The organism is Nocardioides zeicaulis, from assembly GCF_042432345.1.
Classification (GTDB): domain Bacteria; phylum Actinomycetota; class Actinomycetes; order Propionibacteriales; family Nocardioidaceae; genus Nocardioides; species Nocardioides zeicaulis.
In genome coordinates, this window is record NZ_JBHLXH010000001.1 from 2,315,477 (window position 1) to 2,358,270 (window position 42,794).

The window sequence follows — 42,794 nt, forward strand, 5'->3', positions numbered from 1 at the left end:
CGCCGACCGGACGATCGAGCGGGCCGCGCACGACCAGCTCACGGCCGCGGTCGGTGCGGACGTGGTGGCCACTCCCCGCTCCGGCGCGACCCCGCAGGCCGTCGACGTGATCCGCGACCAGCCGGGCGTCGCCCGGGCCACCACGCTCGGCGCGGTCCCTGCCCGCGTCCGGACCGACGACGAGCTGCCCGGCGCGCTGGGCTGGGAGGCCGCGCAGCTGCTCGTCGTGGACCCCGCTGCGTGGGGCTCGCTCGTGGATCCCGGCCTCCGCGCCGGGTCGGCCGCCGCCCTGGCGCGCCCGGGCACCATCGCGCTGAGCCGCGACGCCGCGCTCGAGGCGGGCGCCCACCTCGGCCAGCGCCTGACGCTGCGCGCGGGCGGCGCGGACCGCGTCGTGCGGGTCGTCGCGACGTACGACCGCGGCCTCGGGCTCGGCCCCTACGTCGTCGGTCCGGCCACCGCCGCGGCCACCGGCGTCGCCGTCCCGGTGCGCGACGTGCTGGTCCGCGCCGACGCCGGCACCGCCCCCGCCCGGCTGCGCGACGCCCTGGCGGCGACGCTCGGCCCGCGGTGGCAGGTCGTCGAGGCGAGCACCTGGACGGCCGCGGCGAGCAGCCCGGACGCCGCCGGCCAGCGTCTCTCGACGGTGCTGCTGCTCCTCCTGCTGTCCTTCGTGGCGCTGGGTGCGGCGAACGCCCTTGTGCTCTCCGTCCGCAACCGGCGCGAGGAGCTGGCGCTGCTCCACCGGACCGGCGCCACGCGGCGGCAGCTCGTGCGGATGCTGGCGACCGAGGCGCTGGTCTGCGCCGGTCTCGCGTGGCTGGTGGGCACCCTCACCGTCCTGCCCGCCGTCGTCGCCATGCAGCTCGGCCTGCTCGGCGGGCTCGCCGCTCCGGCGCTCCCCGTCCTCACCTGGGCGGGGCTGTCGCTCGCCGCGTTGCTCCTCTCCGTGGGGACGTCGGTGGCGGCGGTCACCGCCGTGACCCGTGTCCCTGCCCCGCCCGCCCGGCGCGTCACCCCGCTGCCCGCCACCGCCTGAGACCACCAGCTCAGATCCACGTCCGGGGCCGCCGACCCGGCGGCCGTCGCTCCGAACACCCGCAACCGAAGGAGGACCCCGTGTCCCGTCGCCTCACCCACCTGCTGACCGCCGCCTGCCTCGGCACCGCCGCACTGTCCGTCCCCACCACTGCCGCCACAGCCCGCCCCGCCGCGAGCGAGGAGGTCAGGACCTCCCCCGAGGGGGATGCCACCGTCCAGGAGCGGCTGGACCGGCTCGTGGCCGACACCGGCGTGCCCGGCGCGATCGCGACGGTCCGCGACGCCCGCGGCCGCGTGCGCACTTACGTCGCCGGCACCGCCCGGATCGGCACCGACGCACCCGTCGACCCGCGCTCGCGGGTCCGCATCGCGAGCAACACCAAGATGTTCACCGCCACGGTGGTCCTGCAGCTGGTCGAGGAGGGCCTGGTGGACCTCGACGCACCCGTCGAGCGCTACCTGCCCGGTGTGGTCCGCGGGTCCGGCAACGACGGGCGCGACATCACCGTCCGCGAGCTGCTGCAGCAGCGCAGCGGGCTGCCCGACTACGACTCGCTGGTCGTCGCCGCCGGTGGCTCGCTGTCGGCGGTGAGGCACACCTACTTCGAGCCCCGCGAGCTGCTCGACGCCGCGCTCGCCGAGCCGCCGCACTTCCGTCCGGGGTCCCGGTGGGAGTACAGCAACACCAACTACGTCGTCCTCGGCCTGCTCGTGCAGAGGGTCACCGGACGCCCCGTCTCGGAGGAGATCACCCGCCGGGTCGTCCGACCGCTCCGCCTCCGCGACACGTACTGGCCCGGCGTCGGGGAGCAGCGGCTGCGCGGCCCGCACCCCCGCGGCTACCTGGCCGACGCCCCGGGGGAGCCCTGGCAGGACAGCACGGTGATGGACCCATCCCTGGGCTGGGCGGCCGGTCAGCTCGTGTCGACGCCGGCCGACCTGGGCCGCTTCATGCAGGGACTGCTCGGCGGCGAGCTGCTGCCGGGCGACCTGCTGCAGCAGATGATGCGAGGCGTCCGGGCTCCCGGCTTCGACGCCGACCCCGGCTGGCGCTACGGCCTCGGGCTGGCCTCGCACCACCTCGGCTGCGGGGTGACCGCGTGGGGCCACGGCGGCGACATCCAGGGGTTCGAGACCCGCAACCTCGCCACCGCGGACGGCCGGTGGGCGGTCGTCACGGTCACCGCGCTGCCCACGAGCCTGGACGTGGTCGCCGAGGTGAGCGACTCCGTCGAGGACCTGGTCTGCGCCTCCTGAGCCGGGCCGGAGATGCCAGAAGGGCCCCGACCTGAGGTCGGGGCCCTTCCGTGTCCTGCGCGCCTGTAGGGATTCGAACCCCAAACCTTCTGATCCGTAGTCAGATGCTCTATCCGTTGAGCTACAGGCGCATGTCGTCGGCAGCGCGGTGCGTTGCGTGGACTCGACGAGGATAGCCGACGCACTCCGGAGCGGCGAAATCAGGCCCACCCCTCAGTCGGTCACGGCCTCCGTGACGTGCCCTAGGGTGCCTAGCACCCGCACCGCGGCGGGTCGCTCCGCCGCAGAAGGAGAGGCACCGCGATGGCAGATCTCGAGGCAGTCATGGACGAGGCCGGGCTCACGAACCCCCGCGTGCGCGCGTTCGTGGTGGAGTACGCCGAGCTCACCGGAGCCGCGCGCGTCGAGGTGATCAACGCCTCCGACGACGCCCGCCTGCTCGAGGAGGCGGTGGCCGCCGGCGAGCTCGAGGAGGTCGGCGAGGGCCGCTACTACTCCCGCAGCTACCACAAGGACACCGCCCGCTCCGAGGAGCGCACCGTCGTCGCCACGAGCGACGAGAAGGACCGCGGCGTCTACAACAACTGGCGCCCCACGTCGGAGATGAAGCCGCTCCTCCACGAGCGGATGCGCGGCGCGTCGGAGGGGAGGACGATGTACGTCGTCCCCTACCTGATGGCCCCGCCCGGCAACCCGCTCGCCCCGTGGGCGGCCGGGGTCGAGCTCACCGACACCCGCACCGTCGTGCTCCACATGATCAGGATGGCGCGCGTCGGCGTGCAGCACGTCAACGACCTCGAGGACCCCGACTCCTTCGTCCGGGCGGTCCACGTCACCGGCGACCTCGAGCACCTCGGCCAGGGCACGGCCGACGACCAGCGCTGGTTCGTCACGGTCGCCGACGAGCGCACGATCCTCCACTTCGGCTCCTCCTACGGCGGCAACGCGCTGCTCGGGAAGATCGCCCACGGCCTGCGTCAGGGGGCCTACGACGGCTGGGCGAGCCGGAAGTTCCTCGCCGAGCAGTACATGCTCATCGGGATCCACGATAAGGAGACGGGCCGGACCTACCACGTCTGCGGTGGCTTCCCGAGCGCCTCGGGCAAGACCAACCTGGCGATGATGGCCGCCCCCGACGCGCTCGGCGAGCGCTACCACGTGTCGTTCTACGGCGACGACATCGCGTGGCTGTGGGTCGACGAGGACACCGGCCGGTTGATGGGCATGAACCCGGAGTACGGCGTCTTCGGCGTCGCCAAGGACACCAACGAGCGCACCAACCCCAACGCACTCGCCTCCGTCGGCGAGGGCACCGACTGCATCTTCACCAACGTCGCCCACAACCCGACGACCGGCGAGGTGTGGTGGGAGGGGCGCACGGAGGAGAAGCCGCGGGACCGCCGCGGCTGGCTCGACTGGACGGGCTCGCCCGTCGCGGACCGCAAGGACGACGACACGGCCCCGTGGGCGCACCCCAACAGCCGGTTCACCACGACCCTGGCCAACGTCCCCAACATCGCTCCCGACTACGACGCTCCCGCAGGAGTGCCGATCGATGCGATCATCTTCGGCGGCCGCACGCGCGACCGCGAGCCGCTGATCCGGGCGATCACCGACCTCGCCGAGGGCGTCTACGACGGCCTCACCCTGGGTGCCGAGGCGACGTCGGCGGCGGAGGGCAAGGAGGGGGTGCTGCGCTACGACCCGATGTCCAACCGCCCGTTCATGGCCTACGGCGAGGGCGACTACGCCCGGCACTACCTCGACGTGGTCGGCGCCGCGACCGACCAGCCGATCTTCGCCCACGTCAACTGGTTCCAGCGCGACGCCGAGGACGGCCACTTCCTGTGGCCCGGCTACCGCGACAACCTGCGCCCGCTGCTGTGGCTGCTCCGGCTGCGTGACGGCGAGGTGCAGGGCCGGCGCACGGCCGTCGGCATCGTGCCCACCGAGGACGAGCTCGACCTGACCGGCATGGACGTGCCGGCCGAGGACCTCCAGCGGATCCTGTCCATCGACAAGGAGCGGTGGCAGCAGGAGATGGGCTTCCGCGAGGAGCACCTGGCCCAGTTCGACCGGATGCCGGAGGAGATCTGGGAGGCCCACCGCAGGGTCGCGGCCGACCTCGAGCAGGAGGACTGATTCCGCTCCGCCGACCGCGCGGCGTCGTTACCCTGCTGTGGTGACCAGTGACCAGCCTGAGGACCGTCCGAGGGCGGAGCGTGCCGACCTCGTGCGGGGCACGACCGCGCTCGCGCTGCCCTTCGGCGTGGTCGCCGGCCTGGGCCTGCTCACGGTGCTCCTCCCGCCCTACGAGCGTCCGTGGTGGGTGGCCGGCCTCGCCGCGCTCTGCCTGGCCGCGTCCGCCGCGGTCTTCGTCGCCAGCCGGCGGCGGGGCGGGACGACCTGGCTCGCGCCGCTCGCGGCGTACCTCCTGTTCCCTTACGCCGGACTCATCAACGACGCCGCCGGCGCGGCTCGCGGGGGCTCGTCGTCGGGGATGACGGTGCTGCTCCTGCTGCCCGTCCTCTGGCTCGCGCTCACCGGCACGCCCCGTCAGCTCTGGGTCGCCAGCGGTCTCTCGGTGGTCACGCTGGCCCTGCCGGTCGTCGTCGTCGGTCCGCCCGACTACGTGGTCGGCGACTGGCGCCGCACGGTCATGTGGGCCGCGGTCGCGGCGATCGTCGCACCCGTCCTGCAGCGCATCGTGCTCGACCTGGCGCGGCAGACCCGCCGGGCCCGCACCGCCACGGCGCGCGTCGAGCGGCTCTTCGAGGACGCCCCGCACGGCGTGGCCCTCCTCGACTCCACCGGCACGGTCGTGCGGGTGAACATCTCCATGGCCGTCATCGTCGGGCTCGACCCGCCCGACATGGTCGGGCACCACCTCGGCGCCTTCGAGACGCCGGGCGAGGACCGCATCGCCGACCACCTCGGCCGCGTCGCGCAGGTCGCGCGCGGTGAGTCGATGGAGACCGAGTGCCGGCTGCGCGACTCCGGCGGCAACGACGTCCACGTCGCGCTGAGCAGCACCGTGGTGCCCGATCCCGAGCTCGGCCGGATGACCATGGTCAACGTCGTCGACATCTCCGACCGGCGCCGCTACCTCGACCGCCTGGCCCACCTCGCCGACCACGACGTGCTCACGGGGCTGGCCAACCGCCGCCGGTTCGAGAGCGAGCTCGAGCGACACCTCGAGCGCTGCCAGCGCCTCGGCGAGTCCGGTGCGCTGCTGCTGCTCGACCTCGACAACTTCAAGCAGGTCAACGACACGCTCGGGCACAACGCCGGTGACCAGCTCCTCATCACCATCGCCGGCCTCCTGCGCCGCTCGATCCGCAGCACCGACGTGGTCGCCCGCCTCGGCGGCGACGAGTTCGCCGTCCTGCTGCCCGACGCCGACCAGGACGGCGCACGCCGCGTGGCCGAGCTCGTGGTGGAGCGCATCGCCGGGCACGCCGCCACCCTCGACGGTGTCGCCCGCCGCGTCACCGCCAGCGTCGGCGCGGTCACCTTCCGCGCCGCGTCCGAGCACGCCTCCGACGTCCTCGCGCTGGCCGACATGACGATGTACGACGCCAAGGAGGCCGGGCGCAACCAGGTCACCGTCCTCTCCGAGGGCGACCTGCGCGGCCCGCGCGCCGCGGCCCGGCTGCACTGGCAGAGCCGCATCGAGGAGGCGCTCGAGCACGACCGCTTCGAGCTGCACCTCCAGCCGATCATGGACATCGCCACCGGCCGCATCAGCTCGGCGGAGGTGCTGTTGCGCCTGCGCGAGGACGACGAGCTGGTGCCGCCGTCGCGCTTCGTCTACATCGCCGAGCGCGCCGGGCTGATGCCGCAGGTGGACGCCTGGGTGGTCGACCACAGCCTCGAGCTGCTCGCCCGGCTGCGTCGCGACCACGACCCCGACTTCCGTCTCGAGGTCAACCTGTCCGGCCACTCGATCGGCAAGCCCGAGATCGAGCGCGCGATCATCGACGCGCTCGCGCGCCACGAGGTCGACCCGGCCGCGCTGATCCTGGAGATCACCGAGACCGCCGCAGTCGCCGACGTGGCGCTGGCGCGTGACTTCGCGGCCCGGATGACGAGCCTGGGCTGCGCGTTCGCCCTCGACGACTTCGGCGCCGGCTTCGGGTCCTTCTACTACCTCAAGCACCTCTTCTTCGACTACGTGAAGATCGACGGCGAGTTCGTCGCCCACGTCCACGAGTCGTCGGTCGACCGCACGATCATGCGCTCGATCGTCGGGATCGCCCGCGACCTCGGCAAGCGGACCGTCGCCGAGTTCGTCTCCGACCCGGCGATCCTGCGGGTCTGCGAGGAGGAGGGCGTCGACCTCGCGCAGGGCTACCTCGTCGGGCGCCCGGCGGCCTACGACGCCTTCGTCGCCGAGTTCCTGGCGCCCTCGGCGCCCGCCTCTTCGCGCGCCGTCTGACCCCCGTCCCGAGAGGTCTCGCAAGGACCCAACCGGGCCTCGGAAGAACCCACTTGCGCCTCGAAAAAGCCCAAGGAATAGGGGTTTCCGGGCCATCGAGACGCAGGTCACACGTCTGTGATCGATCCAATAGGTGGCCCTCACGGCACCGGTTAGCGTCCGGCGCAAGTCGCCGACAACGAGGCCGCGCGAACCACCCGCGACGAACGCTGAAGGATCCGGTCATGACCGCAACGATCGACACGCAGACGCCCGAGCACGAGGGCACCGCGCCCACCACGCACGCAGGCATCCTGGCCTGGGTCGCGGAGGTCGCCGAGCTCACCCAGCCCGACCACGTCCACTGGTGCACCGGCTCCGACGAGGAGTGGGAGCAGCTCACCGCAGCCCTCGAGGCGACCGGCACCTTCACCCGGCTCAACCCCGAGGTGATGCCGAACTCGTTCCACGCCGCCTCCGACCCCACCGACGTGGCGCGTGTCGAGGACCGCACCTACATCTGCTCGGTCGAGGAGCGCGACGCCGGCCCCACCAACAACTGGATGGCGCCGGAGAAGATGAAGGACCTCATGCGCGGGCTCTACGCCGGCTGCATGAAGGGCCGCACGATGTACGTCATCCCGTTCGTGATGGGGCACCTGGACGCCGAGAAGCCGATGTTCGGCGTCGAGGTCACCGACTCGGCCTACGTCACCGTCTCGATGCGCGTCATGGCCCGCATGGGCACCGAGGTGCTGCGCCGGATCGAGGAGCTCGCCGACGCCGGCCAGGACCCGCAGTGGGTGCCGGCCCTCCACTCGGTGGGCATGCCGCTCGAGCCGGGCCAGGACGACGTCGCGTGGCCGTGCAACGACACCAAGTACATCGTCCAGTTCCCCGAGGAGCGGATGATCTGGTCCTTCGGCTCCGGCTACGGCGGCAACGCCCTCCTCGGCAAGAAGTGCTACGCGCTGCGGATCGCCTCGGTGATGGCGCGCGACGAGGGCTGGCTGGCCGAGCACATGCTCATCCTCAAGCTCACCTCGCCTCAGGGCGTGACCAAGTACGTCGCCGCGGCCTTCCCGAGCGCCTGCGGCAAGACCAACCTGGCGATGCTTAAGCCCACCATCCCCGGCTGGAACGTCGAGGCCATCGGCGACGACATCGCCTGGATGCGCGTCGGTGAGGACGGCCGCCTGTGGGCGGTCAACCCCGAGTACGGCTTCTTCGGTGTCGCGCCCGGCACCAACGAGCACACCAACCCCTACGCGATGGAGACCATCCGCAAGGGCAACTCGGTGTTCACCAATGTCGCACTGACCCCCGACGGCAACGTGTGGTGGGAGGGCCTGGAGAACACCCCGGCCCAGGCCACCAGCTGGAAGGGCGAGCCCTGGACGCCGGAGTCCGACGAGCTCTCCAGCCACGCCAACAGCCGCTACTGCACCCCCATCAAGCAGTGCTCGATCCTCGCCGCCGAGTACGACGACCCGCGCGGTGTGCCGATCGACGCGATCCTCTTCGGCGGCCGTCGCAAGACGACGATCCCGCTCGTCACCGAGGCACGTGACTGGAACCACGGCACCTTCATGGGTGCCACGCTCTCCTCGGAGACCACCGCGGCCGCCGTGGGCGCCGTCGGCGTGGTGCGCCGCGACCCGATGGCGATGCTGCCCTTCATCGGCTACAACGCCGGCGACTACTTCAGCCACTGGATCGCCATGGGCAAGGACCACGACGCGGCCAAGCTGCCGAAGATCTTCTACGTCAACTGGTTCCGCCGCGACGACGAGGGCGGCTTCCTCTGGCCGGGCTTCGGCGAGAACAGCCGCGTGCTGAAGTGGGTCATCGAGCGCATCGACGGCCAGGCCGCCGCGGTCGAGACCCCGATCGGGCACGTCCCGGCCCCTGGCTCCCTCGACATCGAGGGCCTCGACGTCACCGACGAGCAGCTCGCCCAGGCGCTCGCGGTCGACGCCGACGAGTGGAAGGCCGAGATCCCGCAGATCGAGGAGTGGTTCGCGAAGTTCGGCGACGACCTGCCGGCCGTGCTGTGGAGCGAGCTCGACACGCTCAAGGCGCGCCTGGACGCCTGAGCCGTCCCGACGCCCAGCGACCCGTCCCCGTCAGGGGCCGGGTCGCTGTCGTTCCCGGGAGACCAGTGGGACCCGTGTGGCACCATCCTCCCCAGGGGTCAGCGGGGGGAGTGGAGGTGAGTCATGCCCTTGGGGCAGCACGAGCGCGCCGTCTTCGAGGAGAGGTCTGCGCCGCTCTACGAGGAGATCGTGACCTCCGGTGGCATCAGCGCCACCGACCGCCGCATCGGCAGGCGGGGTGAGCTGCACGAGGCCTTCGAGCTCCTCGTCGAGGTCGGCCTCGTCGTCCGCAGCGACGACGGCACGTCGTGGCGCGCCGTGGACCCGGCAGCGGTGCAGGCCCGCGTGGTCGCCCCGCTCGGCCAGCAGGGCGCCCAGCTGATCGCGGAGTCCGCGCACTGGGCCCAGGCCTTCAGCTCCCTCTCCCACGCCTGGCGCCGCTCACCGAGCGCCGTCGGGGGACCGTTCACCGAGATCCGGGGGGCCACGACGATCCGCACCTTCCTCGAGTCGATGGTCGCCGACTCCGAGGAGGAGCTGCTCAGCGCGCAGCCGCAGGACCGGCGCGGGGTCAAGCAGCTCGCGGAGGTCTCGGCGCGCGAGATCGCGCTGCTCAAGCGGGGCGTCCGGATGCGCACGCTCTACCAGCACGCCGCGCGCCGCGGCACCGACACCCGCAAGTACGTCGCCGCCGTGACCGCCGCGGGCGCGGAGGTGCGCACCCTCGACGAGTTCTTCAACCGCTTGATCGTCGTCGACCGCCGGATCGCGGTCATCCCGAGCCACGAGGGCCTCGACGTCGCGATGGTGATCAGCGAGCGCTCGATGGTCGGCTACCTCGTCGACATGTTCGAGCGGCACTGGGAGCGCGCGCGGCCCTTCACCAGCAGCGAGAGCTCCCTGATGCGCGACATCGCGGCCGAGCAGCGGGCGATGACGATCCGGATGCTGCTCGAGGGCCGTGCCGACCCGGCGGGCGCCAAGCGGCTCGGCGTCAGCCCGCGCACGTACGCCGCCTACGTCGCCGACCTCAAGAGCGAGTTCGAGGTCGAGACCCGCTTCCAGCTCGGCTACGAGATGGGCAAGCGGGGGATCTCCGGCCGCGAGGCCGACGAGTCGACGACCTGAGGCTCAGCCCGGGCCCGCGGCGTCCGGACAAGGATCGAGGGCAGCAGCTCGGGTGAGCTGCTGCCCTCGAATGCCGAGACGGGCCTGTGGGGGAGGCCAGTCGGACCAGACTCGTGGGGGGTTGAGGGGGTCCGTGTCTCGGCTCTTCACTGCGTGCCCATCATGGCACGTCGGTCAGCGGGGAACCTTGATCTTCGTGCCCCAGCTGTAGTCGGCGTTGGCGGGAGCGGTCCCGAGACCGACGATTCCGGTGCCCAGGGCGGCCACGAGGACAGCGGCTGCGATGCGGCGGACTGGGGTCATGTTGGCTTTCACCTCGTTGTCATGTGTCACAGGGGATGACCGTCCCATCATCGCGCAGGTCGTCGGACCGCGTCATGGGCATGCGTCTGCAGGTCTGTGCATTGCACGATCTTGCAGAAGCGGGCGCGCGCACGCGGATCGGCCCCCTGCGGGCAGGGGGCCGATCACGGGGCGGAGGCGGAGGGATTTGAACCCTCGATGGGGTTTTAGCCCCAAACCCGCTTAGCAGGCGGGCGCCATAGACCGGACTAGGCGACGCCTCCATGCCCGGCGCAGGCCGGGCGCTGTGAAGGGTACAAGGCTCGGCGCCGCTGCGCCGAATCTGGTCACAACTTGCGCAGACCGTGTCCGCGCTGCAGGTGCTGCTGGACGTCGCGGACGAACGACTCGCGGTCCACGGCCAGCATCTCGACCGGGATCGTGGTCGTGCGGCCGTCGCGCAGCCGCAGCACGAGGACGGGCGCGTCGGCGACCGTGGTGGTCACGGCGTCCTCGACGTCCTTCCACCGGCCGGCGGCCGTGCCGACCCCGCGGACCCACTGGACCCGGTAGCCCTCGGCGGTCAACCGGGCCACCCACCCCTTCTCGCGCCAGAGCCACCACGTCGCCGCCAGCACCACGACGGTCAGCCCCACCGGCACCAGCAGCAGGACGGTGTGGAGGTCGATCACGGCTATCGCGAGCGTGCAGGCCAGGATCAGCACCGCCACCGCGACCAGCACCAGGCCCAGCAGGCGGGCCGCGACGGCGGGGGCGAGGCGGTAGACGGTCGTCGAGTCGGTCGGCACGGAGCCGATTTTCCCACGCGCGCCCGCGTGTCGGTGCGCACGGGTCGGCCGCCGGGAGCGGCCGGTAGAGTCCGCTGCTGTACGGCGTCCCGGCGCCGTGCGAGGAGAGGTGCCGGAGCGGCCGATCGGAACCGCCTTGAAAGCGGTCGTAGGGAGACCTACCGCGGGTTCGAATCCCGCCCTCTCTGCTGAGTCCACCGCTCCGCGGTGGACTCACCAGAGACGGTGTGCACGCGGACGCGCGTGCGCCCCCACGGATAGGGTCGCTGGCGTGACGACCTGGTTCGAGTCCGGTGCCGACGCCTCCGCCCGCCTGGCGGCGGTGGGCTACCTCGCCGACGACGCCACGGCGCTGACGGCGTACCTCGCGGGCGCGCTCGAGAAGCCCCTGCTGGTCGAGGGGCCCGCGGGCGTCGGCAAGACCGAGCTGGCCAAGGCGGTCGCCCGCGCGACGGGCGCGGAGCTGGTGCGGCTGCAGTGCTACGAGGGCCTCGACGAGGCGCGGGCGCTCTACGAGTGGAACTACAAGAAGCAGCTGCTGCGGATCCAGGCCAGCGGCGGGGACGCGTCGTGGAGCGAGACCCACGACGACATCTTCAGCGAGGAGTTCCTGCTCACCCGCCCGCTCCTCGGCGCGATCCGGCGCGAGGACCCGACGGTGCTGCTGGTCGACGAGGTCGACAAGACCGACGTCGAGGTGGAGGGACTGCTGCTGGAGGTGCTCAGCGACTTCCAGGTCACCATCCCCGAGCTCGGCACGGTCACTGCGACGCGGCGTCCCTTCGTCGTCCTCACCTCCAACGCCACGCGCGAGCTGTCGGAGGCGGTCAAGCGCCGCTGCCTGTTCCTGCACCTGGGCTACCCCGACGCCGAGCGCGAGCGCGAGATCGTCCTGGGGCAGGTGCCGGGCCTCGACGACCGGGTCGCGGCGCAGCTGGTCGACGTCGTGGTGCGCCTGCGCGAGCTGGAGCTGAAGAAGGCGCCGTCCCTCGCGGAGTCCGTCGACTGGGCCCGGACGCTGGTCGCGCTACAGGTCGGCGACCTCGACGAGGCCACCGTCGCGCGCACGCTCGGGGTGCTGCTCAAGCACGCCTCCGACCAGGAGCGGGCGGTGCGCGAGCTCAAGCTGGCCTCGCGGTGACCGGGAGGGGCGCGTGAGCCTGCTCGACACCCACCTCGACTTCGTGGAGGCGCTGCGCTCCGCGGGGCTGTCGGTGTCGCTCGCCGAGGGGCTCGACGCCATCGCCGCGCTGGAGCGGGTCAGCTGGCACGACCGTGAGACCGTGCGGGCGGCCTATGCCGCGACCCTGGTCAAGCGGCACCCGCAGCGGGTCACCTTCGACGCCGTCTTCGACGTCTACTACCCGCGCCTGGTGGGCGAGGGCGTGCGGGCCGCGGCCGGTGACGGCGCGTCGGCGGCCGCCGAGCCGTCGGCGTCGCCCGTGCGTGACACCGGTGCCGACCTCGCCCGCTTCCGCGACGCGCTGGCCGAGGCGCTCGAGGCGGGCGAGGGCGAGGCGCTCCAGGACCTCGCTGCGGAGGCGGTCGGCCGCTTCGGCGCCATGCCGGGCCGCGGACCCGGCCTGTCGAGCTGGTCGGCCTACACCGCGCTCCAGCGCGTCGCGCCGGCCGAGCTGCTCGACCTGCTGGTGCGTGGGCTCCTCGCGCAGGGTCTCGACGCCGAGCGCGCGCAGCAGGTCGCCGGCCGCCGCGTCGGGGACTTCACGCGCCTCGTCGAGGGCGACGCCCGCCGGCGGATCGCGGAGGAGAAAGGGGCCGCCCACGTGGTGCGGTCCACCGTGCGTCCCACCATCGACCGCCTCGACTTCCTCGCCGCGCGTCGCAGCGACCTCGAGGAGATGCGCCGCGAGGTCTACCCCCTCGCCCGTCGCCTCGCCGCCCGGCTGGCCAAGGAGCAGCACGCGCGGCGGCGCGGCCCGCTCGACGTACGCCGCACCGTGCGCGCCTCGATCGCCACCGGCGGCGTGCCGCTGACCACCCACCACCGGCCGCGCCGCCCGCACCGCACCGACCTCGTGGTGCTGTGCGACGTCAGCGGCTCGGTGGCGAGCTTCGCGCAGTTCACCCTGCTGCTGGTCTACGCGCTGCGCGAGGCCTTCGGCGGCGTGCGTGCCTTCACCTTCGTCGACGACGTGGTCGAGGTCAGCGACCGCTTCCGGCCGGGGGCCGACGTGGTCGAGGTGATGGAGGGTCTCGCCGCGAGCATCGCCCAGGCGTCGATGTGGGGCCGCACCAACTACGGCCGCGCCCTCACGCGGTTCGCCGAGGAGCACGGCGACGCGGTGGGCCCGCGCACCTCGCTGCTCGTGCTCGGCGACGCCCGGTCCAACCACAGCAGCCTCGCCCTGCCCGTGCTTGGCGACCTGGTCGACCGGTCGCGTCACGCCTGGTGGCTCAACCCCGAGCACCCGCGCCACTGGGGCACCGGCGACAGCGCCGCCGACCGCTACGGCGAGCTGCTGCCCATGCTCGAGTGCCGCAACCTCGCCCAGCTCGGCGAGTTCGTCCACGGCATCCTCTGACGCCCGCTCCTCCGTCGCCCCGCCCCGCCCGCCGCGCCCCTAGATACCGAGGGCGGGGGCGGGGCCTGGTGGCAGGTGGGTCAGCCGGCGAGGTAGCCGAGCTGCTGGAGGCGGGCGATCTCCGCCCGCAGCTCGGGGTGGCCGGCACCGTCGGCGGCGCGGGCCCCGGCGACGTACGGGTGGCCGTCGCGGGTCTCCCCGCCGTCGAAGACCACCGTCAGGCGGTGGGGGACGCCGGCGTTGATCAGCGAACCGAGCAGCACGACGGGGTCGGAGCGGTCCTCCAGCGACAGCACGCGCGTGGACGCGGGGATCCGCGGGACCTGGGCCGACGGGGAGCCCGCCGTGACGACCTGGTCGACGACGAAGCGCTCCGAGCCAGAGCCGGCCGCGATCTCGGCGGCGAGGGAGCCGCCGGCGGCGACGCCCACCAGCATGACGCGGGGGTCGTCGTCCTCGTCCGCGAGCGCCTTCTCGATCGCGCGCACCACCTGCGCGGCCGAGGTCGACGGGTCGGCGCCGACCAGGCGCAGGCGGCCGGTGTCGGGACCGGGGGTGCCGGGCAGGTAGGCGATGTAGCGGCCGGCGCCGACGCGCTGCACGCTGATCCGGCGGTCCTCGGCGACCAGCGTCGCCATCAGCTCCTCGAGGGAGCGCGGGGCACGGCCGCTGCCGGACGCGACCTCGGGGGAGGGCTCCTCGGTCTCGACGAACGAGCCGGCCGAGTCGCGGAAGGCCGACACCGCGTCGGTGGGGAAGGGGTCCACGCCGATCGCGCGCAGCCCGCCGCGGGCGGCGTGGGCGCCGCGGTCGGAGGCGAGCGCGCCGGCCGTCAGCAGCGAGCGCATGTGGAGGCCGTCGAGCAGCCCGCCGCCGCCGGAGAGGTGGTCCATCAGGTCGGGGTTGCTCTCGGCCAGCTCGCTGAGGTAGGCCGTGACGCCGTCGCGGTCGAGCGCGTCGGTCTCGATCAGCCCGGCGTTGACGATCGCGCCGCCGAGGGCGACCTCGGGTGCGAGATAGCCGATCGCGCGCCCGGCGATCGAGCCGAGCGTCTGGTAGGCGGCCTGCTGGAGCTCGTCGATCCACCGGTAGGTCAGCACCGTCGCGCGTACGACGAGGGCGTCGGCGTCGAGCTCCACCGAGCGGGTCAGCAGGCCGTGCTTGCCCGTCGTCGCGGCCCGGACGTCCTCCTCGGCCTGCCCCCAGGTGGCGCGGGACAGCTCGCCGGTGTCGACGACGTCGTCGTCGGTGAGGATCTCCGCGCCGAGGCGGGCGCGGGAGCGCATCTCGTTGCCGGTGGAGTCGAACAGGTCGGCCAGCGCCAGCATCTGCTCGTACTTGTCCGCGGCGACCGAGGCGGACGCCGACGGCGGGGCGGGAGTGCCGGACCCGGCCGCGCCGGGTCCGTCGGCGTCAGGGCGCCGGGGGATCTCGAGGTCGCTCATGCAGGGGTCCCTGGGGCATCGGGGGCGGGGGTGGGGAGGTACGGGGTGGGGTGGAGGGCGGGGTGAGGGGTGGGACGGGTGGGACGGAGGGTCACGCGGTCACCTGGGCGAGCACGGGGGCGAGCTCGGTGGCGAGGTCGTCGGGGTCGACGAGGCGCACGGTGACGCGGGCGCCGTCGTCGTGGTGGGGGGTGAGGGAGTGCCAGCCGTCGCGCAGCAGCACCCAGGACACGACGCCCACGGAGGTGGTGGCGTGCTGGCCCACCTCGGCGGCGAGGATCCGGAGCCGGCCGCGACCCTCCGCGTGGACCGCGGAGATCGCGGCGGCCGCCTCGACCTCGCCGACGGGGCCACCGTCGGCCACCACGTCGCCGTCGGCCTGGGCGACGAGCACCGGCACGAGGTCGGAGCGCCCTGCGCGCAGCGCCTCGCCCACGGAGTCGGCCACGGCGTAGGGGACGTCGAGCAGCGCGGGCACGGACGACGCGGAGAGGGCGAGGTCCTCGGGGACGGCCGTGACCCGGGCCAGCTCGGCGGTCCACTGGTCGACGGGGAACCATGCGAGCTCGAACACGATGCCGTCGCAGGTGGAGAGGCTGGCGACGGCGCCGCCGCTCTGGCGGTGCCAGGCCTTGACCTGCGTCGAGCCGGCCGCCACGTCGATGTCGAGGGCGAGCCGCGGCGTCGCGAGCAGCCCGACGGCGCCGACGAGGCCCGGGTCGGCGCCGTCGTCGTCGACGAGGCCGCGGCGTCGCAGCGTCTCGTGGGGGTCGTGCAGCCCGGACAGGGCCTCGGCGTAGGCCTCGTCCTCGACGGAGCCGCGGCTCTGCCCGAGCCGGCCCGACAACGCGCCGGCAGGAGCACCGGCGCCCGCGTCGGCCCCGGGGAGGTCGAAGGGGAGGGGCGCGTCGCCGGCGAGCTCGGCCACCACCCGCAGCTCGGGGAGCGTGAGGGCCAGCCGGCGTGCCATCTGGTCGAGGAAGGTCGCCGCGGGAGGGGGCGGCGTGGTCAGGTCGATGGTCACCATGTCAGAGTCCCGGGAGCTCGACGGTCAGCCAGTCGCGGTGGCCGGCCGGGGGCGGGTCGAAGCCGAGCAGCACCGCGTCGGCGCCGTCGGGCGGCGCGGGCGAGCCGTCGGCGAGGGGCGTGGCCTCGGAGGCGCGGGTGCGGGCGTCCTCCACGAGCGAGGTGGCCTTGCGCGCCCGCGTGGCGATCGCGTCCTTGCGGGTGTCGACCTCACCGAGGTGGCGGGCGAGCGACTCGGCGGCGACCTCGTGCTGGGCGGCCACGGCGCGCAGGTGGCCGGCCCGCTCGCGGATCCGCTCGCGCATCGCCTCGGCGGCCTTGCCGTGCCACGGCACGGCCTCGGCCTGCGCGACGAGACGGGCGGCGAGGGCACGGACGTCACCGGCCTGCTCGCGCAGCTGCGTGACGCGCTTGCGCCCGGCGGCGGTGTCGCCGTACATCGATCACACCCTTTCTCCGGCTCCGGCCTACCCGTTCGGGGGTGGTCCCAAACGTCGTCGTGCGCCACAGATCATCCCGCAGCGGCCGGGTGCGGTCGCCACCGGGCGTCGAGCGTGGGACGCCCGCCCCAGCGGGCGGGACGCGGACGGCGGGGGCTCCCGGGGCCGATAGGATCGCGCCACGACCTGTTCCCCGGCGATGGCACGAGGTGTCCGTGACGTTCGACGTCCACCAGCTCGACACGTTCGTGCTGGTCGGCGCGGTCGTGACGTTGGCGGCGATCCTCGCCGTGCGCGTCTCCGCGGGCGCGGGGCTCCCGTCGCTGCTGATCTACCTGCTGATCGGCGTCTTCCTCGGTGAGGGCGGCCCGTTCGCCATCCCCTTCGACGACGCCCAGCTCGCGCACGCGCTCGGCTTCGGCGCGCTCGCGATCATCCTCGCCGAGGGCGGGCTCACGACCGACTGGCGGCAGATGCGGCCGAGCATCCGGCTCGGGGTGTCGCTGGCGACGCTCGGGGTCGCGGTCTCGGTCGCCGTCGTGGCCGTGGGCTCCCACCTGCTGCTCGGCCTGCCGTGGGAGCTGGCGATCCTGCTGGGTGCGATCTGCTCGCCGACCGACGCGGCGGCGGTGTTCTCGGTGCTGCGCGTCGTGCCGCTGCCCAAGCGGCTCACGGGCGCGCTGGAGGCCGAGTCCGGGCTCAACGACGCGCCGACGGTCGTGCTGGTCGGCGTCATCTCCACCGGTGCCGCGGGCGACGCGGGCCTGCTGGGCGTGGCCGGGACCATCGTCTTCGAGCTGCTGGCCGGCGGACTGATCGGCGTTGCCTGCGGCGTGGCGGGCGCATGGCTGATGCGGCGCGTCGCCCTGCCCTCCTCCGGGCTCTACCCGCTCGCCGTGCTGAGCCTGGCGTTCACCGCCTACGGCGCCGCGTCGGCCGTCCACGCCTCCGGCTTCGCCGCGATCTACGTCGCCGCGCTCATCCTCGGCAACAGCGAGCTGCCGCACCGCGTGGCCACGCGCTCCTTCGCCGAGGGCATCGCGTGGCTCGCGCAGATCGGGCTGTTCGTGATGCTCGGCCTGCTGCTCTCCCCGGGCCGGATCGACCTCGCGACGGTCGCGCAGGCGCTGGTGACCGGGCTGGTGCTCACCCTCGTGGCGCGGCCCCTGTCGGTGGTGGCCAGCAGCGTGGTCCAGCGGATGGGGGTGCGCGACCTCGCCTTCATCTCCTGGGCGGGCCTGCGCGGCGCGGTCCCGATCGTGCTCGCCACGATCCCGCTCGCCGAGGGCGTCGACGGGGCCGACGACCTGTTCGACATCGTCTTCGTGATGGTCGTGGTCTACACCCTGCTGACGGGGCCCACGCTCCCGCTGGTCGCCCGGCTGCTGGGGGTCGCGCGCCGCTCCGAGCCGCGCGGCCTCGACGTCGAGGCCGCGCCCCTCGAGCGTGTCGCCGCCGACCTGCTGCAGGTGACGATCGCGCCGACCTCCAAGATGCACGGCGTCGAGGTGGGCGAGCTGCGCCTCCCGGCAGGGGCGTCGGTCTCCCTCGTCATCCGCGCGGGCGAGGTGCTGGTGCCGGAGCGGCGCACGGTCCTGCGCTCGGGCGACGACCTCGTGGTGGTCACCCCGCGCAAGCAGCGCGAGGGCACCGAGGCCCGGCTGCGGCAGGTGTCGCAGAACGGCCGGCTCGCCCGGTGGGTGCCCGAGCGGGGCGCCCGCGAGGACGGCTGACCGCCGCCGGTCAGCGCCCGGTCACTCCGAGCCGGTGGCGCGGCAGTACGTCGCGTCGGCCCGGGCCGTGACCGACTCGACCTGCTTCTTGCGCAGCGCCTGGAACTTCTCGCCCACCACGACCGTGATGCCGTCGCCGAGCGAGTCGCCCGGGACGACCTTGGCCCTCTTGAACTGGCGGCGGACCAGGTCGACGGCCGGGTTGGTCGGGTCGGACGACCAGATCTGCGTGGTGGCGGTCTCGCTGGGTGCGTCGCCCACGTCGCCGGCCACGAAGCCGCGCTCCTCCAGCAGCGCGCTCGTCGAGCCGGCCAGGCCGCTGCGGCGGCTGCCGTTGAAGACGCTCACCACGACCTGGTCGCGGCGTACCTCGCCCCCGGCGGGGACCGTGGTGTCCTCGCAGATCGCCACCGGCTGCTCCTTCGGGAACGGCGCGGTCAGGGCGGACCAGCCCCACAGCGCGCCCACCACGACGAGGAGCGCGAGCCCGGCCAGGGTCAGCGCCGTCCGCAGGGCGCCGCTCACTGCGCCGCCCCGGCCTCGTCGGCGTGGTGCACCCGGGCGTGGAGCACGCTGCGCTGCTGCAGCGCCGCGCGGAGGGCGCGGTGGAGCCCGTCCTCGAGGTAGAGGTCGCCGCGCCACGACACGACGTGGGCGAACAGGTCGCCGTAGAACGTGGAGTCCTCGTCGAGCAGCGCGTCGAGCTGCAGGGTGTCCTTGGTGGTCACCAGCTCGTCGAGCCGGACCTGGCGGGGCGGCAGGTCGGCCCAGGCGCGCGAGGTCAGCCCGTGGTCGGGGTAGGGCCGGCCGACGCCCACCCGCTTGAAGATCACGCGGCGATCATAACGACGCCCTCGTCGGTGGCCGCCGGGCTGACTAGGCTCGCCGACATGAGCGAGATCCCGGCCGCCGAGCCGACGCCCACCGACGGCACGCCTGCCGAGGTCGCACCCGCGGACGCCGCAGCGGGGGAGGCCGTCACCGCGCCGGCCGCGCCGCCCGCGCCCGAGGCGCCGACGGACCCGATCTCGGCGGCGGTCGCGCCGGGCTACGCCTTCGAGGGCCCGGCCCTCGAGCTGGGCGGGCTGATGCTCGACGCCGACCACCTCAGCGACGTGCACATCAAGATCCCGCTCGGGATGCTCAACCGCCACGGCCTGGTCGCCGGCGCGACCGGCACGGGCAAGACCAAGACCCTCCAGCTGCTGGCCGAGCAGCTCAGCGCCAACGGCGTACCGGTGTTCGCCGCGGACATCAAGGGAGACCTGTCGGGGCTGAGCGCGCCGGGCGAGCCGAGCGACAAGCTCACGGCGCGCACGGCCAGCGTCGGCCAGACGTGGACCGCGACCGGCTTCCCGACGGAGCTCTACGCGATCGGCGGCCAGGGCGTCGGCGTGCCGGTGCGGGTCACGATGTCGGCGTTCGGCCCGACGCTGCTCGCGAAGGTGCTGGGCCTCAACGAGACGCAGGAGTCCTCGCTCGGCCTCGTCTTCTACTACTGCGACTCCCACGGCCTGCCGCTGCTCGACCTCGCCGACCTGCGCGCCGTGCTGCAGTACCTCACCGGCGACGCCGCCGGGAAGGCCGAGCTCAAGTCGATCGGCGGGCTCTCGCCGCAGACGGCCGGCGTCATCCTGCGCGAGCTCGTCTCCTTCGAGGCCCAGGGTGCCGGCGTGTTCTTCGGCGAGCCCGAGTTCGAGACCAAGGACTTCCTGCGCACCACCGACGACGGCCGCGGCGTGATCAGCCTGCTCGAGCTGCCGAACCTGCAGGACCGCCCGGCGATCTTCTCGACCTTCCTGATGTGGCTGCTGGCCGACCTCTTCCACGACCTGCCGGAGGAGGGCGACCTCGACAAGCCCAAGCTGGTCTTCTTCTTCGACGAGGCGCACCTGCTCTTCAACGACGCCTCCGACGCCTTCCTCGACCAGATCGCGCAGACCGTGCGGCTGATCCGCTCCAAGGGCGTCGGCGTCTTCTTCGTGACCCAGTCGCCCACCGACGTCCCCGACGACGTGCTCGCCCAGCTCGGCTCGCGCGTGCAGCACCAGCTGCGCGCGCACACGCCCAACGACGCGAAGGCGCTCAAGGCGACCGTCAACACCTACCCCACCAGCGCCTACGACGACCTCGGCGAGGTCATCACCTCGCTCGGGATCGGCGAGGCGGTCGTGACGGTGATGAACGAGCGCGGCGCCCCGACCCCCGTCGCCTGGACCCGCCTCCGCGCTCCCGAGTCGCTGATGGGTGCGGCCGACACGTCGGCGATGGAGGCCGCCGTGAAGGCGTCGCCGCTCGCCACCAAGTACGCCGAGGGCGTCGACCGCGAGTCCGCGCGCGAGCTGCTGGCCAAGAAGCTCGAGGAGGGCGCCCGCAAGGCCGCCGAGGACGCGAAGGTCAAGGAGATGGCGCGCGAGCAGAAGAACGAGCGCGTCACCGAGAAGGCCACCACCAAGGCGTCCAGGGCCGCGAAGCCGAAGGACTCCATGGTCGAGACGGTCGTGAAGTCGACGGCGTTCAAGGACTTCATGCGCACCGCCGCCCGCGAGATCGCGCGCGGGATGTTCAACAGCGGCCGCCGCTGACCTCGTCCTCCCCCTCACGCACCGTCCGCGGGCGACGGAACGGGCCTCACATGGTCGGGTCGAGCCAGGCCAGCTGGGCGGTCTGGGTGCCGCCGTCGCGCGTGACGACACGGGCCCGGCCCTCGGGGGCGGGCTGCGGGCGCAGGTTGCCGATCAGCACGCCCTCGTCGCGCGGGCCCGACAGCATGACGCCGGGCATGGCGAGGTCGCGCAGCGACTGGATGACGGGCTCGTAGAGCGCGCGGGACGCACCGCCCGTACGCCGTGCGACGACCACGTGCAGGCCGACGTCGCGCGCCTGGGCCATCAGCGGCTGCAGCGACGACACCGGCGACGACTGCTGCGTGGCGACGAGGTCGTAGTCGTCGACGACCACGAAGACCTCCGCGCCGGTCCACCACGAGCGGTTGCGCAGCTGCTCGGGCGTCACGTCGGGGCCCGGGATGCGGCCCTCGAGGTAGCTGGCGATGTCCTTGAGGGTGGGCGTGGCCTGCGTGGCGGAGGTGAGGTAGTTGAGCAGGTACTCGTCGGGCACCTCGCCGAGCAGCGATCGGCGGTAGTCCACGAGCACGATCTGCGCCTCCTTGGGCGTGCGCGTGCGCATGATCTCGTGGACGTACGCCCGCAGCAGCGCGCTCTTGCCGGACTGGCCGTCGCCGAAGATCAGCATGTGCGGCTCGGCGTCGACGTCGAGGCCGACCGGCGCGAGCTCCTTCTCGTTGATGCCGAGCAGGACGTGCTTGGGCGGCAGCTGCCGGCGCACGGCGTCCTCGCGGACCGCCTCGAGGGTGACCTTCTCCGGCAGCAGCCGCAGCTTGGGGCCCTGCGGGCCGTGCCAGGCGGCGACCATCGTGTCGATGAGGTGGTCGACCCCGTCGCCGAGGCTGTCGGCGTCGCCCTTGCCGTCGATGCGGGGCAGCGCGCCGAGGAAGTGCAGCTTGGAGGGCACCAGGCCGCGACCGGGCCGGCCGGTCGGCACGAGCGCCGCGACCTTGCGGTCGACCTCGGAGTCGAGCGGGTCGCCCAGGCGCAGCTCGAGCTTGGAGCCGAAGACGTCGCGCATCGCGGCGCGGAAGTCGGCCCAGCGCGTCGAGGCGGTGACGATGTGGAGGCCGAAGGTCAGGCCGCGGGCGGCCAGCTGCTGGATCTCCATCTCGAGGTCGTCGAACTCCGCGCGCAGCGTGCTCCAGCCGTCGATGACCAGGAACACGTCGCCCCAGCCGTCGTCGGCGCGGCCCTGGGCGCGGCGCGAGCGGTAGGTCTCGATCGAGTCGATGCCGTTCTCGCGGAAGTACGCCTCGCGCCGGTCGACGATCCCCTCGACCTCGGCCATCACGCGGCGCACCACGTCGGGCTCCGAGCGCGTCGCGACGCCGGAGACGTGCGGCAGGCGGGTCATCGGGGCGAAGGTGCCGCCACCGAAGTCGAGCACGAAGAACTGCGACTCCAGCGGCGTGGTCACCAGCGCCATACTGGTCACGATGCTGCGCAGCAGCGTGCTCTTGCCCGAGCGCGGGCCGCCGACGACCGCGACGTGGCCGGCGGCGCCGGTGAGGTTGAGCGTCATGGTGTCGCGGCGCTGCTCGCGCGGGCGGTCGACGGTGCCGAGCGGGATGACCAGGCCGGGCACGTTGCGCCACTGCTGCGAGGTGAGCCCGAGCTCGGGATGCTCGGTGAGGTCGGGCATGAGCTCGTCGAGGGTGTCGGGGACGTCGAGCGGCGGCAGCCAGACCTGGTGGGCCTCCGGGCCCTTGCCGATCATCCGCTCCACGGCGATGTCGAGCAGCGAGGGCTGCTCGCCCTGCTGCTGCACCACCGGGGCGGCGACCTCGGTGTCCTCGGTGACCTGCTCGAGGGACTGCACCTCGGAGATGGTGAACGGCAGGATCCCGCGGATCGCGCCGCCCTCGTCGCGGCGCACGCGGGTGCGGCTCGACGGCGGGCCCGAGACGTAGGCCGCCTTGAAGCGCAGCAGCGTGGACTGGTCGGGCTTGAGGTAGCCCAGGCCGGGGACCGCGGGCAGCTCGTAGGCGTCGGGGACGCCGAGCACCGCGCGCGACTCGCCGGCGGAGAAGGTGCGCAGGCCGACGCGGTAGGACAGGTGCGACTCCAGGCCGCGCAGGCGGCCCTCCTCCAGGCGCTGCGAGGCGAGCAGCAGGTGGAGGCCGAGCGAGCGGCCGAGGCGGCCGATCGCGACGAAGAGGTCGATGAACTCCGGCTTGGCCGAGAGCATCTCGGAGAACTCGTCGACGACGATGAACAGCGACGGCATCGGCTCGAGCGGCTCGCCGTTGGCGCGAGCCTTCTCGTAGTCGCGCACCGAGGCGTAGTTGCCGGCGTCGCGCAGCAGCTCCTGGCGCCGCGTCATCTCGCCGGACAGGGCGTCCTGCATGCGGTCGACGAGGGTGAGCTCGTTGGCGAGGTTGGTGATCACCGCCGACACGTGCGGCATGTCGGCCATGCCGGCGAAGGTCGCGCCACCCTTGAAGTCGACGAGCACGAGGTTGAGCTGCTCGGAGGAGTGCGTCATCACCAGGCCGAGGACGAGGGTGCGCAGGAACTCCGACTTGCCCGAGCCGGTCGCGCCGATCACCAGGCCGTGGGGGCCCATGCCCTGCTGGGCGGACTCCTTGATGTCGAGGTGGACCATCCCGCCGGAGTCGCCGATGCCGATCGGCACGCGCAGCCGGTCGCGCGCCGGTCGCGGGCGCCAGGCGGTGGCGGGGTCGTAGGAGAAGATGTCGCCGAGGCCGAGCAGCTCCATGTGGTCGGGCGTGGTCGAGGTGATGTCGACCGTGCCGCCCGAGGAGGCCGCCTCCGCGCTCGCGGTCTTCAGCGGCGCGATGCGGCGGGCGTACGCCTCGGCGGTGGCGAGGTCGCACTGGTCGGCCAGCGCCTTGACCGGCTCGCCGCGCAGGCGCAGCGCGCGGACCGGGCGCTTGCCGAGCTCGTCGGGGCCGTCGACGAACTCCAGGCGCAGCCGGGTGGAGTCCTCGAGCTCGTCCCAGCGGCTCGGCAGGTCGAGCAGCGTGACGCCGTGGAGCCCGTCGGGCGGGACGATGTGGTTGCCCGGCGGCAGGTGGCCGCCGTCGATGACCAGCAGGATGTGGGGCGTCGCCGCGCGCTCGTCGGCGCCGAAGCGCGGGCGGTCGCTGAGGTCGGGCGGCAGCAGCGCGCCGAGGTCGTCGAGGGAGGTCGAGACCAGGCGCATCGGGCCGACGGCGTCGGCCTCGCGGCTGCTCTGGGCGTGGGGGAGCCACTTGACCCAGTCCCAGTGCGTGAGGTTCTGCTCCGAGCTCAGCACCGCCACGACGAGCTGGTCGGGGTTCTGGAACGCGGTGGCCGAGCAGATCATGGCGCGCGCGGTCGAGCGGACCTCCTCGGCGTCGCCGCACAGCTCGATGCGGTCGAAGGCGCGCAGGTCGATCGAGGCCGGCAGGTTGGGCTGGATGCGGTGCACCACGAGCAGGCGGTGGAGGGCGGACGCGGCGGCCGGGTCGACCTGGTCGACGGGGGCGCTCTCCGGCGGCACCAGCTCCAGCGACAGCGGCTGCGAGCACAGGCCGTAGCGCACGTGGAGGAAGTGGTCGTCGGAGGCGGTGTGCTCCCACAGGCGCGTGCGGTCCTCGGCGAGGGAGGGCAGCGCGTCCGGCTCGGGGTGGTGCCAGTTGAGCGCCCGGCGCTGCTGGTCGGCGGCCTCGCGGGCGACCTTGCGGATGTTGCTGAGGTAGCGCAGGTACTCGGTGCGCGAGCCGGTCACCTGCTGCGCTCGCTGCTTCCGCTGCCGGTCGATCTGCACGACGATGAAGCCGAGCGTGGCGAAGAGGAACATGCCCGCGGCGAGGAAGCTGCGGCTCTTGTTGGCCCCGCCCATCGTGGCCACGAGGACGATCGAGCCGAGGCTGCCGAGCATCGGGATGGCGTTCATCAGCACGCCGCCGGCGCCCTCGCCCTCCTGGAGCTCCGGCGGGGGCTGCAGGACGATCTGGCCGCCGGGCATCTCCGGCTCGTCGAGCCTCTGGCCGCCTCGCAGTGTCGTGCTCAACTCGTCCCCCAGTGCCGCACCCGATGAAGTCGCGACGATGATAGGTGTGCTCCCGCAGGCGCCGCGACTACCCTGCAGCGCAGGAGCGCCCGCCCGAGGCACGTGAAGGGGGACCCGTGTCGGACGTCGCCATGTCCAGCCCTGCTGACGCGACCATCGCCGTGAGCGTGCACGGCCCCGCCGGCGTGCTCGACCTCGTCGTGCCCGCCGGCGCGACCTCGGTCGACGTGGCACGCGAGTACGCCCAGCAGGCCGACGTCAGCGGCATCCCGCTGCTGCAGACCGCGCTCGGGGAGCGGCTCAACGCCTCCGTCGCCCTCGCCGACGCGGGCGTGCAGTCCGGGGACGTCCTCGTCGCCACGACCGGCGTGCACCGGCCCCGCAAGGTCACCCTGCTGGAGAAGGCCAAGAACGCCCCCGAGACCCCGGCGCTGGCCTCGATGATCGCCGCGGTCGCCGCCGGCGTGGCCGTCCTCGCCGGCTGGTACGCCGCCCGCCTGGGCGAGGACACCGTGCGCACGGTGGCGGTCGGGCTGCTGCTGGGCTGCTCGCTCCTCGGCGTGCTCCCCGGCGGCCGTCACCTGCGCCAGCGCGCGGCCGCCGCCCCGGCGTTCGCCGCCGCCGCGGCCCTCGCCGCCATCTACGAGCCGGGCGCCCACCTGCTCCCCGCCGTCGTCGGGTCGACCGCCATCGCCGCCGCCGTCGTGGCCGGCATCGGGCGGGCCCTGGGATCGGGTGCCGACGAGGTGGCCACCGTGTGGATCGCCACCGGGCTCACCGTCTTCGCCTGCTGCGGCGCCACCGCGCTGCTCGGCTGGGACGCCCGCGTCGCGTGGACCCTGCTGCTCTTCCTCGCGATGATGGCCGCCCGGTTCGCGCCCTCGCTCGCCATCGACGTGCCCGACGAGGCGCTGCTCGACCTCGAGCGGCTCGCGGTGACCGCGTGGTCGGCCCGCGACAGCCAACGCAAGGGCAAGCGCGGGCGCATCGTCGTCGCGGGCGAGGCGATGGAGCGGCTGGTGGGGCGGGCCTCGCGCACGGTGACCGCCTCGGCGGTGGCGGTCCTGGTCGTGACCGCGACCGCCGCGCCGCTGCTGCTGCAGCGCGCGACCATCGACCTGGACCGCATCGGCGCCCGCTGCCTGGTCCTCTTCGCCGGGCTCTCGCTGCTCCTGGCCGCCCGTTCCTACCGCCACGCGGCCGCCCGCAACCTGCTGCGGCTGGCCGGGCTGTCGGCGCTGGCGTGGCTGGCGGCGTTCCTCGCGGCCGGCCCCGGCGCCGACCAGCTCGACACGTTCTTCTGGTGCGCGATCGGCCTGGGCGTCGTCGCGCTGGCCGCCGCCGTCGCCACGGGCCGCGGCTGGCGCTCGGTCTGGTGGTCGCGCCGGGCCGAGGTCGCGGAGTCCCTGTGCGGCAGCCTCGCCTTCGCGGCCGCGGTCGTCGCGGCCGGCGTCTTCCGCAGGCTGTGGGAATTGACGTCGTGATGTTTAGGCCCGATCCGCCCGGGTAGATGCACGTCAGCGCGGGGGGTCGGGACGTCTCCCCGAGCACCGGATCACCACCAGTGCACGATCAACCACCACCAGAAACTCGGTCGGTCCGACCGCCGAGGGAGAAGGAATCTCGATGAGCGACATGTACGGCCAGACAGAGAAGGCGCTCTCCAAGGCGGCCGACCACGTCGACCAGGCCCGCGGCGACGTGAAGAACAAGTGCGGCGTCCTGTCCGGCAACATCCAGACGATGATGGGCGGATGGGGCGGCCAGGGTGCCACCGCGTTCAACAACCTCATGATCGCGTGGAACGAGAAGCAGGAGACCATCCTCAAGGCCCTCGACCAGCTGTCGGCGTCGATGAAGGAGACCGAGCGCGACAACGTCTCCACCGACGAGAGCCAGTCCGCCGCCCACGCCAACCTCCAGGGCCGCCTCGGCTGACCGGCCGACGCCCCTCACTGATCTAGGAGATCGACATGACTTTCGACGGAATCAAGGTCCAGCACGGCAGCCTCGACGCCGGTGCCGCCGACGTGATGAAGGCCGCCAAGGACATCGAGGCCCGCCTCGACCAGCTCGAGAGCGAGCTCAACCCGCTGCGCAGCGACTGGAACGGTAACGCCAAGATGGCCTACGACCAGGCCAAGGCCAAGTGGGACCAGGCCATGCAGGAGATGACCCTCCTGCTGCAGCAGGCGAGCCAGGGCGTCGACGCGTCCAACGCCGAGTACAAGGCCGCCGACGCTCGCGGTGCCAACCGCTTCTGAGCACGGCACGTCTCGTCGAGGCCGGTCGTCCCTCCGGGGGCGACCGGCCTCGCCGCGTGTGGAGCACCCGTTGTCCTAGGCTGCTCCCCGTTCGACGCGCCGTCGCCCTCGGGCGGGCGCAGTGGAAGCACTCTCAGGGGGAAGAATGAGTCAGGGCTCCTCGGTCACCTCGGGCCTGGTGCGGGTGACCATCGCCTCGGGCTCGAGGCGGGTCGACCTCGTCCTGCCGGGCGCGATCCCGGTCGCCGAGCTCGTGCCCGAGCTGGCGCGCTCGGTCGGCCTGCTCGACGCCTCCACCGTCTACGGCGGCTACCGCCTGGTGACCCAGGAGGGCCGCGTCCTGGCCAACAACGCCGGCCTGACGATGCAGGGCATCGAGGACGGCGGCCTGCTCACGGTCAGCGCCGGTGTCGACGAGCCCGCCCCCCGGGTCTACGACGACGTCGTCGAGGCGATGGCCGACGTGGTCGAGAACGAGCTCAAGCCGTGGGAGCCGGCCGCGGGGCGGCGTACGGCGCTCGGCGCGGGCAGCATCCTGCTCGGCCTCGGCGCCCTCGCGCTGCTGCTCAAGGGCGAGAGCGTCCTGGGCGGCGTCGCCGCCGGCGTCATCGCCGCGCTGCTGGTCGTGGGCGGCATCGTGCTGGCGCGCGCCCAGGACGAGCCCGAGGCGGGCGTCGCGGTCTCGCTGCTGGGTGCGGTCTACGCAGCCGTGGCCGGGCTGCTGCTCGCCCCCGGCGACCTGCCCGCGTGGAGCTGGCCGCTGCACGACCTCTTCTTCACCCACGCCCTCCTCTTCGCCGGCCTGGCGATGCTCGCCGCCGGCGTGGTCGCCGTGGTCGGCCTGCAGGAGGGCCGGCCCCTCGTCATCCCGGCGATCGTGGTCGGCGCCGTGCTGGTCGCCAGCTCGCTGGTCATCCGGGTCGCCGACGTCGAGCCGGGTGCGGTCCTGACCGTGCTGCTCACCCTCGTCGTGCTCGCCGGCAGCGTGTTCCCGTGGCTGGCCCTCGGCGTCACCGGCACCAAGGTCGACCAGCTCTACTCCCTCCACGACATCACCGCCGACCCCGACGACATCGACCCCGACGAGGTCGCCGACGACGCCCGTGTCGGGCACGAGATCCTGCTCGCCGTCTCGGCCACGGTCGGCACGCTGCTGGTCCTGCTCGCTCCCTTCGCGGTCGACCGCGGCGTCTTCGGCACCGTCCTGGCCGGCGTGTGCTGCCTGGCCGTCATGTTCCGCACCCGCCAGTACCGCACCGGCTCGGAGGTCCTGGCCGGCCTGGCCTCGGGCATCCTCGGCCTGGTCTCGGTGGCCCTGTCGATGCTGCTGATCCACGACGGCTGGCGCGCCGGCGCCGCCATCGGCCTCGCGGCGGTCGGTGCGGTCCTGCTCGGCCTCACCCTCGTGCCGGCCTCGCCGTCGGTGCGCCGCGGCCGGCTGGGCGACGTCGTCGAGACCATCACCCTGCTCGCGCTGCTCCCGCTGATGGTGCTCGCCGCCGGCTTCGTCTCCGCCGTGGCGGGCTGACCCGGTGGCCACCAAGAAGGACCTCGTCGAGGCGCACGCCTTCAGCAGGCGCCGGCTCGTGACGGCGTTCGTCTCCGGCGCCCCCGGCGGCCGCGAGGTCGAGCCCGTGCGGCCCGGCCGGGTGCTGATCGGCGGCGTGGCGCTGTCGGTGCTGCTCCTCGCGGGTGCCGCGATCGCCGGCTTCCTCCTCGGCCGCCCTCCCGCCCAGTGGCTGGAGAAGGGCAGCTTCGTGATCTCCAAGGACACCGGCGAGCAGTACGTCGTCCTCAACGACGACGAGGTGCTGCAGCGGGTGCCCAACTACGTCTCCGCCCAGCTGCTCCTCGGCGACGCCCAGCTGACGCCCTCCACCGTGCGCGACAAGTACATCCGCGGCGAGCGGCTCGGGCCCGACCTCGGCATCGAGGGCGCGCCCGCGGGGCTGCCGTCGTCCGACGAGCTGGTCGACGACGGCTGGACCGCGTGCACCGGCGCCGACGCCGGCATCAAGGTCGCCATCCAGGTCCGGCCGTCGGTCGAGGACCTCATCGGCTCGGCCTTCCTCGTCTCCAGCGAGGGCGAGCGCTGGCTGGTCGCGACCTCCCCGTCGGTCGGCAACGACCAGGGCCGGGCGTACCGCTTCCCGATGCCCACCGACGAGACCGACGCCTCGACCCTCGGTCAGCGGCTCGGCTTCGGCGCCACGCCCGTCGAGGTCGACGCCGACTGGCTCAACCTCTTCCCCGCCGGCGACCCCCTCGACGAGGCGTCGTTCGGCATCGCCGACCGGGGCGCGCCGGTGCGCTACACAGGCTCGGGCACCGACCTGTCGGCGTACTCCATCGGCGACCTGCTGCACGCGCCGTCGGGCGACTACTTCCTGCTCGGTGACGAGGGACCGCAGGAGCTCAGCGCCTTCGCGGGCCAGGTCTACGCCGCGGTGGTGAAGGAGCAGACCGAGATCCCCGAGTCGCCGTCGGCGAGCTTCGACGACCCCGGCACCCCGCCCGAGTGGCCCGGCAGCATGCCCGTCGCGGTCACCGGCGGCGCGCTGTGCGCCGAGCTCCACCCCGGTGCGGGCGGCGGCGACCCCGAGGTCAGCCTCGCGACCAACCCCACCGGCGACGCGGCCCCCGACGTGCCGCGCGGTGAGCACGAGGTGGTCGTCGAGCCCAGCGCCGGCGCCTACGTCCTCTCCGGGTCGTGGGAGGCCGCCGACGGCGGCACCGCCTTCGTCATCGACACCAAGGGCGAGAAGTACCGCCTGGTCGGCTCCGAGGTGCCCGACTTCATCGGCTACGGAGACGTCGACCCGCCGCTGGTGCCGAGCGCGTGGGTGGGCTTCTTCGAGTCGGGCGTCCCGCTCTCGACGAACTCCGCCCGGCGGGTGCCGGAGGACGCCCCGCCGCCGGAGGACGACGCCGCGGAAGCCGGGTCGTGAGCGCCCGCCTGCGCACCGTGCTCGCGTCGGGCGTCGTGGCGGCGGCGGTGCTGCCCGGGGCCGCGCTCGTGGCAGCGCCCGCGCACGCGGCCGACGAGGACGCCCCCTGCCAGAGCGACCAGATCCCCGGCTCCGAGCAGCTCGCCGACACCACGACCAAGGACAACGCGGTCTTCGACCGCATGCACGTCGACGACGCCCAGCGCCTGGCGACCGGTCGCGGCGTGCGGGTCGCCGTCGTCGACAGCGGGGTGGCCGACGTGCCCGGCCTCGCGGTCGAGCACCTCGGCCCGGTCGACGGGGCGTCCGGCGCCGTGCTGTCGGGCCACGGCACCATCGTCGCCGGCCTGATCGCCGGGCCCGACGGCGTCGCGCCCGACGCGACCGTGGTCGACGTCAAGGTCTACGACAAGGACGGCGCCGACACGAGCCAGGGCGAGAAGCCGCTGAGCTCCGGTGCGATCGTCGCCGGGATCGACCGCCTGCTCGCGGTGCCCGGCGGCTTCGACGTCGTCAACATCTCCCTCGCCGTCACGCGCGCCGACCCTGCGCTCGAGGACGCCGTCGCCAAGCTCGTGGCGACCGGCGCGGTCGTCGTGGCGTCCGCGGGCAACAAGGTGGTCGACCCCGACGGCTCGTCGACGTCGGAGGGCACCGAGGGCAACGACGCGTCCGTCTTCCCCGCCGACTACCCCGGTGTCGTCGCGGTCACCGCGCTCCCGCCCAATGGCGACTCGCCCGCCCAGTACGTCGTGCCCAACGCCGACACCGACGTCGCGGCGCCCACCGTGGGGGCGCTGTCGGTCAACGCCAACGGCCAGCGCTGCGGCACCGTCGACGTCGCCACGTCGTGGGCCGCGGCCGAGGTGAGCGGCGTGCTGGCCCTGCTGCGCCAGCGCTTCCCGCGCGAGACCGCCGCCCAGCTCGTCGCGCGGCTCGAGCAGACGACCGAGTCGGGCGGCCTGCCCGCCGAGGGGAGCTACCGCGACCCCTGGACCGGCGCCGGCGTGGTGCAGGCCGGCGACGCGCTGACCCGCGAGCTGCGCCCGGGCCGCAAGGGCAAGGTGGAGACCACCGAGCCGGCCGTGCGGGCCGACGCGCAGGCGCCGCCCGCGCCCGAGCGGGTGGACCTCTTCGGCACGCCGCGCGCGATGCTGCTCTGGTCGGGGCTGGTGGCGGGCTCGCTGCTCGCGCTGGCGGCCATGCTGCGCCCGCTGCTGCGGCGTCGCTGACCGCGCCCGTCGTCGCGTGCCCGACGCCCCGGTGACGCCCCACCGCCCACCGTTCGCCACCAGGGGTGTGCCGCGACGTGATGGAATCACCACATGACCGACTCCAGCGACGAGCCCGTCGCCGTCATCCTGGCCGGCGGCCAGGGATCGCGGCTCTGGCCGATCAGCAGGGACCGCGCGCCCAAGCAGTTCCAGCCCGTGGTGCGCGACCGCCCGCTGCTGACCGGCACCATCGAGCGGCTCAGCCAGCTGGTCGACCCCTCCCGGATCCACGTCTCGACCCGCGCCCGGTTCGCCGACGCGGCGCGGGCCAACCTCGGCCCGGTGCCGGCGGAGAACCTGATCCTCGAGGAGGACCCCGCCGGCCCCGCGACGGCGTTCGGGCTCAGCATCGCCACGCTCGCGCACAAGTACGGCAACGCCCCCGCGCTGATCGCCCCCTCGGACCACCTGATCAACGAGGAGGAGGCCTTCAACGCCGCCTCGCGCGACATGCTCGAGCAGCTTGGCCGGACGCCGGGGTCGATGGTCGTGCTCGGTGCCGAGCCGACCCGCTACGACCCGAGCCTGGGCTACATCCACACCAAGGGCGGCGACGACACCGTCCAGGTCATCGAGTCGTTCCACGAGAAGCCCGAGCTCGAGCTGGTCGAGGAGCTGGGCGAGAGCGGCCGGCTCTACTGGAACACCGCCTGCTACGGCGTGCGCGTCGGGGCCGCCTGCGACGCCTACCGCACCGCGCTGCCGCTGATCTTCGACTCGATCGAGCGCTTCGCCAGGACCGGCGAGCCCGGCCAGGGCTACCGCGGCGCGGCGATCGGCGGCCACGAGATCTACCCGCTGATGTGGGCCGGCATGCAGTGCCTCGTGGTGCCGCGCCAGCTCGGCTGGACCGACGTCGGCACGTGGACCCGCCTCGAGCGGGTGCTCCACGACCAGCGGGTCACCTCGATCGGCCCGGCGCTCCAGCTCGACGCCGAGGACACCCTCGTGGCGAGCATGGACGGCCGCCCGGTGGTCACCCTCGGCGCCCGCGGCCTCATCGTGGTCACCCACGAGGACGCCGTCTACGTCCTCGACAAGGCCAAGGCGCTCGACACCCCCACCCTCGAGCGCCTGCGCTCCCTCCTCGCGGCCAGCACCCGCGAGGACCTGCTCTGACCCACCGCCGAAGGAACCCATGTCCCACGAGAACGCCCAGCACATCGTCGTCGTCGGCACCAAGCCCGACATCATCAAGCAGGCGCCGATCTACCACGATCTGCGCGAGCGCGGCCACGACGTCGTGCTGTGCCACACCGGCCAGCACTACGACCACAACCTGTCGCAGTCGATGCTCGACGAGTTCGGCGTGCGCGAGGACATCAACCTCGAGGTCCGCGGCGGTGTGAACGACCTCGTCTCCGGCATCACCGCCAAGCTCGCCCTCTACCTCCGTGGCTTCGCCGAGCGCGGCGGCTTCCCGATCACCTACGTCCACGGTGACACCACCACCGCGATGGCGGGCTCGCTGGCCACCTTCGGCGAGCGCCAGGCGCTGGTGCACGTCGAGGCGGGCCTGCGCACCCTGTCGCCGAAGCCGGAGGTGCTGCGGGGCTGGATGGAGCAGGGGGCCGACCTCGACTGGGCGTCGTTCCGCGCGCAGTCGGTCGACCGCGCGAGCTGGTCGCGCGGCAGCCGCGAGCCCTCGCCCGAGCAGTTCAACACCCGCGTGTGCGACGCCGGCTCCGACCTGCACGCCGCTCCGGTCGAGCTCAACCGCGAGTTCCTCCTCGACGAGGGCTTCGCGCCCGCCGCGATCGACGTCGTCGGCAACTCCGTGGTCGACGCCCTCGGGCAGGCGGTCGCGGGCAGCGACAAGAACCAGGTGCTGCAGCGCTTCCCGCAGATGGGCGACGGCTCGTTCCTGCGCTTCTGCGTGCACCGCCGCGAGAACACCACCAACCGCGACCGGTTCAACCTGCTGATGGACGCGATGGAGGACCTGCTCGAGCAGGGCCACCACGTCCTGTTCATCCGGTTGCTCGGCACCGAGGCCGCGATCGACAACTTCGGCCGCCGCCAGTGGCTGGAGGACCTCGAGGCCCGCTTCGGCGACGCCCTCATCTCCACGCCGGTGTGGGACAGCTACCTCGACGTGGTCGCGGCGATGTCGATGTGCGCGGTGATCGTCACCGACTCCGGCAGCATCGTGGAGGAGGCCAACGTGCTGGAGGTGCCGTGCGTGACGCTGCGCTTCGGCTCCGACCGCTCCGAGACCTTCCTGGCCGGGAGCAACTTCCTCGCCCCGCCCGTCGACAAGCACCTGATGACCGCGGTCATCCACCACGTCTACGAGCACCGCGCCGAGCTGTCGTGGGACCGGGTCTACCCCGAGGGCGCCTCGGCGATGCTCGTCGACGCCGTCGAGCGTCGCCTCGACGAGGGCAGCCTGCTGATCTCCGAGGAGTGGCGCTACGGCCTCAAGGCCGCCCTGCGCTGACCGGCGTACGGCCCCCGGCACGACGAGAGCCCCGCACCAGCAGGTGCGGGGCTCTCGCGTCGGCGGAGGTAGGGGGATTCGAACCCCCGAGGGCTGTTAACCCAACCCGCTTTCCAAGCGAGCGCCATAGGCCACTAGGCGATACCTCCGCCGAGGAGAGTACCGGTCGCCTCGGTGGCCGGTGAAATCGCCTGCCCGGACCCGGGTTTGGGGCGCCCGTCCCGGCTCGCCTAGACTCCCCGGCAACCCCCCACGCGGCGTCACCTCGCCCAATCCCCCAGGGCCGGAAGGCAGCAAGGGTCAGTGAGCTCTGACGGGTGCGTGGGGGGCCTTTCCATGTCTTGCCCCGGTGGCGCACGCCGACCCTGGCGGCGTACGACAGGCGTGGGGGCTGGGCGGATGTCGTTTCCCGCCACGCTCGCCCGGGCGGCGCCGACCCTGGCGGCGTACGACATGTGTCGGGGTCGGGCGGATGTCGGATGCCGCCACCCTCACGTGGGGCGGTGGTCCGGGGCCTGACGGGACCGGCGTACGCGCGGTGGTCGGTGTGGGTGGGCACGGTTAGGGTTCACGACGTGGAGTCACCGCTCGCGCTCTATCGCCGCTACCGGCCCGAGACCTTCCAGGAGGTCATCGGGCAGGACCACGTGACCGAGCCGTTGCGGGCGGCGCTGGCGGCCAACCGGGTCAACCACGCGTACCTCTTCTCCGGCCCGCGCGGCTGCGGCAAGACCACCTCGGCGCGGATCCTGGCGCGGGCGCTCAACTGCGCCCGGGCGCCGATCTCCGACCCGTGCGGCGAGTGCGACAGCTGCCGCGACCTGGCCCGCGGCGGGCCGGGGTCGATCGACGTCATCGAGATCGACGCGGCCTCCCACGGCGGCGTCGACGACGCCCGCGACCTGCGGGAGAAGGCGTTCTTCGCGCCGGTGCGCGACCGCTACAAGGTCTACATCATCGACGAGGCCCACATGGTCACCACGCAGGGCTTCAACGCCCTGCTCAAGCTCGTCGAGGAACCCCCGCCCCACCTGCGGTTCATCTTCGCCACCACCGAGCCCGACAAGGTGCTGCCGACCATCCGCTCGCGCACCCACCACTACCCGTTCCGGCTGATCCCGCCGCGCCTGCTCAGCGACTACCTCTCGCAGCTCGCTGCCGAGGAGGGCGTGGCCATCGAGTCCGCCGCGCTGCCGCTCGTGGTGCGCGCCGGCGCCGGGTCCGCCCGCGACACCCTGTCGGTGCTCGACCAGCTGCTCGGCGGTGCCGGGCCCGCCGGCGTCACCCACAAGCTCGCCACCGACCTGCTCGGCTTCACCCCCGACTCCCTGCTCGACGAGGTGGTCGAGGCGTTCGCCTCACGCGACGGCGGCAGCGTGTTCTCCGTCGTCGACAAGGTCGTCGAGACCGGGCAGGACCCGCGTCGCTTCACCGAGGACCTCCTGCGGCGGCTGCGCGACCTCGTCATCGTCACCGCCGTTCCCGACGCCCCGGCGACCGGCCTGATCGACGTCGCCGAGGACGCGGGGGAGCGCCTGGTCGCCCAGGCCGCCCGGTTCGGGGCCATCGAGCTCAGCCGGGCCGCCGACATCGTCGCCGCCGGGCTGACCGAGATGCGCGGCGCCACCGCGCCGCGGCTGCTCCTCGAGCTGCTCTGCGCCCGGGTGCTGCTGCCCGGCGCCGACCACACCTCCGACGGCGTGATGGCCCGCCTCGAGCGGCTCGAGCGTCGCCTCGAGATGGCCGGGCCCGCCACCCCGGCAGCCGCCGCCCGCGCCGCTGCCGTCCCCGCCTCCGCCGCGCCCGCGGTCCAGGAGCCGGCGCAGCAGCCCACCCCGCAGGCGCAGTCCGCCGCGCCGCCTGCCGCCCCGCCGCAGTCCGCCGCCGCACCTGCCGCCCCGCCGGCCGAGGCGCCCGCCCACCGCGACGAGCCCGCGCCCCCGCCGCCCGTCCCGACGTCCGCATCGGTGCGCGAGGACGGCCCGCCGCCCCCGCCGCCCCCGCCGCCCATCCCGACCGCGGCACCGGCCACCACCGCGGAGCCGGCCGCCGCGTCCGCCCCGCCGCGCCCCACGGTCGAGGACCCCGCGCCGCCGCCGGCACCGGCCGCGAGCGACCGTCCCGCCGCCGAGCAGCCGGTGGCCGCCCAGCCCGGCGGCCCGCGTGGCGGTCTGAGCCTGGTCGACGTCCGCCGGTTGTGGCCCGACATCCTCGACCAGACCAAGAACCGGCGCCGGCTGGCCTGGATGGTGCTCTCGCAGCACGCCCACGTGGTCGACGTCGACGGCACCCGCCTGACCGTCGGCTTCGCCAACGCCGGCGCCCGCGACTCCTTCGTCAACGGCGGCTGCGACGAGATCCTCCGCCAGGCGGCCATCGACGTGGTGGGCATGGACTGGCGCGTGGAGTCGATCGTCGACCCCAGCGGCGCGAGCGCCCAGGAGCCGGTGGTCCGCCAGGCCTCGACCGCCCCCCAGCAGCCCGCACCGGCCGTGCCGGCCCCGGAGGGCCCGCCCGGCCCGCCCGGCCAGCCCGGCCAGCCCGGCCAGCCCGGCCAGCCTGGTCAGGACGCGCCGGGCGCTCCGCCCGCGTGGGTCACCGGCGACGCCGCGCCTGCCGAGCCCGCTTCCGCAGCGCCCGCGAAGCCCGTCGTGTCCGCCGCTCCCGCCCGCGAGGCGTTCGAGGCGGCCCGCTCCGGTGGCGGGGCGAGCCGCCCGGCCGAGCCGGTGCGCTCGCCCGACGACGACGCGGACCCCGACGACCCCGACGCCGAGTCGGCCGCCCTCGACACCGAGTCCCTGCTCAGCCAGACGCTCGGCGCCCGGCTGATCGAGGAGATCCGCAACGACTGACTGGCCTGCCGGCCACCCCCGACGTCCGCACACCCCACCCACGGGAGAACCGATGACCCAGAACCCCTTCGACGCCCTCGGCGGCGGCGGCTTCGACATGAACGCCCTGCTCCAGCAGGCCCAGCAGATGCAGCAGCAGCTCGAGGAGGCCCAGACCGCCCTCGCCCGCCAGACCGTCGAGGGCACCGTCGCAGGCGGCGCCGTGAGCGTCACCGCCAACGGTGTCGGCGAGCTGGTCGGCGTCACCATCCGCGCGGGCGAGTTCAACGGCACCGACCCCGACGACCTGTCGGACCTCTCCGACCTGATCGTCGCGGCCTACCGCGACGCCCGGGCCAAGTCCGAGGCGCTCGCGAGTGACTCCCTCGGCCCGCTCACCGACGGCCTCGGCGGCCTCGGCGGCGGCGCCGACGGCGCTACGGGTGGCGGGGCGGGCGGCGGCCTCGGCTTCCCGCCGCCCTCGCTGGGCTGAGGCGAGGCGTCGTTGTACGAGGGTGTCGTCCAGGACCTGATCGACGAGCTCGGCCGGTTGCCCGGCGTCGGTCCCAAGAGCGCGCAGCGCATCGCCTTCCACCTCCTGCAGGCCGAGCCCACCGACGTGCGCCGGCTCGCCGACGTGCTGATCGAGGTGAAGGCACGGGTGAAGTTCTGCTCCGTGTGCTTCAACGTCAGCGAGGACGAGCAGTGCCGGATCTGCCGCGACCCGCGGCGCGACCCGGCGGTGCTGTGCGTGGTCGAGGAGTACAAGGACGTCGTCGCGATCGAGCGCACCCGCGAGTTCCGTGGCCGCTACCACGTGCTCGGCGGGGCGATCTCGCCGATCGACGGCATCGGTCCCGACCAGCTCCACGTCAAGGAGCTGATGCCACGCCTGGCCAGCGGCGAGGTCACCGAGGTCATCCTCGCCACCGATCCCAACCTCGAGGGCGAGGCCACCGCGACGTACCTCACACGCCTGCTCCTGCCGATGGGCTTGCGCGTGACCCGGCTGGCGAGTGGACTGCCTGTGGGTGGTGACCTCGAGTACGCCGACGAGGTCACGCTCGGACGTGCTTTCGCCGGAAGGAGATCAGCAGAATGACCGAGATCGAGGAGACTCGTTTCGGCGAGCAGATCGCCGACTCCGTGGAGAGCTTCCTGCTCGCGCTGCGCGAGATTGCCCGCGAGGGCAACGGTGCGCAGGCGGTGTCGCTGCTGCTGCTGGAGATCAGCCAGGTCCTGCTGGCCGGCGCCCGGCTGGGCGCGCAGACCGACTTCACGCCCCGCGAGGAGTACCAGCCCGACGTCGGTCCCGAGGCCGACATCGACGAGCTGCGGCTGCGGCTGGCCGAGATGCTCGGCGGCATCGACGCGTACACGTTCGTGTTCGACCCCTACATCCCCGAGGTCGTCGAGTCCCGGCTCTCCGACGACATGGCCTCGATCGCGATCGACCTGGAGAACGGGCTGCGCCACTTCCGCTCGGGCAACGTCGACGAGGCGCTGTGGTGGTGGCAGTTCTCCTACGTCAACAACTGGGGCAACCTCGCCGGCGCCGCGCTCAACGCGCTGCTCACCGTGGTCGCGCACGACCGCTTCGACACCGACTTCGAGGCCAACGCCGAGGCCGTCGCGGTCGCGGATGAGATGCTCGAGGGACGCGTCGGCCAGCAGCCGTAGAATCACCCCCGGACCTGCGGCAACGGCGCCTGCGGGCGACCACCACCCGACCCGACCCGGATTGCCGAGGGACCCACCGTGGGCATTGTCGTGCAGAAGTACGGCGGCTCCTCGCTCGCCGACGCCGACGCCATCAAGCGCGTCGCCCGGCGCATCGTGGACACCAAGAAGGCCGGCCACGACGTCGTCGTCGCCGTGTCCGCCATGGGCGACACGACCGACGACCTGCTCGACCTGGCCGCCGCCGTGACGCCGCTCCCGCCTGCCCGCGAGCTCGACATGCTCCAGTCCGCCGGCGAGCGCATCTCCATGGCCCTCGTGGCGATGGCGATCAGCGACCTCGGATTCACGGCGCGCTCGTTCACCGGCTCGCAGGCCGGGGTGATCACCGACGCCCAGCACGGCAAGGCGAAGATCATCGACGTCACCCCCGGGCGCGTCACCCAGGCGATCGGCGAGGGCCACATCGTCATCGTGGCGGGCTTCCAGGGCGTCTCGGCGGACACCAAGGAAATCACCACCCTCGGCCGCGGCGGGTCCGACACGACCGCGGTCGCGCTCGCGGCGGCGCTCGAGGCCGACGTCTGCGAGATCTACACCGACGTCGACGGCGTCTTCACCGCCGACCCGCGGATCGTGCCGGCCGCGCGCAAGCTCGACACCGTCTCCTACGAGGAGATGCTCGAGCTCGCCGCCTGCGGCTCGAAGATCCTGCACCTGCGCTGCGTGGAGTACGGCCGCCGCTACGGCATCCCGATCCACGTCCGCTCGTCGTTCAGCAAGCTCGAGGGCACCTGGGTCACCAGCGACCCCCAGCCCGACGCACCCGAGGAAGAGACCATGGAACAGCCCATCATCGCCGGAGTCGCGCACGACGTCAGCGAGGCCAAGATCACCGTCGTCGGCGTGCCCGACAAGGTGGGCGAGGCCGCCCGCATCTTCGAGGCGCTGGCCGACGCCCAGATCAACCTCGACATGATCGTGCAGAACATCTCCGCCGCCGCGACGAGCCTGACCGACATCTCCTTCACGCTGCCGCGCACCGACGGCCAGACCGCGATGACCGCGCTCGCCCGCATCCAGGGTGAGGTCGGCTACGACAAGCTGCTCTACGACGACAAGATCGGCAAGGTCTCGCTCATCGGTGCGGGCATGCGCTCCCACCCCGGCATCACCTCGAAGTTCTTCGGCGCCCTCGCCTCCGCCGGCGTCAACATCGGGATGATCTCCACGTCCGAGATCCGCATCTCGGTCGTCGTCGACGAGCACGCGGTCCCCGACGCCGTACGTGCCACGCACACCGCGTTCGACCTCGACGCCGACGAGGTCGAGGCCGTCGTCTACGGGGGCACCGGACGATGACGAAGGTCAACATCGGCATCGTCGGAGCCACCGGGCAGGTCGGCGTCGCGATGCGGCAGATCCTGCTGGAGCGCGAGTTCCCGGCCGACCAGGTCCGGTTCTTCGCCTCCTCCCGCTCCGCCGGCACGGTCCTGCCGTTCGGCGACCGGGAGATCACCGTCGAGGACGCCGAGACCGCCGACCCCACGGGCCTCGACATCGCGCTGTTCTCCGCCGGCGCCACGACGTCGCGCGCCCTGGTGCCGCGGTTCGTCGACGCCGGCGTGATCGTCGTCGACAACTCCTCGGCCTTCCGCAAGGACCCCGCGATCCCGCTGGTCGTCTCCGAGGTCAACCCCGACGCGATGGCCGGTGTGATCGAGGCCGGGCGCGGCATCATCGCCAACCCCAACTGCACCACCATGGCCGCGATGCCGGTGCTCAAGCCGCTGCACGACGAGGCCGGCCTGACCCGTCTGGTCGTCTCCACCTACCAGGCCGTCTCCGGGTCGGGCGTGGCCGGCGTCGACGAGCTCGCCAACGGCGTGGCCGGGGCGGGCGACAAGGCGCGCGAGCTGGCCTACGACGGCTCGGCGATCGCCTTCCCCGAGCCGGTGAAGTACGTCGAGCCGATCGCCTACAACGTGCTCCCCATGGCCGGCTCGGTCGTCGACGACGGGCTCAACGAGACCGACGAGGAGCAGAAGCTCCGCCACGAGTCGCGCAAGATCCTCGGCCTGCCCGACCTGCTGGTCTCCGGCATCTGCGTGCGGGTCCCGGTCTTCACCGGCCACTCGCTCGCGGTCAACGCCGAGTTCGAGCGGTCGATGACCCCCGCCCGCGCCCGCGAGGTCCTCGCCGGTGCCGCCGGGGTCGAGCTCGACGAGGTCCCCACCCCGCTCAAGGCGGCCGGCAAGGACCCGTCCTACGTCGGGCGGCTCCGTCAGGACCCCGGCGTCCCCGACGACCGCGGCCTGGCGCTGTTCATCAGCAGCGACAACCTCCGCAAGGGCGCCGCGCTCAACACGGTCCAGATCGCCGAGATCATCGCGGCCTCGCGCTGATCCCAGCGGTTCAGCGCACGTCGCGCGGCTGACCGGCGTCGACGTCGGTGTCGGCGTGGGTCGCCGCGAGGACCGCGGTGACCCACCAGGCGGCGGCGTACGCCACCGCGACCGTCACCGGCAGCGCCAGCACGACCCACCACTGGTCGAGCGAGCCGAGCAGGACCACGAGGACGACCACCGCGCCCACGGCGACCGCGAGGATGCTGGTGGACCCGGCGTCCGCGACGCCGAGCACCCGCAGGAGCAGCCCGCCGAGCCAGGCGAGCAGCACGAGCGACGCCAGCAGGGCGGGCAGCCCGATCGCGCCACCGCACGACGACGTGCCGCGCACCGCGTCGCAGCCGGCTCCGAGCAGCCAGCCGAGGAGCGCTGCGGCGAGCCCGACCACGAGGCCGGTGGCGAGGGCCGCGACGAGCCCGGGGATCCGGACGTCGTACGACCGGGGCGCGCGCCGCGGCGCCGGCGCCGGGTCGTCCGCCTCGTCGGCTGACGGCGGCGACGGGACCACGGTGGGCCCGGGGTCGGCCGGGGGCTCGGCGGCAGCCTCGGTGCGCCGGCGACGGCGCAGCGAGAGGGACGGCATCTCCAGCGACGGTCCGTCCTCGGGCTGCTCGCGATCGGCCATGGGGGCAGCGTGCCACACGGCGGGCCGCTCAGTCGTGGGTCGCGCCGTGGCCCAGCGTGCGGAGCGCGGACTGGGCGGCGCGGAGGCCGCACAGGCCGTGCGCGCCGGCACCGGGCGGGGTGGCGGCCGAGCACAGGAAGACCCCGGGCGCGCCGGTGGCGTACGGGTCGAGCGCGACCCGAGGCCGGAGGAGCAGCTGGCGGGCGGTGTTGGCACCGCCGACGATGTCGCCGCCGACCAGGTTGGCGTTGGCGGCCTGGAGGTCGTGGGGGGAGCGGGGAGCGACGGCGACGATCCGCTCCCGCAGTCCGGGGGCGAACCTCTCGAGCTGGCCGAGCAGCAGGTCGGTGGCGTCACCGTCGAAGCCGGCCGGGACGTGGGCGTAGGCGTCGACGGGGTGGACGCCGTCGCGCGAGCGGGAGGGGTCGGCGAGGTGCTGCTGGCCGACGAGGACGAAGGGACGCTCGGCGAGCCGGCCCCGCCAGGTCTGCCGCTCGGCCTCCGCGACCTCCGCTGCGGTCCCGCCGACGTGGACGGTGCCGGCGCGCCGCGCGGGCTCGTAGGCCCACGGGACACCTCCCTCGACCGCCAGGGCGACCTGGAAGGCGCCGGGACCGTGGCGGTGGCGCCGGTAGGCCGCGCGCACGCGCGCCGGCATCCGGTCGCCGAGGATCTCCACCGCCGCGAGCGGCGAGGTGTCGAGCATGACCACGTCGGCGGCACAGTCGGCGTACGACCTCACCCGGACACCCGTCTCCACCCGGCCGCCGAGCCCCGCGAGGAGCGAGAGGTACGCGTCGGCGATCGCGCGCGACCCGCCCACCGCCACCGGCCAGCCGGCGTGGTGCGCCGCCGTGCCGAGGGCGAGCCCGATGGCGGACGAGGCCAGGGTGTCGAGGGGGCGGAAGGCGTGCGCTGCGACCCCGGCCCACAGGGCGCGTGCCGGCTCGGCGGCGAACCGGCGCGCCAGCACGGTGGCGGGGAGGCCGGCCCGTGCGCCGAACCCGACGAGGCCGACCGGGTGCCGCGGCACGTGCAGCACGGGTCGCAGGAGGTCGTCGGTGACCGCCTCGAAGCGGCGGGTGAGGTGCCCGAACAGCCGCTCCCACGCCCGTGCGTCCGGTCCGAGGGCAGCAGCCGTCCCCCTGACCGACCGGACCGCGGCCGCACCCCCTCCGTCGTCGAGCGGGTGGGCGTACTGGACCTCGGGCCACGCCCACCGCAGCCCGTGGGCGGCGAGGTCGAAGGTCCGGGCGAGCTCCGAGCCGACCGCCAACGGGTGGAAGCCCGCGCACTCGTCGTGGAGCAGCCCCGGCAGCGTGGCCTCGACGGACCGCGTGCCGCCGCCCGGCACGTCGGCGGCCTCCAGGACCGTGACCTCGAGACCGGCGGCGGCCAGCGTCACCGCCGCCGCCAGGCCGTTCGGGCCCGAGCCCACCACCGTCGCCGTCGTCACCTCGCGGAGCCTAGCCACGCC

General features: G+C 73.6%; 34 protein-coding genes, 4 tRNA genes and 1 other RNA gene. 26 read left to right on the top strand and 13 right to left on the bottom strand.

The window, feature by feature from the left end:
* Together ACFFJG_RS11345 and ACFFJG_RS11350 are read left to right on the top strand one after the other, a co-directional pair.
* A partial coding sequence (locus ACFFJG_RS11345) for an FtsX-like permease family protein (protein ID WP_378518839.1) occupies nt 1-1,039 on the top strand: 1,039 nt, incomplete at its 5' end.
* Nucleotides 1,040-1,119: 80 nt separating this feature from the next.
* Nucleotides 1,120-2,298, top strand: coding sequence for a serine hydrolase domain-containing protein (locus tag ACFFJG_RS11350; RefSeq protein ID WP_378518840.1), 1,179 nt, complete (start codon nt 1,120-1,122; stop codon nt 2,296-2,298).
* Nucleotides 2,299-2,356: 58 nt separating this feature from the next.
* Here ACFFJG_RS11350 and ACFFJG_RS11355 read toward each other — a convergent pair.
* Nucleotides 2,357-2,429: transfer RNA gene (locus ACFFJG_RS11355), tRNA-Arg, on the bottom strand.
* A gap of 172 nt (nt 2,430-2,601) precedes the next feature.
* On the opposite strand from ACFFJG_RS11355, the gene ACFFJG_RS11360 reads away from it, so the two are divergent.
* The 4 genes from ACFFJG_RS11360 to ACFFJG_RS11375 all read left to right on the top strand — a co-directional run bounded on the left by ACFFJG_RS11360 (nt 2,602) and on the right by ACFFJG_RS11375 (nt 9,939).
* The gene (locus ACFFJG_RS11360; RefSeq protein WP_378518841.1) at nt 2,602-4,440 is read left to right on the top strand and encodes a phosphoenolpyruvate carboxykinase (GTP); all 1,839 of its coding nucleotides are present in this window, start codon (nt 2,602-2,604) and stop codon (nt 4,438-4,440) included.
* A 40-nt stretch (nt 4,441-4,480) separates the two neighbouring features.
* On the top strand, nt 4,481-6,736 hold the full coding sequence (locus tag ACFFJG_RS11365; protein WP_378518842.1) for a putative bifunctional diguanylate cyclase/phosphodiesterase: 2,256 nt from the start codon (nt 4,481-4,483) through the stop codon (nt 6,734-6,736).
* 224 nt (nt 6,737-6,960) lie between these two features.
* Nucleotides 6,961-8,811: a phosphoenolpyruvate carboxykinase (GTP) gene (locus ACFFJG_RS11370; RefSeq protein ID WP_378518843.1), complete on the top strand. Its 1,851-nt coding sequence runs from the start codon at nt 6,961-6,963 to the stop codon at nt 8,809-8,811.
* 123 nt (nt 8,812-8,934) lie between these two features.
* Nucleotides 8,935-9,939: a TrmB family transcriptional regulator gene (locus tag ACFFJG_RS11375; RefSeq protein WP_378518844.1), complete on the top strand. Its 1,005-nt coding sequence runs from the start codon at nt 8,935-8,937 to the stop codon at nt 9,937-9,939.
* A 174-nt stretch (nt 9,940-10,113) separates the two neighbouring features.
* Here the strand turns inward: ACFFJG_RS11375 and ACFFJG_RS11380 are convergent, their stop codons facing one another.
* The 3 genes from ACFFJG_RS11380 to ACFFJG_RS11390 form a co-directional block, all read right to left on the bottom strand.
* The gene (locus ACFFJG_RS11380; protein ID WP_268932184.1) at nt 10,114-10,242 is read right to left on the bottom strand and encodes a hypothetical protein; all 129 of its coding nucleotides are present in this window, start codon (nt 10,240-10,242) and stop codon (nt 10,114-10,116) included.
* A gap of 172 nt (nt 10,243-10,414) precedes the next feature.
* Nucleotides 10,415-10,505, bottom strand: a tRNA-Ser gene (locus tag ACFFJG_RS11385).
* 63 nt (nt 10,506-10,568) lie between these two features.
* On the bottom strand, nt 10,569-11,030 hold the full coding sequence (locus tag ACFFJG_RS11390) for a hypothetical protein (protein ID WP_378518845.1): 462 nt from the start codon (nt 11,028-11,030) through the stop codon (nt 10,569-10,571).
* A gap of 103 nt (nt 11,031-11,133) precedes the next feature.
* On the opposite strand from ACFFJG_RS11390, the gene ACFFJG_RS11395 reads away from it, so the two are divergent.
* From ACFFJG_RS11395 to ACFFJG_RS11405, 3 genes are all read left to right on the top strand, one after another.
* Nucleotides 11,134-11,218: transfer RNA gene (locus ACFFJG_RS11395), tRNA-Ser, on the top strand.
* A gap of 83 nt (nt 11,219-11,301) precedes the next feature.
* Entirely contained in the window at nt 11,302-12,171 is an 870-nt protein-coding gene (locus ACFFJG_RS11400; RefSeq protein ID WP_378518846.1) for an AAA family ATPase, read from the top strand.
* Between the two features lie 13 nt (nt 12,172-12,184).
* The gene (locus tag ACFFJG_RS11405; protein ID WP_378518847.1) at nt 12,185-13,573 is read left to right on the top strand and encodes a VWA domain-containing protein; all 1,389 of its coding nucleotides are present in this window, start codon (nt 12,185-12,187) and stop codon (nt 13,571-13,573) included.
* Nucleotides 13,574-13,653: 80 nt separating this feature from the next.
* On the opposite strand, the gene ACFFJG_RS11410 is transcribed toward ACFFJG_RS11405, so the two are convergent.
* The 3 genes from ACFFJG_RS11410 to ACFFJG_RS11420 all read right to left on the bottom strand — a co-directional run bounded on the left by ACFFJG_RS11410 (nt 13,654) and on the right by ACFFJG_RS11420 (nt 16,484).
* Entirely contained in the window at nt 13,654-15,018 is a 1,365-nt protein-coding gene (locus ACFFJG_RS11410; protein ID WP_378518848.1) for a hypothetical protein, read from the bottom strand.
* Nucleotides 15,019-15,109: 91 nt separating this feature from the next.
* On the bottom strand, nt 15,110-16,042 hold the full coding sequence (locus ACFFJG_RS11415; protein ID WP_378518849.1) for a hypothetical protein: 933 nt from the start codon (nt 16,040-16,042) through the stop codon (nt 15,110-15,112).
* Nucleotides 16,043-16,046: 4 nt separating this feature from the next.
* Nucleotides 16,047-16,484, bottom strand: a complete 438-nt coding sequence (locus tag ACFFJG_RS11420; protein WP_378518850.1) for a hypothetical protein — start codon at nt 16,482-16,484, stop codon at nt 16,047-16,049.
* Between the two features lie 215 nt (nt 16,485-16,699).
* On the opposite strand from ACFFJG_RS11420, the gene ACFFJG_RS11425 reads away from it, so the two are divergent.
* Complete coding sequence (locus tag ACFFJG_RS11425; RefSeq protein ID WP_378518851.1) at nt 16,700-18,217, top strand: potassium/proton antiporter; 1,518 nt, start codon at nt 16,700-16,702, stop codon at nt 18,215-18,217.
* A gap of 21 nt (nt 18,218-18,238) precedes the next feature.
* On the opposite strand, the gene ACFFJG_RS11430 is transcribed toward ACFFJG_RS11425, so the two are convergent.
* Nucleotides 18,239-18,742 carry a LytR C-terminal domain-containing protein gene (locus ACFFJG_RS11430; protein WP_378518852.1) on the bottom strand — a complete coding sequence of 168 codons (504 nt, stop codon included), beginning with the start codon at nt 18,740-18,742 and terminating at the stop codon, nt 18,239-18,241.
* Nucleotides 18,739-19,050, bottom strand: a complete 312-nt coding sequence (locus ACFFJG_RS11435) for a type II toxin-antitoxin system VapB family antitoxin (protein ID WP_378518853.1) — start codon at nt 19,048-19,050, stop codon at nt 18,739-18,741. The genes ACFFJG_RS11430 and ACFFJG_RS11435 overlap by 4 nt, the downstream gene beginning before the upstream one ends.
* Before the next feature lie 57 nt (nt 19,051-19,107).
* Between ACFFJG_RS11435 and ACFFJG_RS11440 the strand changes: the two genes are divergently transcribed.
* Nucleotides 19,108-20,802, top strand: coding sequence for a helicase HerA-like domain-containing protein (locus ACFFJG_RS11440; protein ID WP_378518854.1), 1,695 nt, complete (start codon nt 19,108-19,110; stop codon nt 20,800-20,802).
* Between the two features lie 46 nt (nt 20,803-20,848).
* On the opposite strand, the gene eccCa is transcribed toward ACFFJG_RS11440, so the two are convergent.
* Entirely contained in the window at nt 20,849-24,847 is a 3,999-nt protein-coding gene (gene eccCa, locus ACFFJG_RS11445) for a type VII secretion protein EccCa (RefSeq protein ID WP_378518855.1), read from the bottom strand.
* A gap of 131 nt (nt 24,848-24,978) precedes the next feature.
* On the opposite strand from eccCa, the gene ACFFJG_RS11450 reads away from it, so the two are divergent.
* The 8 genes from ACFFJG_RS11450 (at nt 24,979) to ACFFJG_RS11485 (ending at nt 33,773) form a co-directional block, all read left to right on the top strand.
* Nucleotides 24,979-26,331 (top strand): hypothetical protein, encoded by a 1,353-nt coding sequence (locus ACFFJG_RS11450; protein ID WP_378518856.1) that lies wholly within the window; start codon nt 24,979-24,981, stop codon nt 26,329-26,331.
* 142 nt (nt 26,332-26,473) lie between these two features.
* The gene (locus tag ACFFJG_RS11455) at nt 26,474-26,785 is read left to right on the top strand and encodes a WXG100 family type VII secretion target (protein WP_378518857.1); all 312 of its coding nucleotides are present in this window, start codon (nt 26,474-26,476) and stop codon (nt 26,783-26,785) included.
* 35 nt (nt 26,786-26,820) lie between these two features.
* Nucleotides 26,821-27,111: a WXG100 family type VII secretion target gene (locus ACFFJG_RS11460; protein ID WP_378518858.1), complete on the top strand. Its 291-nt coding sequence runs from the start codon at nt 26,821-26,823 to the stop codon at nt 27,109-27,111.
* A gap of 145 nt (nt 27,112-27,256) precedes the next feature.
* Nucleotides 27,257-28,639 (top strand): type VII secretion integral membrane protein EccD, encoded by a 1,383-nt coding sequence (eccD, locus tag ACFFJG_RS11465; protein WP_378518859.1) that lies wholly within the window; start codon nt 27,257-27,259, stop codon nt 28,637-28,639.
* Between the two features lie 4 nt (nt 28,640-28,643).
* Entirely contained in the window at nt 28,644-30,059 is a 1,416-nt protein-coding gene (locus ACFFJG_RS11470; protein WP_378518860.1) for a type VII secretion protein EccB, read from the top strand.
* Complete coding sequence (locus tag ACFFJG_RS11475) at nt 30,056-31,291, top strand: S8 family serine peptidase (RefSeq protein WP_378518861.1); 1,236 nt, start codon at nt 30,056-30,058, stop codon at nt 31,289-31,291. The genes ACFFJG_RS11470 and ACFFJG_RS11475 overlap by 4 nt, the downstream gene beginning before the upstream one ends.
* A gap of 93 nt (nt 31,292-31,384) precedes the next feature.
* Nucleotides 31,385-32,452 carry a sugar phosphate nucleotidyltransferase gene (locus ACFFJG_RS11480; RefSeq protein ID WP_378518862.1) on the top strand — a complete coding sequence of 356 codons (1,068 nt, stop codon included), beginning with the start codon at nt 31,385-31,387 and terminating at the stop codon, nt 32,450-32,452.
* A gap of 19 nt (nt 32,453-32,471) precedes the next feature.
* Nucleotides 32,472-33,773, top strand: coding sequence for a UDP-N-acetyl glucosamine 2-epimerase (locus tag ACFFJG_RS11485; protein ID WP_378518863.1), 1,302 nt, complete (start codon nt 32,472-32,474; stop codon nt 33,771-33,773).
* A 63-nt stretch (nt 33,774-33,836) separates the two neighbouring features.
* On the opposite strand, the gene ACFFJG_RS11490 is transcribed toward ACFFJG_RS11485, so the two are convergent.
* A tRNA-Ser gene (locus ACFFJG_RS11490) sits at nt 33,837-33,922 on the bottom strand.
* Nucleotides 33,923-34,017: 95 nt separating this feature from the next.
* Between ACFFJG_RS11490 and ffs the strand changes: the two genes are divergently transcribed.
* From ffs to ACFFJG_RS11525, 7 genes are all read left to right on the top strand, one after another.
* An RNA gene (gene ffs, locus ACFFJG_RS11495) (signal recognition particle sRNA small type) lies at nt 34,018-34,107 on the top strand.
* Between the two features lie 241 nt (nt 34,108-34,348).
* Nucleotides 34,349-36,625, top strand: a complete 2,277-nt coding sequence (locus ACFFJG_RS11500; RefSeq protein ID WP_378518864.1) for a DNA polymerase III subunit gamma and tau — start codon at nt 34,349-34,351, stop codon at nt 36,623-36,625.
* Nucleotides 36,626-36,677: 52 nt separating this feature from the next.
* On the top strand, nt 36,678-37,097 hold the full coding sequence (locus ACFFJG_RS11505) for a YbaB/EbfC family nucleoid-associated protein (protein ID WP_378518865.1): 420 nt from the start codon (nt 36,678-36,680) through the stop codon (nt 37,095-37,097).
* A gap of 12 nt (nt 37,098-37,109) precedes the next feature.
* Nucleotides 37,110-37,706, top strand: coding sequence for a recombination mediator RecR (recR, locus tag ACFFJG_RS11510; protein WP_378518866.1), 597 nt, complete (start codon nt 37,110-37,112; stop codon nt 37,704-37,706).
* Nucleotides 37,703-38,284, top strand: coding sequence for a DUF5063 domain-containing protein (locus tag ACFFJG_RS11515; protein ID WP_378518867.1), 582 nt, complete (start codon nt 37,703-37,705; stop codon nt 38,282-38,284). Before recR ends, ACFFJG_RS11515 begins: the two co-directional genes overlap by 4 nt.
* A gap of 78 nt (nt 38,285-38,362) precedes the next feature.
* On the top strand, nt 38,363-39,646 hold the full coding sequence (locus ACFFJG_RS11520; protein WP_378518868.1) for an aspartate kinase: 1,284 nt from the start codon (nt 38,363-38,365) through the stop codon (nt 39,644-39,646).
* On the top strand, nt 39,643-40,689 hold the full coding sequence (locus ACFFJG_RS11525; protein ID WP_378518869.1) for an aspartate-semialdehyde dehydrogenase: 1,047 nt from the start codon (nt 39,643-39,645) through the stop codon (nt 40,687-40,689). Before ACFFJG_RS11520 ends, ACFFJG_RS11525 begins: the two co-directional genes overlap by 4 nt.
* Before the next feature lie 10 nt (nt 40,690-40,699).
* Here the strand turns inward: ACFFJG_RS11525 and ACFFJG_RS11530 are convergent, their stop codons facing one another.
* Nucleotides 40,700-41,317, bottom strand: coding sequence for a hypothetical protein (locus ACFFJG_RS11530; RefSeq protein WP_378518870.1), 618 nt, complete (start codon nt 41,315-41,317; stop codon nt 40,700-40,702).
* A gap of 28 nt (nt 41,318-41,345) precedes the next feature.
* The coding region (locus tag ACFFJG_RS11535; RefSeq protein ID WP_378518871.1) for a phytoene desaturase family protein at nt 41,346-42,794 on the bottom strand (1,449 nt) is incomplete at its 5' end.

Bases quoted from the DNA above. Each gene is read 5' to 3' on its own strand.
- ACFFJG_RS11360 (WP_378518841.1), top strand. From the start codon at position 2,602: ATGGCAGATCTCGAGGCAGTCATGGACGAGGCCGGGCTCACGAACCCC.
- ACFFJG_RS11370 (WP_378518843.1), top strand. From the start codon at position 6,961: ATGACCGCAACGATCGACACGCAGACGCCCGAGCACGAGGGCACCGCG.
- ACFFJG_RS11375 (WP_378518844.1), top strand. From the start codon at position 8,935: ATGCCCTTGGGGCAGCACGAGCGCGCCGTCTTCGAGGAGAGGTCTGCG.
- ACFFJG_RS11380 (WP_268932184.1), bottom strand. From the start codon at position 10,242: ATGACCCCAGTCCGCCGCATCGCAGCCGCTGTCCTCGTGGCCGCCCTG.
- ACFFJG_RS11410 (WP_378518848.1), bottom strand. From the start codon at position 15,018: ATGAGCGACCTCGAGATCCCCCGGCGCCCTGACGCCGACGGACCCGGC.
- ACFFJG_RS11420 (WP_378518850.1), bottom strand. From the start codon at position 16,484: ATGTACGGCGACACCGCCGCCGGGCGCAAGCGCGTCACGCAGCTGCGC.
- ACFFJG_RS11440 (WP_378518854.1), top strand. From the start codon at position 19,108: ATGAGCGAGATCCCGGCCGCCGAGCCGACGCCCACCGACGGCACGCCT.
- ACFFJG_RS11450 (WP_378518856.1), top strand. From the start codon at position 24,979: ATGTCCAGCCCTGCTGACGCGACCATCGCCGTGAGCGTGCACGGCCCC.
- ACFFJG_RS11455 (WP_378518857.1), top strand. From the start codon at position 26,474: ATGAGCGACATGTACGGCCAGACAGAGAAGGCGCTCTCCAAGGCGGCC.
- ACFFJG_RS11460 (WP_378518858.1), top strand. From the start codon at position 26,821: ATGACTTTCGACGGAATCAAGGTCCAGCACGGCAGCCTCGACGCCGGT.
- eccD (WP_378518859.1), top strand. From the start codon at position 27,257: ATGAGTCAGGGCTCCTCGGTCACCTCGGGCCTGGTGCGGGTGACCATC.
- ACFFJG_RS11480 (WP_378518862.1), top strand. From the start codon at position 31,385: ATGACCGACTCCAGCGACGAGCCCGTCGCCGTCATCCTGGCCGGCGGC.
- ACFFJG_RS11485 (WP_378518863.1), top strand. From the start codon at position 32,472: ATGTCCCACGAGAACGCCCAGCACATCGTCGTCGTCGGCACCAAGCCC.
- ACFFJG_RS11505 (WP_378518865.1), top strand. From the start codon at position 36,678: ATGACCCAGAACCCCTTCGACGCCCTCGGCGGCGGCGGCTTCGACATG.
- ACFFJG_RS11515 (WP_378518867.1), top strand. From the start codon at position 37,703: ATGACCGAGATCGAGGAGACTCGTTTCGGCGAGCAGATCGCCGACTCC.
- ACFFJG_RS11525 (WP_378518869.1), top strand. From the start codon at position 39,643: ATGACGAAGGTCAACATCGGCATCGTCGGAGCCACCGGGCAGGTCGGC.
- ACFFJG_RS11530 (WP_378518870.1), bottom strand. From the start codon at position 41,317: ATGGCCGATCGCGAGCAGCCCGAGGACGGACCGTCGCTGGAGATGCCG.